We start from the raw sequence: 57,671 nt of genomic DNA on the forward strand, positions 1-57,671 counted from the left end.
GCGCACCGTCATGGTGTAGGTGCCGGCCTCGCTAAAAGCCCAGTTGACATGCCGGTGAGCGGGATTGGGCTGGTTGATGACCTCACCGCTGGTGAGCTCCATGGAACCGGAATCGGTCACGGCATCGATGCCACCAAAACTGCTGGTTTCAAAGACATACACAGTGCCCGGGCCGGAGACCTCGGCAAATTCCAGATCAACGCTTTCGAAGCCGCCATCGCGGGCGGGTTGAGTATCCCAACCCGGCCAGATGATGCGCTGGTCTTGGGCCTGTGGCAGGAAATAGGTGGGTTGGCCGATTTCTGGCACGCCCTCGGTGGCATCGGACCAGGCATCCTCGACGACCTTGAGCACTACGTCATCGCCAGAGCGCGGAACGGCAGACCCCGTGATGTCTTCCTTCATCGAAAGGTGCAGCGTGCCATCAGGGGCCGTGACGTAGAAGGCGTCGACGTGCCCGGAATCAAAGACCTCATCGAAGGCCAACGCTGCGCCGGGCGAGAAGAACGCTAAGACTGCGGCAAAGACAGCAGCGAGTACCGACATGAACCGGCGCCACTGTGGGGCGCGGCGGGAGGCAGGAGAGTGGGATTGATGCATTGTGGTGTCCCGTCTAGTCAGTTGGGTTGGGGTGGGTTAGAACTTGAGGCCGAAGCGCCGGCGGATGAGGTCTTCGTTATCGCGGAAGAAGTTATAGAAGGCCTTGAAGACCACCACGAGGACCGCTGGGAGGACTAAGCTCCACGGGCTCAACGAGGATCCCGTTGGCTCTTCGGGCTTAGCGGCATCGTCCGGCTTCTCGTCCGGCTTCTCGGTCGGCCTCTCGCTGGGTGTCTCGCCCTCGGAGTCGCTCGGCTTGCGGGAGGAACAAGAATCTAGGGTTTTATCGCCGACGGCAAAGGTCAGAGTTTGCGGCTCGGACTTAAGTTCCTTGCCGTCCTTCCCCGTGGCCGTATAGGTGGCCTCGAAGGTATAGACACCGGGCTTGGAAAAGGCCCAGTGCGTGTGGGTGTGGGCCGGAAAGTTGGTCTCGATGGTGTAGTCCTTGGCCGCGGAGTTCGCCAAGACCGAAAAGCCCTTGCCATGCGAGGCGTCGATAAAGGCGCCCCACTCGGCCCCGTCTGGGGTGGAGGTGGGCTTCAGGTTGAGGTTGACGGCATTGTCTTTGGTCGCGGAATAATCCAAGTCCTGAGTGTTATAACCCGGCCAGATAATGTGTTGATTCTGTGTCTGCGGCAGGTGATAGAAGCGCTCACCGGGTTTTCCGAGGAAGTCGAACTCCTTGCCCGCAAGCTTCTCGTTGCGCCGGGTGAGCGCATTATCGTGTACGCCGAGCACCACGTCATCAAGTTTGCGGTCGACAGACTTCTTATCCACCTGTGCCGTGTCATCGCGCAGAACGGTACTAAAGCCGCCCTCGGCAGGTTGAGCCTTGATGTCCACGTGCCCACGGTCCAGTAGGTATTTCTCGCTGCACTGGTGCGTGTCGGCTTCCGCTTCATTTGCGCCTGGCTTCGGCGCTTGGGAAGGCGAGTCTTCCTTGCCGGGAGTGGTGTCCGGTTCCTCATTGGAAGTGGAGAACCGCCCCGTGGTTTCGTAGTTTTCGCCGAAGGCAAAGGACTCCGTAATCACGCTGCTTGCATGCCCGGCCTTCACGGTGGAATGAGGAAAGAGATTGACCTTTGCATAAGAGCCGGTGAAGTATTCGCCCTCGTCAAAGGCAACCTCGCCGTGCCCGTTGGTAATGGGGGTTTCAAGATCCACGGTGGGGTATTTGGAATCCTTAGCATCATAAAGACCGCCGGTGAGAAGGCCGTTGAAGTTCTTATCCTCGGTATCGACCACGATCTTGGTGCCGCCCTTGCCCTGCTTGCGCATCCGGATGGTATAGCCCAGCTCCTCCAGCTCGGTTTCCTGGGTAGGGGCAAGCTGGCGCGGGCGGGAAGCTTCCTGCCACGTCTCGGCGGCAGAAGAAGAATCTGTCTGGACGGACGCGCCAGGCTGGACGTCAAGGGGATTAGAAATCCAGCGCGGGGCATCACCCTCTGGGGTAAATACGGCCTGCACTTGGGAAGGCTCTGGCCCCATGTATTCGTCCCACTGCGCGCGGCCATTCTTAACGGGGAGGTCGGTGAGGAAGTAGCCGTCGATAAGCAGCGTCAGGGTACCCTGCGCCTTATTTTTAGCGTCGAAGGAAATAGTGGTGAGCTTGTCATCGCCGTCTTTTTCGGGATTGTGCTTAGGGGCCATGCGTAGGCTGTAGCCGGCAGCGGCGGCGTCGCCAGTCGCGGACTGGGCAAAGCGTTCCTGCAAGCTTGGAGTCTTCTCATTCTTGGGCTTCTGGCCGCCTACTTGAACCGTTGTGGTCTGCGGTTCATTGGCGATGAGCCGGCCGTCTTTGCCGCGCGCACTGGTGCGGTAGGTCAGGCGGTATCGTCCGGGCTTGGTAAACAGAGTGGAGTTGTGCGTATGCGTGCCGGCAACAATGTAGGCAGAGTGCGGCGAATCCGGGAAGGAACCGAGCATGCGGTGCAGCTGGGTGCCGTCCTCATCATCTTTATTGGTAAAAAGCTCTACCTCGCCGGGGCCATCGACGCTGAGCAAGTCAAGGAACGCTACGCCGTCACGGAATTCGTCCGTGGGTAAGGAAGTATCTGCGCCAAAGCCCAGCCAAATGGGCGAATTATTACCGGATACCTGGTGCGGCGCTGTGTAGTAGGTCGTGCCTGGGGCCCCAATGTAGTCTTGGGTCCCGTTTGCCGGAAGCGTATAGAGATACTGGTTGCTGTTATCCGTGGCGCTGTAGCCCTTGCCCACCCAGGCAACAGTGTCTGCGATCGGGGGCTCTTGACCGCCAAACTCGGACTTCAGGACGAAATCGTTGTTCTCCCAGAAAGACTTGGGGGAGTCAACGTGGGTATTGGTAGCGATGTGCTTGCCATCATCGGGGCCTGCGACAGCCGTGGCGGGAGTGATAAGTGCCAAAGTGCTCAGCGTGGCAAGGAAACGGGTGCGTGGGGAAGCCACAGTTGGGAAGGCCTTTCTACAGTTCTCACAAGTTCACCAGAAACTATAGAAAATGAATCCCATAACCTGCTAGCCGTAATGGAAACCGATTTCACCGACCAGTGGCTTTGTAGTGAAACCCGTTTCCAATTACCCCAATTTGCGTGTAGGAATAGACTGCAAGCCGCTGCGCGCCGGGCAGGATTCAGGGGCGCTTGGGCTGGTGCGGACTGGAATCGGCGCCTCCACTACGATGGTGGGCATGACTGAAGTACGCGTTAGATTCTGTCCGTCCCCAACCGGCACACCGCACGTAGGCATGGTGCGCACCGCACTATTCAACTGGGCCTATGCCCGCCATACCGGTGGCAAGCTGGTATTTCGCATCGAGGACACCGATGCCGCCCGTGACTCTGAAGAGTCCTACCAGGCCATCATTGATTCCCTGACCTGGCTTGGCCTGGGCTGGGATGAAGGCATCAATGTTGGCGGCCCGCACGAGCCTTACCGTCAGTCCCAGCGCATGGACATCTACAAAGAGGTCCTAGACAAGCTTATCGACGGCGGATTTGTCTACCCGGCATACTCCACCGCTGAAGAGGTGGAGGAGCGCCACAAGGCTGCTGGCCGTGACCCGAAGCTGGGCTATGACAACTTTGACCGCGATCTCACCCAGGAGCAGATCGACGCCTTTGAGGCTGAGGGCCGCAAGCCTGTCTGGCGCCTGCGCATGCCGGAGCAGGATTGGACCTGGACCGACCTGGTGCGTGGCGAGATGACCTTCAAGTCTGAGACCCAGCCGGACTATGTGGTGGCTCGCTCCAATGGTGCACCCCTCTACACCCTGGTTAACCCGGTCGACGACGCCCTGATGCGCATCACCCACGTGTTGCGTGGTGAGGACCTGCTTTCTTCTACTCCGCGTCAGCTCGCGCTTTACGACGCCCTTAAGAAGATCGGCGTTGCCGAGTTCACCCCAGAGTTTGGCCACCTGCCCTTCGTGATGGGCGAGGGCAATAAGAAACTATCTAAGCGCGACCCGCAGTCCAACCTGTTTAATCACCGCGATAACGGCATCATCCCTGAGGGCATGCTCAATTACCTGTCCCTGCTGGGTTGGTCCCTGTCCGCGGACCAGGACATCTTTAGCATGGATGACTTGGTAGAAAACTTCGACGTCCACGACGTGCTGGGTAACCCCGCACGCTTTGATCAGAAGAAGCTCGAGGCCATCAACGCGGACCACATCCGCCAGCTGGACCCAGAAGAGTTTGCCTTCCGTCTGCGTAACTACTTGACCGAGTACACGGACTTCCCGGCCGACTATGACGGCGAGAAGTTCGCCTTCGCCGCTGACCTTGTACAAACCCGCATCAAGACCCTGTCTGATGCCTATGGCCTCATGAGCTTTTTGGTGACCCCGGATGCCGACCTAAAGCTTGATGAGAAGGCAGCGAAGAAGAACCTCAAGGAAGAGGCCATTCAGCCGCTCGAGGTGGGTATCGAGACCCTCGAGGGCGTTGCGGAGTGGAAGACCGAGAATATCGAGGCGGCACTATCTAAGGCCCTTATTGAAGACCTCGAGCTGAAGCCTCGTAAGGCCTACGGAGCACTGCGTGTAGCCATTTCCGGCGCCCAGGTTTCCCCGCCGCTCTTTGAGTCCATGGAGCTGCTGGGCAAGGAGTCCACCCTGGCCCGCCTTCGTGCGGCCCGTGAAGTGACTCCCTACGTGCCGGCGGCACAGTAGGGGGAGTGCCTCCCGTAAGGCGGCGATAGATGTCTAATCCCGCCCTTCGATGCGGCGAATGGCAGCTGAACTACAGCGCTGTCATTCGCCGCATTTTTATTAACCTTCTACTGGCCTGAAAATGGGTCGTGCGCTGGCGATTTGGCAGTTTACGCGATGATCATTATAGTTATTACACGTTGCAGCGAGCAAGGGAGAACAGCCGAAAGGCGGTAAGCTTCCAGCGCAAGTTAGCAAATGGCCTATGGTGTAATTGGCAACACAGCGGTTTCTGGTACCGCCATTCTAGGTTCGAGTCCTGGTAGGCCAGCAGTGAAAATGCTTTAAACGGCAGGCTCACTAGTTCTAAGCCCCGTTCGTCTAGCGGCCTAGGACGCCGGCCTCTCACGCCGGTAACACGGGTTCAAATCCCGTACGGGGTACAAAGACCTCCAGCCCAAAGGCTGGAGGATTTTTCATATCCGGGGCAATGTCTTTTCCAGCGTCTTTTCCAGCGTCAGTCTGGGTTCCGACCACGACGCGAGCAAAACTGGTTATAACCTACCCCCAGACCATTAGCCTTATCTGCGCAGGCCGCAGCCTGCTGCCAATGAGACCAGGGCTAAGACCACCGCGAAGTTGTGCAAAACCCTTCCTGTCCTGCATGCGTAGGCATAGACTGCAAGTACAGCAGAAAACAAACAGAAAGGAGAGCGGGTGACAGAAAGCGAAACGCACCACAGCCAAGGCGCACAGCCCGAAAGCACAGCCAGGTAGTAACGCTATAATCCACAACTTCCTTCCCACCAACGTTTGTACGAAGTATAGGAGCCTGCAGCATATGCACTTCGACGCACAGCGCCATCCCGAGTCCTACTAGCACAGCGTTCTCGGCCACGGACTATCCACAGATTGCTTGCGGAATAACCACTGATTCGATCCGCACCTCGGCCACGAAGAACCCTCACTGCAGTACCGGGCTCGGGAATTTTTGCGTTTTCCTTCGCCTTCCCTCAAAACCGTCCTTGACCGTGCGATTTGTGCTGAATTAACCCATCGTTTACTCTTAACAAGTCCGCAACGCACAGTGTGCGATTGCTGCGAACGCGCCCCGTTCGTCTAGCGGCCTAGGACGCCGGCCTCTCACGCCGGTAACACGGGTTCAAATCCCGTACGGGGTACCAACGGAAAGCTGCGAGCCAGATGGCTCGCAGCTTTTTCTTTATTCAAAACCTGTGCGGTTTAGCGGCATGTAGGGGAGGCCTCGACGTCCAAGGGCTAACCGTCCTGCCCTCGGGACGGTTTGGGAGCCGAAGTAAACTGGGACGCAGACTCCCGTAGCGGTCTTTTAGTAGGGGCTCAGGTGGGCCGTAAGTGGTTTCGTGCTCGATAGCCGCGTTCGAGCGAATCTCTTAAGAAGGAGCTAGACCTAGCGATAGGAAGGGTATCCGAGTCCCTTTAGTGGATGCATATGCGGCTTTCTCTGCCCCTTCTAGGTCCTTGGGGCACTAGCGTGGGACCCGAACCATGAAAGAAGCCCACCAAGCCGTGAAAAAGGGCTTGGTGGGAGGTGTAGGAAGGGCGGAAGGGGAGATGTCGCCAAGCGCGGCTACGCCATGACCTTCGTCTTCTTAATCGCCTTCTTGAGGCGCTTGTGATAGGCATCCATTGCGCGGCGGAGAATGAGGCCGACGATGAGTGCCGGGATGGTAAACAGCAGTAGCATGCCCAACTCGCGCCAAATGTCACCGTGATAGATGCCCGCAATGGCGCTGCGGAAAGCATCAATGGCGTAGGTCGCTGGCAGCCACGGGCTCACGTTCTGGAACCACTCAGGCAGCAAGGGTAGCGGGTAGGCGCCGCCGGAGCCAGAGACTTGTATCACGAGCAACAACACCGCCAAGGCCTTGCCGGCACTATCGAGTGTGATGACAAGTGAATAGATGATCAACATAAACACCAGCGAGACTATCCATGCGGCGAACATGAGCATGAATGGGTGCGCGGGCTCGATCTGGACAAAGAAGATGAGGCTGAGGACCACCAAGGTGGCCTGCGCGAGGCCGACCAGGCCGAGTGTGGCAAAGCGGCCGAAGAACGCTTGACCACGGGTGAATTCGCTCTCGTCGTACTTTCCGTTTTCGTCCTTGCGCAAGTATTTACGCTCGGCGTTGGTATGCACCAGCACGCATGCCAGAAGGGCGCCTACCCATAGGGACAAGGCGAGGTAGAACGGCGTCATACCCACGCCAAAGGCAGCGACAGGGTAGACCGGTTGGCGGTCTACAGCCACGGGAGCGGCGATGCGGGAGGCGAGCAGTTCTGGATCGTTGCCGACGATATCCGCTAGCTTGTCTAAATCGCCGCCACGGCGCGCCTCGTCGATTTTTCGGCCCATGTCAGCAAAACGGCCGCTTTGCTCCCGCAGGGTGCTGGCAAGGCTGGCGGTGGTATCGCGGGCGCGCGCCAGGCTTTGCTGTGGCGACCCCTCCTTCTGGGAGACCGAAGAGCGAATGCCTGCGATGTCCTGCTTGACAGCATCAATATCGTCCGCGACCACCGAAACGCTCTGGTTGAGCTGATCTAGTTGGGGCTTGAGGTTCTCGTTATAGGAATTGCGTGCCTTTTCAGCAGCCTGCTTGGCATTAGCGATGGCATCCTTGGTGCGCTGGCGGGAGTCTTGGGACGTGCCACGACCTTGCTCAAGGTCATCGGCGGTAGATACCAGCGAATCATGCAGCGCGTTGCTCTGCGCAATGGAGGCATCAATCTGACCCATCATCGCCTTATATCCACCCGCGACTGGAGCTGGTAGAGCTACCTTATCGGCTTGGTCCTTGAGGGAAGCGCGAACTCCCTCAAAGGCCTTTGTCTGCTCGTCTACACGCTCAGCTGCGGTGCGGTAGGTCTGCGCCGTTTGTGCGCTGGTGGTGCTTGCATTATCGAGCAACTCATCAACCTGGGCAGAGAGCGCGTCGTAGCTTTGCGTTGTAGCCGCCAAGGAAGCGTCGAGCGAGCCAGCCGAGTCATTGAGGGTAGAGCGCAGAACGTCGATGGGGTTTTCGCCTTGGTCATTGTCGGTCTCCGTAGCCTGGCGGCCAGCCTCGGCGAGGATATTGTCCGCAGCCTGCGTAAGCGGCAGGGTGGAGTCGACCAGATTGCTTAGTGCACCTACGGTGCCAGCCGCAGCATCGAGGCGAGTGCTGACGTTATTGACGCGGTTGTGCAGGTTATTGAGTGCAGTCTGGGTATCGTCCTCATTAAGGTATTTATCAAAATCCGAGACGACGCCAAGGCCGACATTGGATACCACGCGGGTGAAGGACTCGTTGATTTTCTGGATGACGCCGTCCGCACTCTTTTGCGTGATGATGGTAGACAGCGCATTCTTCTTCTCATTGGTATAGAGGTTGAGCTTGCTTGGCTCGGTTCCTTCTACATAAAACGTGAGCAAATCCGCGCTGAAGTCCTTGGGCAGAACAATGCCGGCATAGTATTCGCCAGACTTCGTTCCTTCGACGGCATCGGCGCTATCAGTAATGACCCAATCTATATCTTGATTGCGGCTGAGCTGTGAGAGCACCTTATCGCCCAAATTCAGTTTCAGGGAGGCGAGGTCGCTTTCGTGGCCTTCATCCTCGCTGGCCACAGCGATCTTGAGTTGGTCGGTATTAGCAAAGGGATCCCAGCTGGCCAACACGTTGAAGGAGGTGAAAAGCAACGGGATGATGGCAAGGCCAAAGATGATGACCGCGGTGATTACATTGGTGCGAATGGCGTGGAGGTCATCGCGGAGAATGGTCAGGATGTTTTTCATGACTTACTCGCCTCGCTTTCCGGAGTCATCGCCATCAACGGCGGGCATTTCCTTGGTCTCGCTGGCATTAGAAAATGTGGATTCCTCGTCTAAGTCCTCTAGGAGGTAGCGGTTTGGGTGTTCCTGTCGGTGCTCGAGGTGCTCCTGGATTTCCTCATCACTGAGATCCGCCAGGCGGCTATCGTGCGCGATGCTCTGCTTGATGTACTCAAGGGAGCAGATAACGCCCACCGCAATGAGCGTCACCAGGCAGGCCAGGCCGAAGATGATGGCCTTTTCTTCAGGGTTAATGCGTGAGTAGATGCCCAAAGCGACGACTAACGCTAGGCCTACCGCGACGGTAATCTTCATCAGCTGGGAGTAATTCCTGCGGGCCATGCTCCACTTATCCTCCAAGCTTTGTTGGTACGCCTCGCGGTCATTCAAGGCATAGAGGAGGTCGGTAAAGCGGTACCGGCTGCCGACCAGGTGGACCTGCTCATTGATAACGAGACCGCCCTTATGCAGTTCGTCATTGACCAGCATGTTGACGTTGGACAGGCCGCGGCGCATCACAGTACCGATGAGGTAAGCGATCGCGGCCATGCCGATGAGCGCGGCAAGGTCGCGCGCATAGTGGTTGCCGTAGAAACCACCGACGGTCTCGCGCATGGCATCGATGCCGTAGGTAAAGGGCAGGAATGGATGCACCGCGCGGAAGAAGTCCGGCGTCATCTCAATGGGGTAGAGGCCGGATGCGCCCGGAATCTGGATGAAGGCGAAGACCACCGCGATGCCGCGGCCTACGTGTCCAAACGTAGAAACCAAGCTATAGGTAATGCTCAGGTAGCACAGGCCCACGATGACCGCGGTAGCGACGTAGGCCAATGCATTGGCATGTTCAACACCAATGGCCAGGTTGCCGATGGACACGATGAGTGCCTGGGCAATGGCAAAGAAGGAAAGCAAAAGGAAGCGGGCAAGGTAAGCCTTGGTAATGGTGAGGTCCTTGCGGCCCTGCGGGTCTACCTCAGCACGGAAGATGATGAGCAGCATGAACGCGCCGATCCACAGCGTGAGGTTGATAAAGAGCGAGGACATGCCGGAACCATAGTGCTTTACAGGGAATACGGCGTGGCTTTCCATCTCCGCAGGGGAGGCAAGGAAGGAAGACACCTCATCGGTGTTAAGGCCCTTGACAGACTGCAGGATGGAATTGTTATTGGCAGTATTGCTCAGCGCAATCACGTCGCTGCGGGAGGCGCGAAGCCCCTCCTCAATGCCGTCGAGGTCCACAGAAAAACGCTCAACTACTTGCTGGGCCTGGCTTAGCTGCTCGTCGACGCCCCCCAAGAGCCCATCGGTTTGCCCGACCAGTGCCTGCTGGCTTTCGAGCGAGGCGGAAAGCTTGCCGGTGGTAGCGGTGACGTCGGACAGCGCAGCGTTGAGCTTGGGTAGGCCTTCGGCTACATTATCGCGCAGCGCGTGGGAATCATCGCGCGTTTGGGCAGCCATCTCTTCCAGCATGCCCGTGGTCTTATTGAGCGAATCGATGGTGTCGTTCGTATCGCCGTTGAGAGTATCTAAGTCACCGAGAACGGCCTTATTTTGATCATTGCGTTTGCGGAGGTCTCCTACCTGATCCTTAATCTGTTGGGAAACCTGTGGGGGCAGGGCTGGTGAAGACGCAAGCTTATCGAGCTGATCGATTGCCCGGTCAGCTTCACCGACGATTCCTGACGCGCCCGCAGATGCGGCACCTACGCGGTTGAGTGCGCCGCGCAGCTTGCCGGAGACCGAGCCTACGGTGGCATTGGCGGAGGCGGTGCCGTCCGCCATGGCGGTCGTGCCTTCTACATAGGCGGCGGTGGCATCGTCCGAGAAAGAAGTGACTTCCCGCTGGACCTCTGCGGTTATAGCGTTCAGCTCATCCAAGGCGGTCTGGGCATCGTCGATGGTCTTTTGCACCGTGCCCAAAGACTTGCGGGCTTGCGCGATAGTTGGGCGCGCATCCTCGATGGTGGAATGCACGTCAGCAAGTTGGCTGCGGGAGTTAGCTACCGTATCTGCGGTCTCTGAAAAAGAATCCGCGGTCTTGCTTGCGGTACTGTTAATCTTCTGGCTCAAATCGCCACCGGAGTTCTTTAGCTCCGTAGCCACCGAATCCGCTACCTGCTCATTGAAGGTCGAGCTGATGGTGGTGTCTAGTGTCGAAGCGCCAGTATCAGTAATCTTCGGTGCAATGGCGTTGAGCTTCTCATTGACGTGATATTCCAGCGTGGGCTGAGAATAGGTACCTTTAAAAAGGCTCACGAAATCTGCCGAAAAGTCTTCGGGGACAATCACCGAGGCGAAGACGTCACCCTTCTTAACGGCGTCTTCGGCTTCCTGCCTGTCCATGAACTGCCAGCCCAGCTCGTCATTGTCATGCAGCTTGTCAATCATCTGCCCGCCGACGTCTAAGTGGCCAGTCATTTCCGAGGATGCGCCTTTGTCCTCATTAACTACGGCGACCTTGAGGTGTTCTGTGTTTCCGTATGGGTCCCAGAAACCGGAGATGTTTACCCAGGAATACAGGGCTGGGGTGATCATCAAACCAATGAGGATCACCCAGACCTGCGGGGTCCGCCACAAGCGGACAAAATCTTGAAGAAAAATCTTCCAACTAGTAATCACTCGAAAAATCGTAACACCCAACCGGAAAGAACTAATAGCCTGACTGTCAGTTTTAACAGAAATGAGAGAGCGCGTCCCGTCGAGCTTGCAGATATGTTTCTGGTGTGAATTTCGGGGACGATTTCAGCAGTAGGGTGGGCATAGAAAAAGCCGCCTGGGTCCTCAGTTCAAGGGACCTAGGCGGCAAGCACGTGGGGCTGGGCCCCGATAGGCGCTTAGTGCTCGTCGTAGTGATCGCCGTGGGCGGCGTGGCGGTGGCCGTCGTGCAGGTAGTCCACGTGGTCGCCGTGCGGGATCGCTACGTGGCCGCAGCCTTCACCATGGGTGTGGTCGGCGTGGGCCTCGGCTTCAACGTGCTCGGTGGTTTCGCACTCATCCCAGTGGCCATCATGCTCACGGTGAATGTGGCCCTCGTGGAGATAGTCGGTGTGGTCACCGTGCGGGAAGGAAACGTGGCCGCAATCGGCGCCATGGGTGTGGGTATGGTCTTCGTGGGTGTTGTGGGTCATGATGCCTGATCCTCTCTGGTAGGGGACGTTCCCAGTTGTTTTCAGTGTGTTTTCATTAAACCGTATTTTCATTTCAGTTTCAATAGGTGTGGGCGCGTTTCTCTAATTTTCCGGTTTGGGAAATAAAAGGGCCCGCCTCCTTGGGGCTAGGTGGAGGCGGGCGTCGTAAAGCTGGGGGGCTTTAGAGGAGATTGCTCAATTCGCGTGCGGCGGAAGTGAGAATGTCGGCGTATTTCTGGGCCGGGGAAGGTTGGAAGCGCTCGACCGATCCGGAAATTGACAGTACTGCGAGGAAGGTTCCGGAACTATCGAAAACCGGCGCAGAAATGGAGGCTAAGCCGGCTTCGCGTTCCTCAATAGACTCGGAATAGCCTTGGTTTCGGGCCGCCTCAATGTCTTCTTGGGTAAACGAGGCGTTATCGGTATTGATGTCTACGTATGCGGCAATGATGCGCGCGGCAGAGCCGGAGCTAAGCGGTAGCTGGCGCCCGACTGGTACGACGTTGTGGAGGCCGGATTCCGGCTCCCTGGTGGCAATGCAGGTACGGGTATTTCCGGTGACCTCGTAGAGCTGGATGGATTCTCCGGTGTCTTCGCGCAGTTTCTCCATGATTGGCCCGGCTGCCTCGAGGAGATGATCGCGGTTGCCGGGGAGGGCAGGGCCGGCCTTCCACTTTCCATCGGGGGTGCGAACGAGGATGCGGTGTGCTTCGAGTGCGGTGGCCAATCGGTGCGCTGTCGCCCGAGGCAGCCCCGTGGTTTCGCATAATTCATTGAGGGTGGAGGGGTGGTTGGCGGCGGCCATCATAATGGCCATTGCTCGATCCAACACCTTTATTCCGGAAACTGCGCTATACTCTCCCATACAATGAAATCTACGTCCCAACTTATGAGATTTCAAGTGTGGAGAGATGTTTATGAACCAGAAGCTGACATTGGCAGAAAAAGTGTGGCGCGATCACGTCGTCCAACACGGCGATGCTGGGGCGCCAGACCTTATCTTTATTGACTTTCAGCTACTACATGAAGTTACCAGTCCGCAGGCCTTTGATGGCTTGCGGCTGGCCGGCCGCAAGCTTCGTCACCCTGAACTGCACCTGGCCACTGAGGACCATAACGTACCCACGCAAGGCATCAAGTCCGGAAACCTCTTGGAAATCAAGGATGAGGTTTCTCGCACCCAGGTATCGACCCTGCGCAAGAATTGCGAGGAATTTGGAGTGCGCTTGCACTCTATGGGTGATGCCCAGCAGGGCATTGTGCACACAGTTGGCCCGCAGCTGGGGATCACCCAGCCGGGTATGACAATCGTGTGTGGCGACTCGCATACCTCCACGCACGGCGCCTTTGGTTCTATCGCCATGGGTATTGGCACCTCTGAGGTAGAACACGTCATGGCTACGCAGACGCTTTCTTTAAAGCCATTCAAAACTATGGCTATCGAGGTGACTGACGAGCTGCAAGAGGGGGTATCTGCCAAGGACCTCATTTTGGCCATTATCGCCAAAATCGGTACCGGTGGCGGGCAAGGCCACATCATTGAATATCGCGGTGAGGCCATTCGCAAGATGTCCATGGAAGCGCGCATGACCATCTGCAATATGTCTATTGAGGCAGGAGCCCGCGCCGGCATGGTTGCTCCCGATGAGACGACCTTCGAGTATGTCAAGGGCCGCGAGTTCGCTCCCACAGGAGCAGACTGGGATGCTGCAGTTGAGTATTGGAAGACACTTCCCACGGACGAAGGGGCAGAATTCGATACTGTCGTGGAAATTGATGGCTCCTCGCTGACCCCATTTGTTACGTGGGGAACCAATCCTGGACAGGGCCTTCCGTTAGGGGAGAAGGTCCCAGATCCGGAAGATTGTGGTGACGATAATGAAAAGGCCACTGTGGAAAAGGCTTTGCAGTATATGGACCTGCAGCCAGGTACTCCGCTACGCGATATCAAAATAGATACCGTCTTCGTCGGTTCCTGTACCAATGCCCGCATTGAAGACCTGCGCGCTGCGGCCGACGTGGTCAAGGGGCGCACCATCGCTGCCAATACGCGGATGATGGTCGTGCCGTCCTCCGCCGTGGTCAAGGCCCAAGCGGAGGAGGAGGGCCTCGACGAAGTCTTCCGAGAGTTCGGCGCGGAGTGGCGTACCGCCGGCTGCTCGATGTGCTTGGGTATGAACCCAGATCAATTAGCTCCGGGCGAGCGATCCGCCTCCACCTCCAACCGCAACTTCGAGGGGCGACAAGGCCCTGGTGGGCGCACGCACCTTGTCTCCCCGCAGGTGGCTGCCGCGACTGCCGTGACCGGTTACCTGTCTAGCCCGGCAGATCTGGATTAAGCGCTTAGAAAGGCATTGACAATGGAGAAATTTATTACGCATACGGGAACGGGCGTGCCCCTGCGCGCTTCCAACGTGGATACTGACCAGATCATCCCCGCGCGCTACTTGAAGTCGGTCAAGCGTACCGGCTTTTCAGATGGCCTATTTTCAAATTGGCGCTCCGATGACAACTTTGTACTCAACCAGGCGCAATTCAAGGACGGCTCGGTGCTTTTCGCGGGCAGTGATTTTGGCACCGGCTCCTCCCGTGAGCACGCCGTGTGGGCGTTGAATGAATACGGTTTCCGCGCGGTATTTTCTTCCCGCTTTGCTGATATTTTCCGCGGCAACGCTGGAAAATCCGGACTGCTTACTGGATTGATGGAGCAAGAAGATATTGAGCTCATCTGGAAACAGCTGGAAGCAGGAGAAACCCAGGTCACCGTGGACCTGGAGGCCCGAACGGTCACGGTGGGTGAAAATACCTACCGCTTCGATATTGATGACTACACCCGTTGGAGGTTGATGGAAGGGCTGGATGACATCGGCGTTACGCTCCGCAACGAGGATGCAATCGCTGCGTACGAATCGCGTCGCCCCAGCTTCAAGCCCGCTGTTCACGCCCAATAGCAGAAGAATCGATGGCGATCGGCGGGCCAGCAGTGCCCCTACAGTCCTGCTACGCGAAGGGGCCGTAGGGGCGCCGTGCGCCCACACGTGAACTTTAAACTTCTGCCTTGGGGTAAATGGGGGTACAACTCGGTAACGTATAGGTAACAATTGTTTGCTCCAGTTTCCCGCAACGAAGTATCACCCTAGCTTTAGACTTATGAGCAATCCCTATTCGAATAATGATTCCTTCAATTCAGGAAACAACGGGGCAGAGTATCCCGGAGCCGGCCATGAGTCTGCATCTCATGGAAATGAGGCGAATGGCCAGTCTGGCTACGGCCAACAGCACTTTGGGCAACAGCAGTTTGGCCAGCAACAGTATGGACAACAGCAGTACGGCCAGCCCGGATACGCCGGGAGCCCGTATCCGGGAGACGATTCCCTTTTTGGTCGTGACGTAGACGCCATTCAGGTAATCGCGGATAGCTTCCGCTACTTCGGCCGCAATTGGGCGGAGTGGATTTTCGGTCCGCTGGTGCAGATGGTAGTTGTCTTGATCCTCTATTTGCTGATGTTCGCCGTCCTAGCAGGCAGCGGTGCATCCATTGATGCTCTAGCCAATAGCGGCTCGGGTTCCGATGCCGCGCTTACCGGTGGGCTCATTGCAGTAATGTTCTTAGCCTTTATCGCCATGTTCCTCGTGGTTATTTGGTCAGTTAGCACTTGGTACAAGGCTGCTAATAAACAGGTGGATACCGGGACGCTGGAGATAAAGGACTTTCTGAGCTTTAAAAATGTCGCCGGTCTCATGGCGGTGAATGTGCTTTCGTGGCTGGTTATTTCCCTGGGCTTCATTCTCCTGGTTATTCCGGGACTCTTCGCCGCCTTCTTCTTCACTTGGATGCCGGCCGTCAAGGCTGCACGCCCTGAGCTATCTGTGGGCGAAACCTTTGGGGCTTCCATCGAGGTCGCAAAGAAGAACGTTGGAGTGACCATCTTGGTGCTCGTCCTAATTGCCGTCCTGTACGCCGTGCTGAGCTTTACCATCGTCGGCGCTATTTTGTTCCCGGCGCTGAATACACTCATTATGGTTCTCTTTGTCCGCCGCACCCTTGGACTGCGCGGCTAGAAAGCTGCGCATCGCACAATAGGAGTGCACAGAAGGCCCTGCCGGTCCACCGAATCAGGTGGCAGGCAGGGCCTTAGTAGTAGCGTGCGGAAGAGCCGAGCAGCTAGCGCACCGGCAGTGGGCTAGCCAGGTAATCGGCACCGGTGAGCTCGCCATTGTTGAAAGACAAGACCCACACAGAAGCCTTCTTAAACTTCAGCTTGTCCACCGGCTTTTTCAGGAACTTTGGGGCGAGGTCCTCGATGATGCCAGGAATGGTGGCGCCCTGGCTTACGATGACGGGAACGCCGCCTTCGTTGACCACGCGGCGGAAAGCTTTCTTGGCTGCTTCTGGGTCGTTCTCCCAGGCCTCATCGCCAAAGTTTTTGTTGATGGAAATGTCCTTGCCCAGTTCGTCGGCAAGCGGGGCAGCCGTCTGCTGGCAGCGCTGGGGCAGGGCAGAGTAAATGGCGGTGGGCTGGAAGGCACTGAGCATCGGCACCAGCATCTCTGCTTGGCGGCGGCCCTTTTTATCCAGTGGTCGCAGGTTGTCATCGCCTTGCCAGCTACCGCTTTCATGCGCGCGTGCGTGGCGCACATAGAGCACGCGGGTAGCGGGCGCGATGCGTAGGCGCTTAGCCGCCTTGGCTACTACCGCGGTATCAACGTCGTAGGACAGGAGGTCTTGCGCCTCGTCGATGGGCAGCCACCGTAGCTCATCGGTTTCACTATTGGCGGAATAGGTTCCGCCCAGGTACTTGGCCACCCAGTAGTAGACCACCTTAGTGCGGCCTTGGACTGGGTACGTTACCTTGCCGATGAGCTTGCCCAGGCGCACGCTAAAGCCGGTTTCCTCCAGGATTTCCCGGGCTGCGGTCGTGGGCAGTGATTCGCCGGGATCGACCTTGCCCTTGGGCAGGGACCAATCATCGTAATGGGGACGGTGGATGAGTGCGATTTCCGGGTCCTGCGGGGACCCGCGCCAGATTACGGCGCCGGCGGCAAGGGTTGTGCGGTGGAATTCCTTGGCGGGGTCCACCGGGATTTCCTGATGGCGGCCGGAAATAAACTCCTCGTGCTGCTGATCCTTGTCGGTTTCGTGCATCTTTTTAATATTGGGCATCGTCTGCCTCCACGGGGCCTTTCCACAGTAATTGGGTTTATAAGAACAACGTCTAAGGGCCCATTGTCCCACGGGTTAGGCGCGTTATGCATCCTCGCCCCACGGTGAACGGGCATGCTTTAAGGTTGGGGTTATAGATTCGCACATTTGGAGGAAACACCATGGTTAACGTTGCTGTGATGGGTGCTGGTTCTTGGGGAACTACCTTGGCTAAGGTCTTTGCGGATGCCGGAAATGATGTCCGCCTGTGGGCGCGCCGCGCGGAATTGGCGCAGGCCATCAACGAGACCCACACCAATCCGGACTATTTGCCGGATACCCGCCTGCCGGCCGCGGTGCGGGCCACCCATGATGATGTCGAAGCGCTGGCGCTTGCCGACGTCGTCGTGTTCGGCGTTCCCTCCCAAACCTTGCGCGCCAACGTGGAAAAGTGGGCGCCGCACCTGCCAGAGGACGCGACCCTGGTGTCTATTTCTAAAGGCGTAGAGACTGCCACGCTCAAGCGCATGAGCGAGGTCATTATGGATGCGGCGGGCGTGCCAGCAGACCGCGTGGCGGTACTGTCTGGCCCGAACTTGGCCAAGGAGATCGCTGCCGGCCAAGTGGCCGCCACGGTGATTGCCTGCTCCGATGAAGACCGCGCTCAGCGCGTGCAGGCTGCGGTCGCCGCGCCGTACCTGCGGCCCTACACCAATACCGATGTCATCGGCGCGGAAATCGGTGGCGCCTGCAAGAATGTCATCGCCTTGGCCTGTGGTATCGCCTCCGGCAAGGGGCTGGGCAATAACACCATGGCCACCATCATCACCCGCGGTCTGGCGGAGATTACCCGCCTGGGCGTGGAGCTGGGGGCGGATCCATTTACCTTTTCCGGCCTGGCAGGCATGGGCGACTTGGTGGCAACGTGCACCTCGACATTGTCGCGCAACCGCACCTTTGGCTACCGCCTGGGCCAAGGTGGCACGATTGAAGAGGCCAAGGCAGCCACCAATGGCCAGGTCGCGGAGGGCGTCTACTCCTGTGACTCCATCTATCGCCTCGCCCAGCAGGCCGGGGTAGAGATGCCTATCACGCACGCCGTTTATGGCGTGTGCTACGAGGGCGTGGCGGTAGAAGATATGATCATCGCTTTGATGGGTCGGTCCAAGAAGTCGGAGTAGGTCGAGGGTAAAATCTGCGGGCATGACTGAAAAGACCCGCGTGGCCGTCATCTATGGCGGCCGTAGCACCGAGCACTCCGTATCCTGCGTATCCGCAGGTGCGATCATGAACCACCTCGACCCAGAGAAATTCGAGGTGGTGCCCATCGGCATTACCCGTGAGGGCACGTGGACGCCTGGCACCACGGAGGGCTTAGAAATTGTCGATGGTGTCATGCCGGAGGTCAACCCAGGTGCGGAGCTGACCCTTTCTCTTGATCCCAATGCCAGGGGACAGTTCCACAACGTCACCGACGGCACGCTCTTCGCAGAGGTCGACGTGGTATTTCCCATTCTGCACGGCCCCTTTGGTGAGGACGGCACTATCCAAGGCCTCTTTGAGCTTTCCGGCTTGCCCTATGTAGGCCCAGGGGTATTGGCTTCCTCGGTGGGTATGGATAAGGAATTTACCAAGAAGGTGCTGGCGGCAGCAGACCTGCCCGTAGCGCCCGAGGTCATCCTCAAAGGCCGCACCGAGCTAAGCGAGGACGAAAAGCAGCGATTAGGCCTGCCCGTCTTTGTAAAGCCCGCCCGGGGCGGATCATCGATCGGCGTATCCAAGGTCAATAGCTGGGAGGAGTTCCCCGCAGCCGTCGACTTGGCGTTAGAAGATGATGAAAAGATCCTGGTGGAGCCAGAAATCGTAGGCCAAGAGGTAGAAATCGGTGTACTCCACTACGCCGATGGCACCTTGCTGGCCTCCGTCCCGGCGCTGCTCGCCGGTATCGATGATTCCGACGAGGGCTTTTATGGCTTCGACACCAAGTACCTCGACAATGTGGTCACCGCCGAAATCCCTGCGCCGTTCGCACCCGAGCTGACCGAAAAGCTACGCGACATGGCAATCCGCGCCTTCGAGGCCCTCAACTGTGAGGGCTTGTCTAGGGTCGACTTCTTCGTCACCGAGGAATCTGTGTACATCAACGAGATCAATACCCTGCCGGGCTTTACCCCGATCTCCATGTACCCGCAGGTGCTCGCGGCCTCGGGCGTTGAGTACCCGGCGCTGCTCGAGGCGCTTATCGAGCAGGCCCTAGCCAAGTAGGCCCAAGCGCTGCTTATTTTTCGGCCGTGTGCTCTGCGAGCACATCGCCAATTTCCACCAGTGCCGCCTGCGCGGCATCTTGTGGGGCGTGTAGCGCAAGGTAGTCCTCGCGGCCGAGGGCAAACCACGTGCCCGCGGTCGTGCCATGGGCCAAGGTGGTGTCCTCGAACCACGGAATATCGTTGACCTGTTGGAGCTTGACTCCGGCGCGATAGTTCTCCGGCTTGGCTACGCCGCATCGCGCAACGATGTCTTCGCGGCCTTCGGCACTCCATACATAGGTATTCTTATCCTCAACCTCGCGGCGGCTGTATCCCTCAGCCACCGAATCGGGCAGGGCCTTGTCTACTTCTGCGCACATCTGGTCATTCCCCGCCTTGAGAGCCTTAAGTGGCGCCTCGTGGGCAGTGGCAGGCTTTTCTTCGAGGGAAGAGAGGGCGTCGTTCAGCTCGCCCGGCTCTGCGTCAGTGGAGGCAGTGACCGCGACAACGGGGAAGCGCTGCGGCGCATACCAAGTGGTGAGGTTGGAGCCGGGGGTGGCATCGCGCACCTGGAACCACTGTTCGCCTTCTACGTCCTGGGTCTGGGAGTACTCGGTGTACTGGAAAGGCATATCTACGCCACAGCGCACGGTGACCTTATCCTCTGAGGTAGTGGCCCAGGCCGCGACGCCCGAAGGCACGGGCTCGGCAATATCGGCACGTGGCCTATCCATGACCTGATCCGGAAGGGCGTCGATAAAGCTGCGGCAGGCTTGCGAGTCTGCCTCCTTAGACTCCACGGGGGAGACCGCCACTGGTGCTTTGGCGACGTTATTGAATACGTATTTTGCGCCGAAAAGGACCGCCAGAACCATCACTATGGACAACCCAAGTGAAATGAAGATCGCGGTGCGGTTAAATTGGGATGTCATAAGGGCTCATAGTATCGAAAGGAAGCTGGTGAACTTAACTCAGACTCTCGCAGATGTGGGAGAACGCGCCGCCATCCGGGAAATTACCTCCGTGGCCTCCAGTAGGCTCAATGGAGACGATGCCGCGGTACTGCCCAGCGCGCCGCCGAATTCCCGCACCGTGGCGGCCACTGATTTGATGGTGGAGGGACGTCATTTCCTGCGCGAGTGGTCTACCCCGCGCGAGATTGGCAAGAAGGCCATCTTGCGCAATTTTGCCGATGTGGAAGCTATGGGTGCCCGTCCGGTTGCTGCCCTGCTTGCAATCGCCGCGCCAGGCGATACCCCGGTGCCCTTCGTACGTGGCATTGCCGAGGGAATTGCGGAACATAGCTCCTTCTATAACGCCGAGTTGGTAGGCGGCGACCTCACGAAGTCTGATCTCTTGGTCATCAATATCACGGCCGTAGGCTTCCTGGGCGGCAGCCTTCCCGCCTTGACTTTGGACGGGGCGCGGGCCGGCCAGCAGGTGGTAGCGCACGGCAAGATCGGCCACTCGGCCGCCGGCTTGGCCTTGTTGGAGCGCTTCGGCCGGAACCTTCCTGCAGGGCATGAGCACCTGCAGCCGCTTATCGACGCCCACTGTGCCCCCTGGCTCAACCCCGGCCGTGGCGTCATCGCCCGCGCCGCCGGGGTCACCGCCATGACCGATAACTCAGACGGTTTGATTCAAGACTGCACGACGATGGCCGAGCATTCCTGCGTGCACATGGACTTGGATCCGCAGGCCTTGCAACCGGAAGAATTGCTGTGCCAAGCCGCGGATCTACTCGACTGCGACCCGTGGGAATGGGTACTCAGCGGCGGCGAAGACCACACCCTCATCGGCACGACGGCAAAGGACGCCCCCTCCGGATTCCGAAAGATTGGCACCGTAACCCGCGGCTGCGGGGTTACGCTGGGAGGCACGACACCGAGCTATCAGAAAGGCTGGTTGAGCTTTTAACCATGCACCCCACCTACCACCCCTCTTGGGAGCCGATGCTGGCACCGGTAGTTGAAAAGCAATGGCCACAGATTTCTCACGCTCTTGAGGGGCAGGACTATTTGCCCCCGGCTGAGGATGTCTGCCGTGCGTTGCAGATGCCGCTGGATGAGGTCCGCGTGCTCATTGTGGGCCAAGACCCTTATCCCACCCCAGGACACGCCATGGGCATGGCCTTCTCCACTCGCCCGGGTGTGAAACCGCCGCGTTCCTTGGTCAATATTTACCGCGAGCTGCACGATGATCTGGGTATCGACGGCCGGGAAGACGGGGACCTGAGCGCCTGGGCGGACCAGGGAGTGCTGTTGCTTAACAGGGTGCTTACCGTAGCCCCAGGCCAGGCTGGATCGCACCGCCGCATCGGCTGGGAAGAGATTACCGAGGCTGCCATTCGCGCGCTCAACCGCAGCCCCATGGTCGCGATTCTCTGGGGCCGGGATGCGCAAGCATGTGAGCGCTTTCTTCCCGACGTCCCCTGTATCAAGTCCCCACATCCCTCGCCGCTATCTGCCAGCCGCGGCTTCTTTGGTTCCCAGCCCTTTTCCCGGGCAAACGCCCTTTTGCGGGACCAAGGCGCACAGGAAATAGACTGGCGCTTGTAAACTGTTGCGCATGTCCTACCCCAGCACGCTGGATTCCCACGGAATGCGCAATTGGGCCACCCGCGCCGTGGGGGAACTAGCCCATCGCCGCGATGAGATCAACGCGCTCAATGTTTTTCCTGTACCGGATTCCGATACGGGCTCGAATATGGCGCACACCATGGAGGCAGCGGTTGCGGAGCTCGACAACGGTGGCGATGTCGCCGATTCACTCGCGCTCGGGGCGGTGCGTGGTGCCCGCGGAAACTCGGGAATGGTGTTGTCGCAGGTTCTGCGCGGCGTGGCCGAGTCAACGGTGGACTCAGTTATCGACGGTGTCGTCTTTGTCCGTTCCCTCAAGCAGGCCGTGGAGCTGGTGGACCGGGCTATCGCCGAGCCGGTGGAAGGAACAGTTATTACGGTTTTGAAGGCAGCAGCCGAGGCTGCCGACGACGCTCAAGCGCAGTCAGGCGCAACCTTGCACAGTATTGTCAGCGCCGCAATCACTGCCGCGCGAATGGCCCTCGAGCGCACTCCTTCGCAATTACCAGCCCTGCGCGAGGCAGGAGTGGTGGATGCTGGCGGCGCCGGCCTCGTCATCCTTTTAGAGTCTCTCCTCGCAGAAATTGAAGGCTCGGCCGGACACACAGGCCTGCCTGAACCGGAGCCGGAAACTGAACTGGAAGTTGTCTTTTTCTTTGCGGGAGATATAGACACGCTCCAGGCAGCAATCGAACCGTTGGGAGACAGCCTCGTTATCGCTCGGGCCACCGAGGACAGCGCTAATGTACATATCCACTCCCGGCAGGCAGGCAAAGTCATTGAAACCGCCTTTGGTACAGGAAAGGTAACCAACCTCCACCTGGAGGTGTTGCCTCCTCACACCGAACCTGCCTCCGAAGAGCCGATTTCTCGTAGAGTGTTTGCCGCTGCACCAGCCGGGCCCATCAGCGATCTTCTGGCATCTGCGGGGGTTAGCGTTGTGTCTCCGGATGATCCCATTGCGGCTAAAGACGAGGACATCGTTCTTGCTACCGGCGTGAGTTCGCAGACCGCTGCTGGGCGAGTAGTGCCCGCGCAATCTCTGGCTGCAGCCTTAGCCGCGATCTCCGTCTATGAACCGGATAACCCAGATACTGGTGCCGTCGTTGCTGCCATGCGTGATGCTGCCAAGTCCATGCGGGTGGCTTACCCGAGCCAGGAAACCCCGCAATCAATCATTGCCACTTGCCGCGATCTCTTAGCAGAAGGCGGTGAGCAGATCACAGTCTTAAGCGCCCTTGACCTAGACCAGGAGGACCTAGCTCAACAGCTTCGCGTGGACGTTATGGCACTGAAAGTACCGGATATCGCAACCGAAATCGGAGTGGAATAGCAATGCTCGGCTGGCAGGACAATCGCCCTTTGACAGAGGTGCTTGCGGCGAAAGACGCCGCGAAGATTACCAAAGCACTGGGGTATGAGACCTGCGGCGAGCTCTTAGCTCACTATCCGCGAGACTATATCCGCCACAACAAGGACGTCGGACTAGGAGATGCTGCGGAGGGCGATATCGTCACGGTTACCGGAACTATTACCGGATTCACCCGCCACGACTCGGGCAAGACCACCATCATCAATGTGCAGCTCGATGGCAGCATCATTGCGACTTTTTTCAATGCCAATTACGTGATGCGGATGTTGCACCGCGGACAGCGCGTCATGATGAGCGGCAAGCTCAAATTCTTCCGCAACCAACCTCAATTACAGCAGCCGGACTTCGTAGAGATCGATGCGTTCGGCCGCCCCGATGGCGAACTGGATGATTACCGCCAGCCAGCGGCCGAATCCGGCAAGAAGCACCGCCCAAAGGCCACCGGCTCGCTGCGGAACCTGTCGCAGTTTGGCAGGCTCGACCAGCTCCTCTTGGAACGTGAATGGATACCGGTGTACCCGGCCACGTCCAAGGTGACCTCGTGGTACATCATGGGCGCTATCCACTACGTCTTATCTAAGACCCCGCCGATTGAGGAACCGCTGGATTATCAGATGATCATCAGCCTCGATAAGGCAGTGCGGGAAATCCATGAGCCGGGGGAGGCAGGCCCGTACCGTGCGATTCAGCGGCTGAAGTACAACGAGGCTTTGTCTATTGGTTTGGTGATGGCATTACGCCAGCGAGATGCCGAAGCCCGCACCGCTTCTACCATGCCAGCTACCTTAGGCGGCTATCGCGAAGAATTGGTGAGCCATCTGCCCTTTGATCTGACTGAAGGGCAGCGGCGCGTCATCAGCGAGATTGAAGACGATCTGGCTCGTCCGCTGCCCATGATGCGCTTGCTGCAAGGTGAGGTTGGCTCTGGCAAAACCATGGTGGCTACCTGCGCTATGCTGCAGGCTGTTGACGCAGGAACGCAGGCCGCGCTGTTGGCGCCTACGGAAGTGCTCGCCTCCCAACACGCTGCCTCCATCGGGACCTCGGTTCCCGAAGGGGTCAAGGTGGTACTCCTGACCGGCTCCATGCGTACGGCGGACAAGCGGCAGGCATTATTGGATATTGTCTCCGGTGACGCGGACATCGTCATTGGAACCCATGCGATTATCCAAGACAGCGTGGAGTTCTTTAACCTGGGATTGGTCGTCGTGGATGAGCAACACCGGTTTGGTGTAGAGCAGCGCGATAGCCTGCGGTTAAAGGCGCGTGAGGGACTTAGCCCCCACGTGCTGGTGATGACAGCAACGCCGATTCCGCGCACCATTGCGATGACCGTCTTTGGCGACCTCGCCGTATCAACGCTGACCGAGCTGCCCGGTGGTCGCAAACCTATTCAGTCAGCAGTGGTGGCCGAGTGGCGGCCGACCTGGGTGCTGCGCGCACTCGAGCGGATACGCGAGGAGGTTGCCCACGGCCATCAGGCCTATATCGTTTGCCCGCGCATTGAAGGCAAAGGCGGAGTTCTAGAGCTTGCACAGCAGTTAGAAAACGGTCCCTTCAAGGGACTACGGATCGCCATTTTGCATGGGAAGATGCCCAATAAAGACGAGGTAATGACGTCATTTGCCAGGGGAGAGATCGATATCCTGGTCTCTACCACGGTCATTGAGGTGGGCGTGGATGTTCCCAATGCCACGGTGATGCTCATCCGCGAGTCCGAGCATTTCGGCGTTTCCCAGTTGCACCAGTTGCGTGGGCGTGTGGGACGAGGCGGCAATGCCTCCGTCTGCCTTTTGCACACGACGGCAGCCGATAACACTCCGTCCTTCCGTCGTATCACTCAGATCGCCCAAACGTCCTCGGGTTTTGAACTGGCCGAGCTTGATTTGCGCCAACGCCAAGAGGGCGACATCTTGGGCACCATGCAGTCCGGAACGCACCGCACCTTGCGGCTACTGAACTTGGCGGATGACCAAGACATTGTGGAGCGCACCCACACGGATGCGCGCGCCATGGTGTTGCGCAATCCCGAGCTGGCTGAGGAACTCACGCGCAATTTGAGCGAAAGCGAACAGGAATACTTGGAGAAGAACTAAGACGGGTTAACCTAGAAGCATGAAAATTTACGCCCCCTTCGCGGGCATCGTCCGCTGCCATGTGAATGTGGGAGACACTGTTGATACCGGAGTACCGCTTGCGACCGTTGAAGCCACGAAGCTCGAGGCTCCCGTAGAAAGCCCGGGACCAGGAAAGGTCCACCGTATTGTGGTCTCTGACTTTAGTGACGTGGTGGGCGGAGACCTTTTGATGGAGATTGGAGAAGCATAAATGACGCGCATTATTGCCGGCGAAGCCCGCGGACGCACCATTAAAGTGCCTGCAGAAGGAACTCGGCCTACCGCAGACCGCGCCCGCGAAGGGCTGTTTTCGTCCCTCACTGCACGGTGGGGCTTTGCTGGATCTTCGGTGCTCGATCTTTTTGCTGGCTCTGGTGCCCTGGGCCTAGAGGCGGCGAGCCGAGGGGCAGAGGAAGCAGTACTGGTGGAATCTTCGGCCGATGCAGTGAAAATCATCCGGCACAACATGGGCGTCGTCAAGCATCCCGGCGTGCGCGTGCAAGAGATGAAGGTAGGCACCTACCTGGCTAGTGCCCCGCGCAAACACTTTGACCTGGTGCTTGCGGACCCGCCCTATGCTTTTGATGAGGTGGATGCACTCATTGCTGCCATCGAACCGGTGCTTACTGATCACGCAATGGTAGTAATTGAGCGCCACGTCGATTCCGCGGATACGGTGTGGCCTGCTGGTTTTGAGCCCACCGGCCAGAAGCTGAAGAAGCGCACCTTTGGCATCGCACGTATGGATATGGCGGTTTATACCCGTCCCGGCAGCGAGGACGCCGAAGACTAAACCCCTGAAAAGAAAGCGAAAGTAGCATGACTAAGGCCGTCTGCCCTGGATCCTTCGACCCCGTCACCTTAGGTCACGTCGATATCATCAATCGCGCTAACCAGATGTTTGATGAGGTCACCGTGTTGGTAACCGGTAATCCCGACAAGCCCTCAGGGCTCTTTAGCGTGGAGGAACGCATGGAACTTATCCGCCAGAGCGTGGATTCTTCCATCAAGGTGGATTATTGCTCCGGGCTGTTGGTGGACTACACCACGGAGCATGGGGCAGACGTCCTAGTGAAGGGACTGCGTAGCTCTCTGGATTATGAATATGAGCTGCCCATGGCGCAGATGAACCGGCGCCTTTCGGGAATCGATACTGTCTTCCTACTCACGGACGAGAAGTACGGCTATATCAGTTCCTCGTTGTGTAAGCAGGTAGCAAAGTTTGGCGGTGACGTAACGGGTATGTTCCCCGAATCCGTAGGCCGTGCGGTAAAGGAGAAATACCGGCAGTGAGCCTCGCACTGGTTATTTTCCTCGTCGTTGTCGTTGGTTCGACACTGCAGCGGGTATCCGGAATGGGGCTCGGTCTCATCGGCGGTCCCATCCTCATGCTCATTATGGGGCCGGTCGAAGGAATCCTCGTCATTAACGTTCTGGCCTGCATAAATGCGATTCTGACCACCTATTCCGTGCGTGAGAATGTGAGCTGGAAGAAGTTCGGACTTATAGCTCCAGTTATGGTGATTGGTTCCTTGGCCGCGGCGTTGCTCATTAGGCGTATGGACACGGCAGGGCTCATGATCGTAGTGGGCGCTGCGCTTCTGGCCGCATTGGCCGTAGTGACATTTGGAAAGAAGTTTGTCCCGCCGATGGAGGGCAAAGGCCCTGCCATCTCCGCCGGTATTCTCGGCGGCTTTACCAACACCTTGGCCGGCGTGGCCGGCCCGGTTATTACCGTCTACGCCCAGGCGGCAAAGTGGCCTCAAAATGTCTACGCAGCTACGCTGCAGCCGATTTTTGTCGTAGGCGGATTCTTTTCCGTGATGACCAAGACGCTTACTGGTGCGGCGCATTTTGATGGCCTGCCTTGGGTGATGTGGCCCGCCGGAGTATTAGGTATGTTCGTCGGCATTTGGGCCGGCACCCGGATTGCTCGGCGTGTTCCACGAGAAAAGGCCCGCGTGCTCTCATTAAGCGTTGCCGGGTTGGGCGCGGCCAGCGCACTGATTCGGGGTATTTTGACGCTTTCGTAGGCGCGTGAGCCACGACAAAGCCCGCCGGTCCTCTTTGCTGAAGAGGCGGCGGGCTGAAGGCACTCTGCGGAGTGTAGTGGGGGCTATAGCAACGAAGCCAAAAAGTCCTTGGTGCGTGGTTGTTGCGGGTTATCCAAAACCTCAGCTGGGCTGCCGGACTCGATGACCACGCCGCCGTCCATGAAGAAGACCTTATCGGCTACCTCGCGCGCAAAACCCATCTCGTGGGTGACGACGAGCATGGTCATGCCTTCAGCTGCGAGGTCCTTCATAACGCGCAGCACTTCGCCGACGAGCTCGGGGTCGAGGGCGGACGTAGGTTCGTCGAAAAGCATAAGCTTAGGATCCATAGCCACCGCACGAGCGATGGCAACGCGCTGTTGCTGTCCGCCAGAGAGCTGCACCGGGTAGTTATTGGCCTTGGAGGCCAAGCCAACGTCCTCCAACAGCTCCATAGCGCGGGCGCGGGCGGTCTCTTCCGGAATCTTTTTCACCTGCACCGGTGCCTCGATGATGTTTTCAATCACCGTGCGGTGGGGGAAAAGGTTGAAAGACTGAAAGACCATTCCGATATCGGAGCGCTGTTCTGCGGCTTCCTTCTCGCTGATCTCATAAAGGGTGCCGTTCTTTTCGCGGTAGCCAATCAGCTCGCCGTCGACGTAGAGGCGGCCCGCCGTCGCCTTATCAAGGTGATTGACGCAGCGCAGGAAGGTGGACTTGCCGGAGCCCGAGGGGCCTAACAGGCAGGCCACTTCGCCGGGCTGGACCTCAAGGTCAATGCCTTTGAGGACCTCGAGCTGTCCGAAGGACTTATGGACGTTCTGGGCGGAAATCATGGGAGTAGCCATTAGTTTTTAGCCTCCGAAATCACGGATACGTTGCGGGGGATGGTTCCTTCAGCGTCTGCCAGCGCAGCAAGTTGGCGGCCGGTGAGCTCGCGGGTGGCACCGCGCTCAAAGCGGCGCTCCAGGAAGTACTGACCCACCATCAGCAGGGAAGTAACCACGAGGTACCAGGACGCTGCGACCAGCAGCAACGGGATGGGCTGGAAGAGGGCGGCGGAAATATCCGTGGAACGGCCGAAGATCTCCTCGGTATAAGGAATGGCCACCACGAGGGAAGAGGTCTTGAGCAAGGAAATGAACTCATTTCCTGTGGGCGGAATGATAATGCGCATGGCCTGCGGAAGGACGGTGCGGCGCATGGTCATCCACCAGGACATGCCCAGTGCCTTGGACGCTTCCTTCTGCCCCTCGGGAACGGAGGTGATACCGGAGCGCACAATCTCGGCCATATAGGCGGCTTCATTAAGCCCCAGGCCCATCACCGCAAGGAAGAAGGCGTTGGTGAGGATCGTCTGCAAAGACACCTCGGTAAAGCCCAAGTTGATGGATTGGTAGATGGCGGAGAGCAGGCCCCAGAACACCAGTTGCACATAGATCGGCGTGCCGCGGAAGACCCAGAGGAATATCCAGGAGACGCTGCGCAGCACCGGGTTGGGGGACATGCGCATAACCGCAAGTATGGCACCACCCACAACGCCGATGATCATTGACAAAATGGTGATGGCAATGGTGTGCAGGGAGGCAAGCGCAATGCGCTTATCAAAGAGATACTGGAAGTAGGTGTCCCAGCCAAAAGCCTCGTTGCGGGCGGAGGCGATGATGAACCACACGGCGAGCACGATAAGCAGGCCGGCGAATACCCAGCGCCACGGGTGGCGTAGAGGTCGCGCCTCGATCTTGGCGGGCTTTTCCTTAGGCTCTGCCGTAGCTGGCGTCGCCGCATTTTCATTAACCATTGATCGGCCTTTCATTAATCATTGCCTGGTCTATTAAGCCATCCTCGATGCCCCAACGGGACAAAATTTCTGCATACTCACCGGTTTCGATGAGGTGTTGCAGTGCCGCAGCTGAGGCCTTGCCCAAATCGGAATCCTTGGGTACGGCAAAGCCATAGGGCGATGCTTGGAACATATCGCCTACCTGCCGCATCTTTCCTTCGGAGCGATTGACCGCCCACGCCGTTACTGGGGAGTCTGCGGACAGGGCATCTGCGCGTCCCATAAGTACCGCCAGCGCGGCGTTGTCACCGGTGTCATAAGACAAGACTGTGAGATCGCCGTTGCACGCATCCTTCTTGGGCCGCACATCGTCGGTTTCAGATACCGTGGTGCGCTGCACCGCAACGGTCAAGCCGCAAGGATTATCCGGGTCAACCTTTTTAGGTCCGTCTACTCGTTCGGCCCACTGGATGCCGGCGTAGAGGTGATCTACAAAGTCGAATTCATTGCGGCGCTCGGGGTTATCCGTGAATCCGGATGCGCCCATATCAATCTGGCCCGATTGCACGGCGGGCAGGATCATGGAGAAGTCCTGTTCCACGGGCTGGAAATCGAGTCCCAAGACGCCGGCAACGGCGTGCGCAAGATCGAGTTCAACGCCCTGGAGCGCCCCGTGGGAATCCTTAAGCTGAAATGGAGCATAGGGTGGGTTAGTTCCGGCAGTGAGGACGCCATCGTTGTCGTCATACATGGCGGCAATTTCCGGCACCATTGCGGAATGGGGTTCTTCCCAGCCCTCCGGAGTGGAATCTTCCTCGTTGGTGACGCAGGCGCTTAGACTCAGCGTGGGGACGAGGACCGCGGCGATAATCGCGCGGCGAGAAAACGAGCGCGGCATTACTTTTGCGCCGTCCTTTCATCTATAGCGCGGGCTTTCTTCATATCTACGACGATGAACGCGGAGACGATGAGTGCACCGAGGATGAACATGCCGATGATGATGCCGCTAGAGGCATCTTGGTCAGCTCCCCAGGGCCACAGGGCGCGCAGAGAACCGAGCATGAAACCTGCCATGGCCATCAGCGTGGGGGCGCGGTGGTGATCCAGCAGGAAGTTCAACACCTTGATAAACGCCGCAAGGCCACACAGGGCACCCAGCGCGAAGACGGCGATAGTGCCTAGGTCACGATCTGAAACGGCGCCAATGATGGGCTGGTAGAGGCCCATGGTCAGCAGGATGAGCGAGCCGGAAATGCCTGGCAGGATGAGTGCACATACCGCGATGGCGGCGGCGAAGAAGACCACAATAAGGCTGGGGTTCTCGTGCGGTTCGGAGGTGAAGCCGGTGATGAAGAAGATTGCGATCGTGGCAACGACGAACGCGATGATGGACGAGGGGCGCAGCCTCTCCTGCTTAGAAAGCATGGATAGCGGTACAAAAATGGACACAGCCACCATGCCCAAAAAGAGCGCTCCGGAAGCCGATACGTGATTTTCCACGAAGTTAGAAAGCACGGTGGACATTCCGAAGACGGCGATGAACATGCCGATCGCTACGGAGATGAGGAAGCTCCATTCCACCTTCTTGAAGCGGCCGGAGATGAGATCGTTGGCGTTGTGGACTGCGCGTTCATAAATGCCCACGATGAGCGCCACGGTGCCACCGGAGATGCCCGGTACGAGCTCGGCCATGCCGATGAGGGCGCCGCGGATAGCGTTCAAAATGTACTGCATAAAATAAAAATCTACCTGGGAGGGGGCTGGTGCGGAGGGCGACTGGCCTAGTAAGGCGGCAGAAAGGTGCCGAAGTGGGAGGCTAGGCGAACCGCTGTGAAGCGTAATGCATATCTTTCATTAAAGGATGGTTAGCTACCTGCCGCGGGAAGGGAGGAACTTTTCCCTAACCGTAGAGGTAAAACGGTATTCACGAATATTCTGTCAGTTTAATACACCCCAATGCAACTATGCAGTTCGGGGCAGGATATACGGACTTGGCCACAGTGGGATAGTCCATTCAGAAGCAACCATAAGTTTCCCATTATTCAGTCTCCTGTTTACGCGGGCGTCAACTAGCTGAAAGCTTCACGTCCTAGAATCCCTTGCGTATTCCCGCCATCTCCCCTGAGCAAGCATCCCTTTCCAGTCTTAAAGGACTCTCTATGAAAAATCGTTTCGTCCTGCCTGCGCTAACTGCAACCGCGGTGGTGGGAAACCTCGTTGTTGTACCGGCCGCAAGTGCTGCGGATTTTGGGGCCGAGGGGGCGTCGCCAAGCGAGGGCTCTCGTTTCAGTATTGGCGTCTTACCGGATACCCAGTTCTACTCGCGCTATTCCACCCCGGAGACGGGCAACTTGGCCCAAGCTCGCTACGGAAGCGAACCCTATTTGGCCCAAACTCAATGGTTGGTAGATCACCAAGACGAGCTGAACATGGATTTTGTCACCCACTTGGGCGATGTCGTCGACCAATGGAACGTGGAGGGCGAATGGCAGGTAGCCGATAAGGCCATGCAGGTCCTCGACGATTCTGACCTGAACTACTCCATCCTGCCCGGCAATCACGACATGGACGTCGAGGGTGCGGCGGCTCACCCGTATGACAAGTGGTTTAGCGCCGATCGTGCCAAGAACGCTAATCCGGAGACCTTCCAAGAGCGCTACACTGCGGTCAATAATGACTCCGAGGCTCACATCTTTGAAGCCGAGGGGCAGAAGTACCTCAACCTTGCGCTGGGCTGGCGCGCCGATGAGAAGGCCCTTGCGTGGGCGCAAGGCATCATCGATAAGCACCCCAACCTCCCCGTCATCGTCACGACGCACGAAGCCCTTAATATCGATGGCGAGGGCAACGTTTTCTATTCCGATGACTATGGCAAGGGCCTGTGGGATACGTTCATCAAGCGCAACGACCAGATCTTCCTGGTGATGGGCGGCCACCACCACGGTGCGGGCTACCGCGTGGATAAGAACGATGCCGGCCACGATGTCGTTTCCATCTTGCAGGACTATCAGATGGCCTATCAGGGCGGAAATGGTCTGCTGGGCGTGCTCGAGTTCGACCTTTCCGGCAAGCAGCTGGAGATGACCGCGCTCTCGCCGTGGGTGGCGCAGAAGCCGCACGAGGAGCTGACGCAATTCGATAAGCTCACCCTGGATGATCAGGGCGATAGCTACGCCATTCCGTTCGACTTTGAGCAGCGCTTTTCCTCCTTTTCCCCGGATTTCACCGTGGGCGAGGGCCACCAGCCGGACCTAGCGCAGCGTGCGCGCGACATCGCCGCGGAAGGCTATAGGCCCTATACCATCGCGGAGGATGAGTTGCCCACGGGCGCGGATGACTTTGCCAAGAACGACCACACCGTATTCCACTGGCGCCCGGGCCAGGCCCAAGACAAGGACGGGCATGCGCTTGCCGACGGCGCCCCTGCCGGCCGCGGCACCACCATCCCCGATATTGCCAGCGATTCGGGCAGCGACCTGCATCGCTCTGGCGCCATGCTAGGTGATCGGGTGACCTATAGCTCCGATCACCACCCGCTGTCTTCTGATGCCGGCTCCCTCTTCTGGTCCGACCCTGCCGGTAAGGTCGGCAACGCCGAGTTCCGCACCGACAAGGGAGCGGCCGCCAATAAGGTCGACACCACCAAGGGCTACACCTTCGAATCTTTCGTCAAGATTCCTAAAGACTTCAATGGTGCCCAGCATGGCTGGGGAAGCGCGCTTAGCCGCGACTCTGCCATCAACAAGCTGGTGGACGGCTCTGAGGACACGGATCCCACCGTCATGTTTGGCATCTCTAACCTGCGCGAGCTGCGCTGGTGGGCGGAGCCGAAGCAGGGAAGCGGTTCTACCGTATGGTCCCACGAGGTGCCCAAGGATGAATGGATGCACATTGCCGTGGTCAATGATCCACAAAGCGATAGCGTGGAGATGTTCATCAACGGCGCGCCTATCTTGCGTAATGCGGTAGGTGCCGAAGGCCTTCTCCCTCGCGACCTGCAGTGGGTCATGGGCGGCGGCTTTGACAACCAGCGCCCGCAGGACCCGTGGTACGGCTGGATCGGCGAGACCCGCCTGACCCAGGGTGTTCTGGGCAAGAACGAATGGCTCACCGCCCGTGCACCCGGGGGCGGCAAACCGGCCGATACTACGCAGCCAGCCGCGGGCAGCTCCGCATCGAGCACCGGCACGAGCTCCAAGCCCGCAGTCTTGGGAGCACTCCTCGGCATCGCAGGCATTGCCGGACTCATCGGCCTAGCCCTGCCGCAACTGAAGGCCTCGATCCCGCAAATCAACGCGCTCCTGCGCAAGTACCACCTGCCAACCCTGCCTGACCTGGGCTAAAGCAAAGGCCTCGGTTTCCCTGACTTAGTGGAAACTGAGGCCTTATCTCGTTGTGCCCCTGGTGAGACTCGAACTCACACTGGACGGGTTTTGAATCCGTTGCCTCTGCCAATTGGGCTACAGGGGCGCACAATCCAAAGGCGGACTGCCTTTGACTGTCAAAATAGTAGCGCAGGCACTAGGCGAATTCCTAATTGGGTAGGGGCAGCGGGGGAATGCGCACGTCATCCACAAAATCTGCACCGGGGTGTTCGGATGTCGGCCTGGTTCTCTAGGATGGGGCAGGTGACTACTAATCAGCCTCGACTTCTGCTCATTGACGGCCACTCTATGGCCTTTCGTGCCTTCTATGCCCTGCCGGTGGATAATTTCTCCACCTCAGGAGGCCAGCACACTAATGCCGTGTATGGCTTCTTATCGATGCTCTCTAATATCGTGGCGGAAGAGACCCCCGACGCCATTGCGGTGGCATTCGACGTGGGGCGCAAGACCTTCCGCACCGAGATGTTCCCGGACTATAAGGCCCAGCGCGAGGCCGCGCCGGAGGAATTCAAGGGGCAGGTAGACCTCATTCGCGAGGTGCTCGAGGTACTGGGAATTACCACCCTGTCCCGGGAGAATTTCGAGGCTGATGACATCCTGGCCACTCTCGCAACCGAGGCGCAGGATTATGAGACCCTGATCGTCACCGGCGACCGTGACTACCTGCAGTTGGTTAATGAGTCCACCACGGTGCTCTATCCCATGAAGGGCGTATCCACGCTCCACCGTTTTACCCCTTCCGCGGTAGAAGAGAAGTACGGTCTCACCCCCGCGCAGTACCCGGACTTTGCCGCGCTGCGTGGCGATCCTTCCGATAATTTGCCGGGCATCCCAAAGGTAGGCGAGAAGACGGCCACCAAGTGGATAGTCAAGTATGGAGACTTGGCATCCTTGGTAGAACACGCCGAGGAAATTAAGGGCGTGGTAGGCAATAACTTCCGCGAGCGCATCGAGCAGGTGCAGATGAACCGCAAGCTCACCCAGATGATTACGGACATGGACCTAGAGGTCGGTCCAAATGACTTGGCCTTTAAGGAAGCCAAGGTCGCCGACGTTGCCGCCAAGTTTGATGACCTTGAGTTTGGTACCAGCCTGCGCGATCGCGTACTCGCAGCCATTCCCAATGATGGTGCTGAGGCAGCAGAGCAGGCAGAGCAAGTCCAAGAGCTAGAGACGGTCATCGATGACGAGCCATTGTCCCAGTGGTTGCCCGGCCGCGAGCATGTTGCGGTGTATGTCCAAGGCGAGGGAAACCCGGGACAAGGCGACGCTTCTGCGATCGCTTTCGTGGACCAGGAACGCCACGGCCTGCAAGTGGAGCTGGGCGATCTTTCTGCTGAGGACGATAAGGCCCTAGCCCAGTGGTTGGCATCTGATGCGCCGAAGTATTTCCACGAGGCAAAGGCGGCCTTTCATATGCTTGCCGGTCGTGGGATAGAGCTGGCCGGCATTGCCCATGACACGGCCCTTGCTGCCTACCTGCTTCGCCCAGGTCAGCGCACTTATGCGCTTGCCGACGTCTACCAGCGCCACCTCCAAAAGACTCTCGGCGCCGCCACGGAGCAGCTGTCTCTCCTGGATGATTCCTCCCTGGTTGACCAGGCCGCGGCAATTTTGGAGCTGGCAGAACGGCTCACCGCGGAGCTACAGGAGATTGACTCTTTCGAGCTCTATACCGACCTCGAGTTGCCGCTGGTAACCATCCTGGCGCGCATGGAGGCTACCGGAATCGCCGTTGACGTTGACATTCTCGAAACGCAAAAGGATGCCTTTGTAGAGCAGGTTGCCGAACAAGAGCGCGCCGCCCGCGAGCTTGCCGGCGATGACAAGCTCAACCTCAACTCGCCGAAGCAGCTGCAAACCGTGCTCTTTGAGACTTTCGAGCTGCCCAAGACCAAAAAGACGAAGACGGGCTATTCCACCGCGGCCAAGGAGATTGAACAGCTCGCGGCAAAGAACCCTCATCCCTTCTTGGATCACCTCTTGGCACACCGCGAGTACCAGAAGATGAAGACCACCCTGGAGGGCCTCATCAAAACCGTGCAGCCTGACGGCCGCATTCACACCACGTTTAACCAAACCGTGGCCTCTACCGGCCGTTTGTCGTCCACCGAACCCAACCTGCAAAACATCCCCGTGCGCACCGAAGCCGGCCGTCAGATTCGTTCTGCCTTCATCGTGGGCGATGGCTTTGATGAACTCATGACTGCGGACTACTCGCAGATTGAGATGCGTGTCATGGCGCATCTCTCCGCTGACCCGGGCCTCATCGAGGCCTACAAGGAAGGCGAAGACCTGCACAACTATGTTGGCTCCCGAGTCTTTGACGTTCCCGTTGACCAGGTGACACCCGAGCTGCGCCGCCGGGTTAAGGCCATGTCTTATGGGTTGGTATACGGACTTTCCGCTTTCGGCCTATCCCAGCAATTGGGCATTCCGGCGGGGGAGGCAAAGTCCATTATGGAAAGCTACTTTGAGCGCTTTGGCGGCGTGAAGAAGTACCTCGATGAAGTCGTGGTCCAAGCCCGCAAGGATGGCTACACGGCAACGCTCTTCGGTCGTCGCCGCTACTTGCCAGAGCTGAACTCCGATAACCGCCTAGCACGCGAGAACGCGGAGCGCGCGGCGCTTAATGCACCGATTCAGGGCACTGCCGCTGACATTATTAAGGTGGCGATGATTCGCGTAGACCGCGCACTGCAAGGGATGAAGTCCCGTGTGCTGCTTCAGGTACACGATGAATTGGTGGTCGAAGTCGCCCCCGGTGAGGCGGACGAAGTTCGAGAGATTCTCGAGCGCGAGATGGACTCAGCGATCGAGCTGAACGTGCCGCTAGAGGTCTCCGCCGGAGCCGGCAAGGATTGGGATGCCGCAGCCCACTAGCTCGGTTACATTCTCCCGCCCGGAAAAGGCGCGCTTGAGGCTCGCCTCGCAAGGCCTAACCATGAGGCGGTGGGAGAGTGCTGAGGAGACAGCCCGCGCCTTCGGCGTCATGCAAGGCCAAGACTTGCATTCGGTGCGCCGGTCACTGGCCTTGCGGGCGAAAGACCATTCAGATGCTGGAAACATTGTGCGTGGGTATCCCATGCGCAATACGCTTTTCGCGGCTTCTATCAAGGACATAGGCTGGATAACCGAACTCTGCGCGAAGGGGTGCAAGGGTGATACCGAGCTGCGAGCAGGGGTAACCAAGCTCATTGAGAATCCGCTTTCGCGCGCCGAGCTCAAGGAGCGGGCTGCAACAGCGTTGCCCGACGTACCCTTTTGGCATGTTGTGCGTGTAGCAATGGAAAGCGGTCACGCCGTCTATTCAGGAGCCGATCAGCTCATCACACCGGTGGATCTGTCGGGGCTAGAGGAGACCTTCAACGGCGATAAAGTCGCGGCGACCGCGGAGCTGATGACTCGGTACTTCCGAACGCACGGTCCCGCAACATTGCACGACTTTGCCTGGTGGGCAAAGCTCCCACAAAGACTGATACGGCCCGCAGCCGAAAACCTCGCGCCGGACATCATGCGCTGCGGCGAAGTTTCCCAGGACCTTGTGTCGGCTGAGATAGTGGAAATGGCCGAAGCGCGAAAGAAGCAATCGGTATTGCTGCTGGGAGCATTTGACGAGTACATCTTGGGTTATCAAGACCGTCTTTTTGCGATGACGAAGGAAGTCCACGAGGTACTTGTTCCTGGAAACCGCGGGGTATTTCGCCGCGCCATCGTGGTGGAAGGACAGGTCCGTGGAACGTGGAATAAGCAAACCATCGAGGACTTGGGCATGCCCGGCTATGCAATGCGGAAAGTTCAAAAGTTGTGGCGGGATGCGCACTAAGTTTTTTAGGTAGCCTTTTCTGTGCGGAAAAAGTTATGAGTGTAAGTCGAAAAGCTAAGAAGGGAATTGCCGAGCCGTGGCGTTAGAAGAGAAGACGAATAGGTGGACCCTCCGCGTCTTTGAAAGCCTTTGGGCCATTCAAGTAACCTTTCCTGCCACCGAGATTGCTGACCTCGGGCTTGAACGGTTTCTTGCAGAACAAAAGGCCTATGCCATCGGGTACGGAATTATTGCGGTGGCGTATTTTGAGGGTGCCATGGCTAACGCCCGTTTGGCACCTAACCCTAAGGTCAGGAGGCTAACGGCCGCCGCGGTGATGGTCGTAGCGACCGCGCTAGCATTCCTCTTCCCATCGTCGTGGATGTTCGCGGTACTGGTTGTCTTCGCGCTGTTGTACTACTTATTACCTCGAAAAGAAGGCGTGTCCATCTGAGATCGGCGCTCGACTAAGCAATTTGCGAGCATGTCGAACGGTGTTTGACCGAAGGCGAGGACACTCACGCTTAGGACGCCGAGTAGCAACGGCACAATAAACGGCACTCCCGTCAGTGTGAGCATAGAAAGTAACAGCCAGGAATTGCGCAAGCAGGCAGCGCGCCATCCGGGGTGGGTGGCGACGATCTCCAGCTTGAGTGACCATTTTCCTAGCGAAGTTGTCTTCGTGGCCTCGGCCCATACGCGGTAGGCGTAGAAGACTAGGGCGAGGGCCACAGCGTTGTAAATTTCCAGGGCTTGGCCGGTTAAGGGGGCGTCGGCAAGTGCATTGATTGCCCAGCGCACCACAACGATAACGGCCGCTGCCAGGAAGGCGTCGATCCACCATGCGAGGCCGCGGCGTAGGAGTAGGCCAATTCGATCCAGAAACATGCCCATAGGTTAGCGGCAATTCCGGCAGACGAAAATAATCGTGCCGGGGAAGATTTCGCCGCGCTCCGGCGACCATTGGCCCCATGTAGTGGTGAGCCCCCTAGGCCATTCGGGCTCGATAATGTCATCGATTAGGAACGGACCTTTGCCCTGTAATGCCCGAAACCAGTCGGCGATGGTGCGGTGGAACTCCGCATAGGTGAGGTTGCCCTCGCGGTCTTGCTCCAGGTAAGCGCGATCGAAATAGCTGATATCGGCCGTCAGATCGGTGGGATCATCAGGGAATATCCAGCGCATGGGGTGGTTAGCCGAGAGAACGAACCGACCGCCAGGTTTGAGGACACGCGAGACTTCACTTAGGGCTAAATCAAGGTTGGCAAGAAAAGGGAAGGCGCCGAACGCCGAAAAGGCTACGTCGAAAGAGCCCGTGGCGTAGGGGAGTGACAGTGCATCGGCCTGGGCTAAGGGGAGTCCGGGTGCAGCGTGGTTGAGCATGCCGCGGGAAATATCGAAGCCGGTGGCGAAGTGCGCGCGCGACTGCAGCCATTGGGTACACGGGGCGGAGCCGCAGCCAATTTCGAGTACGGAGGAAGCCGAGACGTCGCCTAGCAAGTGTGCTTGGTCTTCGTGGAGCATTTCTGGGCACCAGTAAAAGGAAGAAAGGTAGTCGGGGTGCTCGGCGTGGTAATTGGCGGCGTCGCTATCCCAGTAGGCCTGGTTTGCGTGCGAGGGGGAAGTCACGGTGGGAGAAATTCCTTTGCGAAATAGTTGGTCCGTGTATTTGCCCTTTAAGCTGGACAGATGTAGTGTTGGACGGGCGTGTCTATGCCACGGGTTGTTCTGAGCCCCTGTAGGAAGGCTTTAAGCAATCACGAGGCGGGATCGAATATTCCTCTTTTTAGCTGCATTTGCGCAGCTTAGCAAGCTTTTTTCGAGAGACGCGCAGTTGTCCAATTTCGATTTCCTACATTTATTCGGAGCATTTTTTCAATATGCCATCTTCTAACACCCCGCAGGTTGCGATTAACGATATCGGAACCGCAGAGGACTTCCTCGCAGCTGTAGACGCCACCATCAAGTACTTCAACGATGGTGACATTGTCGAGGGTACCGTCGTCAAGGTTGACCACGACGAGGTACTGCTGGACATCGGATACAAGACCGAAGGCGTTATCCCTTCCCGCGAGCTGTCCATCAAGCACGACGTCAACCCGGACGAGGTTGTTGAGGTCGGCGATGAGGTTGACGCACTTGTTCTCACCAAGGAGGACAAGGAAGGTCGCCTGATCCTGTCCAAGAAGCGTGCACAGTACGAGCGCGCATGGGGCGCCATCGAGGAGCTGCAGGCCAAGGAAGAGCCTGTTACCGGTACCGTTATCGAGGTTGTCAAGGGCGGCCTCATCCTGGATATCGGCCTGCGTGGCTTCCTGCCTGCATCTCTGGTTGAGATGCGTCGCGTCCGTGACCTGGAGCCGTACATCGGCCAGGAGCTGGAAGCAAAGATCATCGAGCTGGACAAGCAGCGCAACAATGTTGTCCTGTCCCGCCGTGCATACCTCGAGCAGACCCAGTCCGAGGTTCGCTCCGAGTTCCTGCACCAGCTGCAGAAGGGCCAGGTCCGCAAGGGCGTTGTTTCCTCCATCGTCAACTTCGGCGCCTTCGTCGATCTCGGCGGTGTCGACGGCCTGGTTCACGTTTCTGAGCTGTCCTGGAAGCACATCGACCACCCATCTGAGGTTGTTACCGTTGGTGACGAGGTAACCGTTGAGGTTCTGGACGTCGATCTGGACCGCGAGCGCGTTTCCCTGTCCCTGAAGGCTACCCAGGAAGATCCGTGGCGCGTATTCGCCCGCACCCACGCTGTGGGCCAGATCGTTCCGGGCAAGGTCACCAAGCTCGTTCCGTTCGGCGCCTTCGTTCGCGTCGAGGAGGGCATCGAGGGCCTGGTTCACATCTCCGAGCTGGCTCAGCGCCACGTCGAGGTTCCGGACCAGGTTGTCACCGTTGGCCAGGAGGTTATGGTCAAGGTCATCGACATCGATCTCGAGCGTCGTCGTATCTCCCTGTCCGTTAAGCAGGCGGACGAGGACTACACCGAAGAGTTCGATCCGTCCAAGTACGGCATGGCTGACTCCTACGACGAGCAGGGCAACTACGTCTTCCCTGAGGGCTTCGACCCTGAGACCAACGAGTGGAAGGAAGGCTTCGACGAGCAGCGTCAGGCTTGGGAGGCACGCTACGCAGAGTCCGAGCGTCGCTTCAACCTGCACACCGCTCAGATCGAGCGCAACCGCGCCGCAGCCGCTGAGGCTGCTGAGTCTACAGAGTCCTCCAACTACTCCTCTGATTCCTCCGATGCAGCTCCGGCATCCGAGACTCAGGCAGAGGTTGGCGGCTCCCTGGCTTCCGACGAGCAGCTCGCTGCACTGCGCGACAAGCTCGCTGGCAACTAAAGCTTCCGCTTAGTTTCCGCTAGGCCTTAGGGCTTGGCTTACCGCCGCGCCCACTTCATCACCTAGATGGGGTGGGCGCGGCTTTTGTGATCTTTTAGACAGTTTGTGCAATCGTTTGCCGGGATGATCGTTGCCTCTAGGTGGTTGACCAGCGGTGAAGCATTCCCAGGTAGAGAAAGTCCCTGGAAGGCCAACAAAACGGGCTTTTGTTCATGTGGGAATCCTCTTATACTCAAACCTGACGTTATAGCCAGTGCAGTACTGGTTATAAGTGGTATTTGAACTGAGGAGTAAGAAGTGGCATCTATCAAGGACACTTCCACCCACATCGTTGAAAGTATCGGCGGCGCCGACAACATCACGTCGCTGACGCACTGCGCAACGCGCCTGCGCTTCCAACTTGCCGATGCGGGGAAAGTTGACCAAGAAAATCTCGATAGCGACCCAGCGGTGCTTGGTACCGTGCCCCAGGGTGCTCACGGCTACCAGGTAGTCATGGGCGGCGGCGTTGCTGACTACTACAACGAGATCATCAAGCAACCCGGTGTGCATGCTTCTGGTGACAAGGAGGCGTCCTCCAAGAAGGAGTATGACGGTGTTCGCGGTAAGTATGACTGGGTAGATTACTGCTTCGAGTTCCTTTCTGATACTTTCCGCCCGGTCCTGTGGGCATTGCTCGGCGCTTCGCTGATTATCATGCTGCTCATCCTGGCGGACACGGCGCACATCCAGGATTTCCGCGCACCGCTGGAGGAGCAACCAGAAGGCTTCCGTCTGGCTCATGCCATGTTCCAGTCGGTCTTCTATTTCTTGCCCGTAATGGTCGGTGCGACCGCGGCCCAAAAGCTGGGCGCGAATATGTGGGTCTCCGCGGCTATTCCCGCGGCACTTTTGACCCCCGAATTCATGTCGCTGGGTGAGCAAGGCGATACCGTCAACGTGTTTGGCCTGCCGTTGGTCATCAACTCCTACGGCTCCCAGGTATTCCCGCCTATTTTGGCTGCAATCGGCCTGTACTGGGTGGAAAAGGGGCTAAAGAAGATCATTCCGAGCGCAGTTCATATGGTCTTCGTGCCGTTCTTCTCCTTGCTCATCATGATTCCGGCAACGGCCTTCCTGCTCGGCCCGTTCGGCATTGGCGTAGGCAATGGCATTTCCTGGGTCCTGTACCAAATCAATGGTTTCTCGCCGTTCATCTTGGCTATCGTCATTCCGCTGCTGTACCCGTTCCTCGTTCCGATGGGCCTGCACTGGCCGCTGAATGTCATCATGATTCAGAACATCGCGACCTACGGCTACGACTTCATTCAGGGTCCGATGGGCGCGTGGAACTTCGCCTGCTTCGGCGTTGTGGGCGCGGTCATGGTTATCTCCTTCAGGGAAAAGAACAATGCCATGCGCCAGGTTTCTATCGGTGCCTTCGCAGCGGGCATCCTCGGTGGCGTGTCTGAGCCTTCCCTCTATGGCATCTTGTTGCGCTTCCGCCGCAGCTACTACCGGTTGCTGCCAGGTTGTGCGGTAGGCGGCGCAATCATCGGTATCTTCGATGTCCGCGCTGAGGCCTTCGTTTTTACCTCTGCGTTGACCACTGGCGCTATGACGCCGCAGCTGGGCTACGTCCTTGGTATTACGGCTGCATTCCTTACCTCTTTCTTCCTGACCCTGTTCTTCGGCTACCGCACAGCAGAAGAAAAGCAGGCAGACTTGGAGCGCATCGCCCGCGAACAGGGCGAATCCGTGGATGACGTAGCTGCTCGTTCGGAGTTCAAGTCCACCAAGGCCGGGAAGGGAGAGCCCTCGAATGCGGGTGGCGCCGTTGCTGCCAGCGCTGCGGGCACTGCTGCTACTGGTGTTGCCGCCAAGCAGGCTGGCAAGGCCGACATCGTGCTGGATTCCCCTCTAGAGGGCGAGGCAGTTGACCTTTCGGAAGTCCCAGATCCTATCTTTGCTGGGGCAAAGCTGGGGCCTGGCATGGCAGTCCAGCCAACTGGCACTACCGTCTATGCGCCTGCCGACGGCAAGGTGCTCACCGTTCAAAAGTCCGGCCATGCGGTAGGCCTAAGTCTCGACAATGGCGTGCAACTGCTCATCCACGTAGGTCTCGATACGGTGGAACTGGGGGGCGAAGGCTTTGACGTGCACGTGGAAAAGAAGCAGCGCATTTCCGCGGGCGATAAGTTGATTAGCTTTGACCCGGAATTCATCCGTTCCAAGGGCTATAACCTGATTACTCCGGTTGTGGTCACTAACGCCACCAAGTTCGGCGCGGTCTCCGGCGAAGCCGGCCAGGTTACCCCGAGTGATGACTTGCTCCGCATTCCCCCGAAGCCAGAGGAAGCAGCGGAATAAAGAATCGCTGACACCTATAGCGACAGAGGAACCCCGCACCATCGCGTATGGCGGGGTTCCTTCTCGCGTAGGGTGGCTGCCATGAAACTCATTGGCCTTACAGGCGGCATTGGCAGTGGCAAGTCAACAGTCGCGAGGATCTGCCGCGGACGAGGGTGGCGCGTGGTAGACGCCGATGGCATTGCGCGCGACGTCGTCAAGCCCGGGCGGCCTGCGTTAGCGGAGCTGGCGGCAGCATTTGGAGAAGATATTTTGCTGCCGGACGGCAGCCTCAACCGCAAGGAATTGGCTCGGCGAGCCTTTGCGGATAAGGAACATACCGAGTTGTTGAACTCCATCACCCATCCACGCATCCAAGCGGAAACGCAGCGCCAGTTCGCGGAGGCACGTGAAGAAGGCTATGACTTTGCCGTTTACGATATGCCGCTTTTGGTGGATAACGGCTTAGACAAAGACATGGACTACGTCATCGTGGTCGACGTGGCCGTAGAAGAGCGCGTCCGTCGCCTCGTTGCTTCACGCGGGCTGGACGAGGACGATGCGCGCCGTCGCATAGCAGCGCAGGTACCTGATGAGGTGAGACTAGCCGCAGCCACGCACGTCATTGACAACAACGGAACGCTGGAGCAGCTGCGTGCGCGAGCGGCCGAGGTCATGAACCGTATAGAAGCGGAGTCATAGACGCGGGGTCACCCAAACTTTAACCGTTGGGTGGTTAGAGTTTACGCAGTTTCGAAGTTGCGTTAACTTTCGCGTCTTAAGCTACTCGCCGTGGGAACGTGGGATACTGGGCCTTTTGATAATCACGCAGCGCGAGAACTGCTCGCTAGCTTGCGTGATGGCTCTTTCGATCTCAAGGCCTTTCAGAAGTCATGCGCCGAAGAGCCCATGGACTCCGATGACGCGGAAACCATGATCGCACTGGGCGCCTTATTGAAGCTGAAAGCTGATGCGCTGCCGGAAGGAATCCACCGCGAGGATCTTGCGCCCCTGTATACGCCGCAGTCTAAAGCGTGGCTGCGCCGCCGCATTAATAGTGCGATGCGACCAGAGACGTCTTCTGTTTATGCGCTGTGGGAGACCACCGGCGAGCTGGAAGAGTGGCTGCGCACCGCGCAGAACTCCTTGCCGTGAACATAGCTAGCCGCGCCGTATAAGCAGTAGAGTAGTGGGCATGGCTTTTGCTGCTGAACATCCTCTTATTCCAAATTCCGAGCACCGCGTCGTCAGCGAGGTCGAGCGCACCCCAGGTGAGTTTCAGGTTGTCTCTGAATACGAGCCGGCCGGCGACCAGCCCGCTGCTATTGCAGAGCTCGATGAACGCCTCAACCGCGATGAGCGCGATGTCGTACTCATGGGTGCTACCGGTACGGGTAAGTCCGCCACCGCTGCGTGGTTGATCGAAAAACAGCAGCGACCCACGCTGGTGATGGCGCCAAATAAGACCCTGGCAGCGCAGCTAGCGAACGAGCTGCGCCAACTCTTGCCGCATAACGCGGTGGAGTACTTCGTCTCTTATTATGACTACTACCAGCCTGAGGCTTATATTGCGCAGACGGATACCTATATTGAAAAGGACTCGTCCATCAACGAGGACGTAGAGCGCCTGCGCCACTCGGCTACCTCGGCCCTGCTGTCCCGCCGGGACGTGGTGGTTGTGTCCTCCGTGTCGTGCATTTATGGCTTGGGTACCCCGCAATCCTATTTGGATCGCTCAGTCATTATTTCCGTGGACGAGGAGCTGGACCGAGACCGATTCCTCCGTTTGCTGGTGGATATCCAATACGAACGCAACGACGTGGGATTTACCCGTGGTACTTTCCGCGCCAAGGGTGACACGGTCGATATCATTCCGGCTTATGAGGAACGTGCGGTACGCATTGAATTCTTCGGCGATGATATTGATTCTCTCTACTACATTCACCCCGTCACTGGCGATGTCATCGAGGAAGTAGACGAGGTGCGTATCTTCCCCGCGACTCACTACGTGGCAGGACCCGAACGCATGGAAAAAGCTGTGGCTGCCATCAAGGAGGAATTGGCCGAGCGCCTGGAAGATCTGGAAAACCGCGGCAAGTTGCTCGAGGCGCAACGGCTTCGCATGCGCACCGAATACGATCTAGAAATGATCGAGCAGGTAGGTTTTTGCTCCGGCATCGAGAACTACTCCCGCCACGTCGATGGCCGTCCGGCCGGCTCCGCTCCGGCAACGCTGCTGGACTACTTCCCAGAGGATTTTCTCACCATTATTGACGAGTCTCACGTCACTGTCCCACAGATTGGCGGCATGTTCGAGGGCGATATGTCCCGCAAGCGCAACCTGGTGGAGTTCGGTTTCCGGCTGCCCTCCGCAGTGGATAACCGCCCGCTGACTTTTGATGAGTTTGAACAGCGTGTGGGACAAACCGTCTATATGTCTGCCACCCCAGGTGACTTTGAACTTACGTCCTCGGACGGGGAGTACGTGGAGCAGGTGATTCGCCCGACTGGTCTGGTGGATCCGAAGGTTACGGTCAAACCCACTAAGAGCCAGATTGATGACCTTATTGATGAGGTACGCACCCGCATTTCCCAGCAAGAGCGCGTACTGGTGACCACGCTGACCAAGCGCATGGCAGAAGACCTCACCGATTACCTGCTGGAGCAGGGGATTAAGGTGCGCTACCTGCACTCGGATATCGACACCTTGCAGCGCGTCGAGCTTTTGCGGCAATTGCGCTTGGGCGAGTTTGATGTGCTGGTGGGCATTAACCTCCTGCGTGAGGGCCTTGACCTCCCCGAGGTATCGCTCGTTGCCATCTTGGATGCGGACAAGGAAGGTTTCTTGCGCTCTACCACCTCGCTCATCCAGACCATCGGCCGTGCTGCCCGTAACGTCTCCGGCGAGGTGATTATGTATGCCGATAAAATCACCGATTCCATGCAGGAGGCAATCGAGGAGACGGAGCGACGCCGCGAAAAGCAGATTGCCTATAACAAGGAACACGGCATTGACCCGCAGCCTTTGCGTAAGAAGATTGCCGATATTCTTGACCAGGTCTATGAAGACGGCGGCGACGAAGAGTCCAATTCTGACCCCTCTGCAGTGGTGGAGAAGCGAGACATTTCCAGCATGGCTACCGATGAGGTGCAGGCGCTTATCGACGACCTCTCGGCCCAAATGGGTGCCGCCGCGCGCGAGCTCAAATTTGAACTGGCTGGTCGTCTGCGCGATGAGATTGCTGATCTAAAGAAGGAATTGCGTGGGTTGAAGGAAGCGGGAATTTAGTTTTCTCCCCCTGAAAGTGATGATTGGCTCCGTGGGTACTTTTCTAAAGGGCTGCGCTAGTTATACTGAATAAGTGCCAGAAGCGCCGTTTAGTTGTCACTGTGAAATAGTTCAACTGCAAGGAGAATAATGCTTACTTATAAAAACATTGCCGTCGGCACCGATGGCTCTGAAACCTCCCTGCGCGCGGTCCGCGCTGCGGCGTCCATGGCACGGGCGTACGACGCTAAGCTGATCATCATCTCAGCTTTTTATAACCACGCTGGATCCATGCTTGGTGCTCCGAGGGGCGACGAAGCCGGTCTGCCCGTTGTAAGTGAGGACATGGCCGGTACCTACCTAACCAATGCCACCCGTATCGCCGAGTCGGAGGGTGCGGAACACATTGAAATCGTAGGGAAATCTGGAGACCCAGTAAAAGCCTTGTTGGAAGTAGGCCAGGACTATGACGTGGACCTGTTCGTGGTGGGAAACCGCGGCGTGAATTCCGTTCGTGGTCGAGTCTTTGGTTCTGTCCCAACGGAACTAACCCACAAGTCAAAGGTAGACGTCGTCGTAGTTAATACCAGCGAGAAACGTTAATCTTTTTTCGTTGTTACACTGGCAGTAATGCCTCTGTAGGCTAAATAAACACTCCGGGTACACACCCACAAAGAAAGGTCATCATGAGCGACTACAACTCGATCGTTGTCGGTACTGACGGTTCTAAGTCTTCTCTCCTCGCTGTAGAGCGAGCAGCTAAGATCGCCGCCGCATTCGATTCCAATCTGATTATTGGTTGTGCTTACTACGAAAACCAGGAGCAGGCTTCCAAGACCCTGCGCCAGGATTCCGTAACCATTTTGGGCGATGAGAAGGCGGAGGCAAACCTCAAGGATGCTAAGGCACACGCTGAGAAGTTCGGCGCTTCCAAGGTCGAAACCGCTGTTCGCCCGGGCACCCCAGTGCAGGCCCTGATGTCCATCGTCAACGACAACGATGCTGACCTGCTTATCGTGGGCAACCGCGGCATCAACTCCCTGACCGGTCGCCTGCTGGGCTCCGTGCCGGCAGACGTTGCTCGCCAGTCCGACTGCGATGTAATGATCGTTCACACCGTCAGCTAAATGCGGTGATTAAAACCCGCCTTGGTCTCGCTGGAAGGCCAAGGCGGGTTTCGTCGTTAAGCGCTGCCTACTCTGCAGGATGCGCAGCGTTGAATGCGGCGGCAATGGTGTTGCCGTTCGCGCCCTGAATCAAGGGAATAGAGAAGTGGCCCTCCTCATTGGCATCGGCCAAAGGGCTCAGGGAGCCGTGGGAGAGCAACTGCTCCTGCGGGCTCAGATTGCGGATGAGCACAGAGTGTATCCGGTCCGGATGCTCATTAGCCACATCGCCGTACGTTAATGGATCATGTTGTCCGTCATCGCCAATGAGAATCCATTGCATATCCGGGTAGGCAATGAGCAGATTGCGCAGTTGAACACGCTTGTGCTCCTGCCCGCTGCGGAAAAGTCCCGTTTCCGTTGGGCCCCAGTCCGTCAGCAGCATGGGACCCGCGGGGAAACCATGGTGGGACAGGAATTTCTTGAGCGAGCCAAAGGTATTCCAAGCGCCCGTAGATAGATAAAACACTGGGGCTTGGGGGAAGCGTTGCTGTAGCTGAGCATAGAATTCAGCCATTCCGGGAACGGCCTGTCGCTTGCTAGGGCGCTTGGCCCAGGAATTCCACGCCGCGGTGAGCGCACGCGGCAGCCACGTGACAAGCACCGTGTCATCGATATCGCTAATGATGCCGATCTTGGCCGCCGGATCAACGATAAGTAGTTGGACTTCCACAGCCTTCGCATTTGCGGCCTCGATTGTTGCCGTATGCCACCCGGGCTCTAGTTCGTGGTCATGGACTAGTAAGTCAATGTATCCGTTGCGATCGGTGGTGCCGGTGACAGTCTTTTCCCCAATAGTTACCGAAACGTCGTGGTGTCCTACTTGAATGGTAAGAAACTGCTGGTAGCCGCGCTCACCCCACGTATCCCTCTTGCCTTCATCAGGATCATGCATGAGTACGCGGCCGAAGACTCTCACCTGATCGGTGGTGCCATAACCTGTATAACCCACAATCAGGGGCTGCCATCCACGCCGTTGGGAGCGCTTCAAAGTAATGGAGTTTAGTGAGCTTTCAGCTTTGCGCATGATGTCAGATAAGGCCATGGCATAAAGCTTACGGGAGCCTAAAGAACTTCGCCGCAGTCACCAACGAGCGTGAGCGATTGAGTGGCACGAGTGATGCAGACATAGAGGTTCTGTAATCCCTGTGGGGAGGCGTCCACGATGCGCTGCGGATCGAGCACGACCACGTGGTCAAACTCGAGGCCCTTGTAGCGCTCCGCCGTGGCGGCGTCAATAACCGCTGTGAGCCTGCCGTCCTCTTCGCTGTGTACACCAGGGGTGTAGTTGCCTTGCTCAAGCCGACGCACCTGCACCCCATCACGGATGGCTGTCGCCGGAATGGCGTCAGGGTTAATCATTTCCAACAGTCCATTGGCCAAATCCGTGATGGGCTGCGGGGTGCGATAGTTGACGGTTAAGAAGTGGTGACGGAAGCGCTGGGCTACGAAGGGCTCGAGGGCCTCGCCCCAGTCATCAACACCTGCTGGGGAACCAGTCTGGGAGGTATCACCCACCAAAGTCATCCACCGGGAAGGGCAGCGGCGGAAGAGCATGCGCCACTCCATAGGTGTTAATTCCTGGGCCTCGTCCACGATGATGTGACCATAAGCCCACGTATGGTCTTCGCGGGCGCGTTGGGCAGTGGTGCGTTTATCGCGTACCTCCTGGCGGTGCGCCAGGGTCTCGGCGTCGATGACATCGTGGGCAGAGAGGATTTCTGCTTCAAACATGTCATCGTCATTATCTGTGGACTCGGAGGAGGACAAGATATCCAATGCGTCTTCCGCATCAGCCACTTGGTCGCGCCACGCCGCATCATCGGCTGCCTTCTTTTCTTCAGGGTTGGGTAGGCCGATGAGGACGGCAAGCTCGTCTAGCAAGGCCGCATCCGAACCCGTCCATGCTCGCCCCTCTGCGCGGTAGAGCGCTTCTTGGGTTTCCTCGTCATATCCGTGGGCGGCAGAAGCGATACGCTCGCGTGAGGAGACTAGGGCAGCAAGTACATCGGTGGGGTGTAGTTCGGGCCAAAACTCATCGATCAAGGCGGTGACGGCCGCGTCCTCAGCAAGGTCATCGTGGAATTGATCGACATCGGCGCGCGAAAGAAGATTCTTTCCGCCAAGCGGATCGGCACCTACCGTGTCTGCCATCTGCTGGGCTAGGTCTTCTACGAGGTGCTCAATGAAGGCACCACGCGCCTCATTGTGTGGCTTGCGCGAGCGCCGTGCACGTGTACGGGCGCTTTTCACCATTTTTGGGGTGACGCTTAAGGTAAGGCCGTCGACTGCTAGTTCGCGGGGGGCGTCGGGAAGCAGCTGGTAGTCCTTGACCGCGGTGGAGAGGATTTCCACCATGGCGTCGCTGCCCTTGATTTCCCGAGCCACCAGGTCTTCTTCGTGTTCCGGTTCGATTCCAGGGAAGAGTCCGCCGATGGTGGAGAGCACCACGCCGGTCTCGCCTAGTTCTGGGAGCACGCGCGAAATATAGTCCAAGAAGCTGCTATTGGGACCAACGATGAGTACGCCAGTGGCAGAAAGCAGCTCGCGGTGGGTATAGAGCAGATAGGCAACGCGGTGCAGCGCAACTGCGGTCTTACCGGTGCCAGGGCCGCCTTCTACCACCATCACGCCGCGGGTGTTATCGCGGATAATCTCGTCCTGCTCCCGCTGAATGGTCTCCACAATGGAAGCCATGTGGCCCGTGCGGGCTCGCTGCATAGCGTGATAGAGAGCGGATTCGCTCGCTACGCCGGCCTCTTCTTCACGCACGCCGGGACCGGCAAGGACCTCATCATGAATGCCGGTGACGGTGCGCCCCTTGGTGCGGATTTGGCGGCGGGTGTGCACGCCTTCTGGTTGGGCGGTGGTAGCGAGATAGAAGGGCCGTGCCATGGGGGCACGCCAATCTAGAAGGAGCGTGCGATAGTCCTCTTCACGCGCATCGAGTCCCATGCGGCCGATGTAGCGGCGATCTAGGCCTTCCCCGGTGGGATTGTCACCGGGGGCGTCAATATCGATGCGGCCAAAGACCAATCCCATTTGGGCCACATTGAGACGATCCAGCTTGGCTTGGAGCCCGTGGTATTCCGTTTCGCGGCGTACCAAGGCATCTGCGTCCGGGGTGGAGGGATCTACGTCCGCCTGCACCTCATTGAGCCGTTCATTTGCTGCAGCCACCTCATCGTCGAGGCGGGAGAAAAGGCCGTCCACATAATCTTGCTCCGTAGCGATGGCTTCGCGCTCCGAGGAACCTGCGGCCGCCGCGTGCTTTTGGGATGCTGAGTTCACGTGACTCCTTGGTGATTGGACGTTGATGGGGTGGAAGGTGCCGGGCACGCTGTCCGGCGAGGGGGAGAGATGAGTTTAGACCCTGCTGTGACAAAGAACAACGGCCCAGCATAAGGCTGGGCCGTTGAGTCATCGCCGAGATACTCGGCCAAGGAAGATGTGGCTACTTAGAGCGCTTTTCCAGCTTCTTGATAGCTGCCTCAATCTTCTTATTTGCCTCCTGCTGCAGCTTGTCAGCGTGCTTGGAAGCCTTCTTGTTTGCGCGCTTGGACTTGGCGCCATCCAGCTTGGCGACGGCCTTGTCGGCACGTGCCTGAGCCTTGGTAGCTGCCTTCACAGCACGGGTACGGGCGATGTCGCGATTAGCCTGTGTGGTCTCGAGCCAGTCACCCTTATTGTCTTCAACGTAAGTCTTGGCGTTGTCGACCGAGTCCTCAATGAAGGACTTAGCGTTGCCCAGCAAGCCGCGGCCAGACTCCTGCCAATCGTCCTTGTTGTCCTCTACGTAGGTCTTGGCATCGTCAACATAGGACTTGGCGGTATCCAGCAGACCGCGGCCGGTGGACTGCCAGTCATCCTTGTTGTCGTCTACATAAGCCTGTGCCTTGGCAGAGGTCTCGTTGATCCAGTCGCCGGCCTTGGAAGACAGCTCGTTAGCACGGGCAGAGAGCTCTTCGCGCTTCTGCTCGGATTCAGATTTAGTAGGCAGCGCCTGCTGAATCTTCTTATTCGTGCGCTTGCCGGCCTTCTGTGCGCGCCAACGCAGGGAAGGCTTGCCCTCGGTGTCCTGGGTAGCGATAAACAGGGCGCCAAGCAAAGCGGTGTTGGTAACGAATCCGTTGCGGCGGGATTCCTTGTCTTCCTTGTTGTCTGCTGCCCAGAAGTTATTCTTGCCAATCAGGTTAGGCAGGGTAGCGGCGGCCAGTACCGCAGCGGAAGTGCGCGGTGCCTTGCCCAGAGCCAAGGTGGAGCCGGCGCCTACTTTAGCGCCGCCAATGGCGCGGGTAACTAGTTCTGGGTCATTGGGGATGTAGCCCTGATACTCAGAAGGAACGGCCTTGCGCACGGTCTTGAGGAAACCCTCGGTTTCCTTCACGTGCTCGGACGCGTTGCGCAGGTTGTCTACGCCTTCCCATACAAATACGGATGCCAGCATGGGGCGGGCAAGCTTGCGAATCATAGTCCTTAAAGCTCCTTAGCTCGTTGTTCTAGACCTATCGTGTGCTAGACCATTGTACGCGGAAAACCGCCTTTGGATCACCAGCGGCGTTCCCACCAGTCACCAAGCTTGGGGCGCTCCTCGCCCAAGGTCGTGGACTTGCCGTGTCCCGGGCGCACGATCGTATTGTCGGGGAACTCATCAAAGATGCGCGCGGTGACGTCCTTATATAGGCGGACGAAGTCTCCCTCAGAGGTAGTCTTGCCCAGGCCACCGGGGAAGAGGGAATCGCCTACGAAGAGATTGGTGACGCCATCGATGCTTGCAACTAGGGCTGCACCGCCGGGGGTGTGGCCGCGCAAGATGATGACTGGCAGCTGAAGACCCGCGAACTCGATGGAATCGCCCTTGCGCAGCTCCACGTCTACCTCAGCCGGGATGGCGGGGGAATCAAGGAAGGAGGCGTAGTGAGTAGCACCCGTTTCGGACAAAATCTCCTCGAGTGCGCGCACGTGGTCCCAGTGGCGGTGGGTCGTGAGCACCGCGGTAATTTTCACTCCGGCCTTGCGGGCCATGTCGAGGATTGCGGGCGCGTCATCGGCGGCGTCGACAAGCAAGCCCTCTTCGCCCGCCTGAAGGAGGTAGCAGTTATTGTCCATCTCGGACACGGAAATCTGATGTAGCTGAAGCTCGTTAGTCATGTGTCCCAGCCTACGGGTACATTCGAGGGAAGATTGCAATCCCTAGGACTGGAGGTATGAGCATAGTGGCTGATCGTTTGGTGGTGCGCGGTGCCCGCGAGCACAACCTCAAGGGCGTGGATATCGATATTCCCCGCGATAAAATGGTTGTTTTTACCGGCCTATCCGGCTCCGGTAAATCTTCGCTGGCCTTTGACACCATCTTCGCTGAAGGCCAGCGCCGCTACGTGGAATCCTTGAGTTCTTATGCCCGCATGTTCTTAGGGCAGATGGATAAGCCCAACGTGGAATTTATTGATGGCCTGTCACCCGCAGTGTCCATTGATCAAAAATCCACCAACCATAATCCACGCTCTACGGTGGGCACGATCACGGAGATCTACGACTACCTGCGCTTGCTCTTTTCCCGTGCCGGTACGCCGCACTGCCCTAAGTGCGATGCGGTGATTGAACGCCAAACGCCGCAGCAGATTGTGGATGCGGTGCTGGATCTGGAAGAAAAGCTGAAGTTCCAGGTGCTTGCACCGGTAGTGCGTAAGCGCAAGGGCGAGTTTGTAGATCTTTTTCAGGATCTTTCGGCGCAGGGTTACTCCCGCGTGCGAGTGGATGGAGAGACCCATCAGCTCAGTGATCCTCCCAAGCTAAAGAAGCAGATCAAGCACAACATTGAGGTAGTGGTTGACCGCTTGCAGGTGAAGGCCTCGCAGAAGCAACGCTTAACGGATTCGGTGGAAACTGCCCTGCGTTTGGCCGATGGCCTGGTCACCATCGAGTTCGTAGATAGGGAAGAGCTCACCCACACGTACTCGGAAAAGGCTGCCTGCCCGAATGGCCACACCTTGACCATTGAAGAGTATGAGCCCCGTGCTTTCTCCTTTAATGCCCCGTTTGGTTCTTGCCCAGTGTGTGATGGTTTGGGTACCAAGCTGGAAGTCGATGTTGACTTACTTATCCCAGACCCAGATGCCCCGGCGGTTGATGCGATTCAGCCGTGGCACTCCTCTCCCAACTCCCGCTACTTTGTCAAGCTAGTGGAGGGTCTGGGCAAGGCAATGGGCTTTGACCCTAAGACGCCAGTGAGCGAATTGACCAAGGAGCAGCGCCACGCGCTCATCTATGGCACGGACGAGGAGGTGCAGGTTCGATACAAGAACCGCTACGGGCGCCAGCGCAATTGGACCGCGCCGTTTGAGGGTGCGACTGGCTTCATTCACCGCAAGTTGGAAACGACCGATTCGCAGTCCCAAAAGGATCGCCTGCTGCAATACACCCGCCGCGTGCCGTGCAGCACCTGTAAGGGCACGCGCCTGAAGCCGGAGATCCTGGCCGTCCGCTTGGCTTCTACTACTCACGGTGAGCAGTCCATTGCGGGGCTGTGTGCGCTTTCGATTGAAGATGCCTCTGAATTCCTGGACTCTTTGGTGCTGGGGCACCGCGAGGAAATCATTGCCGGTGCGGTACTCAAGGAAACCCAGGCTCGGTTGCGCTTCCTTCTGGACGTCGGTCTGAATTACCTGACCCTGGATCGCGGCGCATCCACGCTTTCGGGCGGCGAGGCGCAGCGCATTCGCCTAGCCACGCAGATTGGTTCCGGTTTGGCCGGCGTTCTGTACGTGCTCGATGAGCCTTCCATTGGTTTGCACCAACGCGATAACCAGCGCCTTATTAAGACCCTGCAGCGTTTGCGCGATATTGGCAATACCCTCATTGTGGTCGAGCATGATGAAGACACCATTCGGGAGTCCGATTGGCTTGTCGATGTGGGCCCGCGCGCCGGTGAATATGGCGGCGAGGTGGTCTACCAAGGCGAACCGGCGGGAATTGAAAAGGTAGAGGAGTCCCTGACTGGCCAGTATCTATCCGGCAAGAAGGTGCTCGCCGTACCGGATCACCGCCGAGAGATCGACAAGGATCGCACCCTGAAAGTCGTGGGTGCACGCGAGAATAACCTGAAGGGCATAAACGTCGAAATCCCGCTGGGAGTGCTGGCGTGTATTACCGGCGTTTCCGGTTCGGGTAAATCCACCGTGGTCAATGAGATTTTGGCTAAGACTTTGGCCAATAAGCTCAACCGCGCCCGCCAGGTCCCCGGCCGGGCCAAGCGCGTCGAGGGCGTGGAGCACTTGGATAAGTTGGTCCAGGTTGACCAGAGCCCGATTGGCCGCACCCCGCGTTCCAACCCAGCAACCTATACGGGCGTCTTTGACAAGATCCGTAACCTTTTTGCCGAAACCCAGGAGGCCAAGGTTCGCGGCTACAAGGCCGGCCGCTTCTCCTTCAATGTCAAGGGTGGGCGCTGCGAGGCATGCCAAGGCGATGGCACCATCAAGATCGAGATGAACTTCCTGCCGGACGTGTATGTTCCGTGTGAGGTGTGTGAGGGCGCTCGCTATAACCGCGAGACCTTGGAGGTGCACTACAAGGGCAAGAACATCGCCGAGGTGCTCGACATGCCCATTTCTGAGGCAGCGGACTTCTTCGAGCCCATCAACTCGATTCACCGCTACCTTGCCACGCTTGTCGACGTCGGCTTGGGCTACGTCCGCCTCGGTCAAGCCGCTACCACACTGTCTGGCGGTGAGGCGCAACGCGTTAAGCTCGCCTCAGAGCTGCAAAAGCGCACCAACGGTAGGACTATCTACATCTTGGACGAGCCGACCACTGGTCTGCACTTTGAGGATATTCGCAAGTTGATGTTGGTTATCCAGGGCCTTGTAGACAAGGGAAATTCGGTGCTCATCATTGAGCACAACCTCGATGTCATCAAGGCTGCGGACTGGATCGTGGATATGGGACCGGAAGGTGGTGCCGGCGGCGGCACCGTAGTCGCGCAGGGCACCCCGGAAGATGTTGCGCAGGTGGAAGGCTCCTATACCGGTAGCTACCTAAAGGACATGTTGAAGTAGGGACACTGTGAATAGTTACCGCCTCGGCGCCAGCCTGTTGGCAGCGCTCACCTTGTTTATGGTGAGCGCTTGCTCTGGTGATCCTGAGGCCGAGAACGTCTCAGCGCCCGCGACGACCTCTCCGGCGCCCGACCCGGACTTAGTGCGCACTCAGCTTGACCGTGCAGTAGACAAGACTGCAAAGAAGTACCACGCCAAGGTTGGGGTTGCTATTTCGGCCGGTGATGACACCATTGCTGTGGGCGATAAGGGCAAGGGTCCTGTCTGGTCCACGGTTAAGGTCCCTATCGCTATCGCCGCGCTTAAAGACGGCGCGGATAAGAGTTTGGTCGACCTGGCAATCAAGGAGTCCGATAACGATGCCGCCTACGCCTTATGGTCGCAGGTGAAATGGCGCGAAGGCTCCGCCGATAAGGCAGTGGAGGAGTTGCTCGAAGACTATGGATCACACGCGGATATCCATGACACCGCTTTTGGCTACTCCACGTGGGCATTGAAAGACCAAGCAGTCTTCGGTGCTGAATTGCCTTGCATTGAGGAGGCGGACTACGTCCACAAGGTGCTCAAAGACATTGTGTCCTGGCAGAAAATTGGCCTGTCGAAAGAGAAGCGAACCCGCGCTAAAAGTGGCTGGGGCTTGGACGAGGACGACAATGAGTACACCTACCGCCAATTTGGTGTTCATGAGGTGGCCGGAAAGCGCGCCGGCGTCGCGTTATCTGTGGTTACAGATGGCGAGGACTATGCCAAAGCCGAGCCAGCGGTAAACTATCTCGCCCATGAGTTGGTGGACATCGTTGATAGAGGGGTAGAGAAGGGCAATATCAAACCAGCTGCCCAATGCAAGGACAGCTAGGCGAGTTGCGATTTGGTGGAAAGGGTAGAAGCTGCTATCCTCAAAGCCACTACCGCCCATGACGCCTTTTCGAGGTGCGTGGGTCACAAGCGGAGTCTCTCCCACCCGATGCCGCGAACACCGTTCGTAGGATAAAGGTAAAGGTAACCAAGCAAACATGCTTGGCACTGTGAGAACTCCCGGCTGTCTTTGGCAGACCGGGTTTGATTCGTTTGTGGTCCCGGTAGGTGAACTACTTACTCATACACCCCCTAATCGAGGAGAACCACAATCAGCGCTGAAGCTCGCATCAATGAGCGTATCCGAGTACCCGAGGTCCGTTTGGTAGGCCCCGGTGGTGAACAGGTGGGCATCGTCCGTACCGATGATGCTCGCAAGCTTGCATACGAGGCTGACCTTGACTTGGTTGAGGTAGCCCCGAAGGCAAAGCCCCCAGTGGCCAAGATCATGGACTACGGCAAGTTCAAGTACGAGCAGGCTCAGAAGGCTCGCGAAGCCCGTAAGAACCAGCAGCAGACCGTGGTTAAGGAACAGAAGTTCCGCCCGAAGATCGATGATCACGATTATGAGACCAAGAAGGGTAACGTAGTTCGCTTCCTCGAGAAGGGATCCAAGGTCAAGGTGACCATCATGTTCCGTGGTCGTGAGCAATCGCGTCCGGAGCTGGGTTTCCGCCTCTTGGAGCGTTTGGCTGATGACGTCGCTGAAGTTGGCGTTGTTGAGTCCCGCCCCAAGCAGGATGGTCGCAATATGACTATGGTCTTGGGTCCGGTTCGCAAGGGCAAGAAGTAGACCAGATTCCACGTAGGATTTAAGGACTTAATACTCATGAAGCAGAAGACCCACAAGGGCACCGCAAAGCGTATCAAGGTGACCGGTTCCGGCAAGCTGCGCCGTGAGCAGGCTGGCCGCCGCCACCTGCTGGAGGGCAAGCCGTCCAAGCGTACCCGCCGTCTGAAGGGCACCGAGGCAGTCGCACAGCCTGACACCAAGCGCGTCAAGCGCCTGCTCGGCCGCGCATAATAGCGCCGAATCAACCCACATCCGCCATCACAATTTGAATTAAGGAAGTATCACTGTGGCACGAGTAAAGCGCTCAGTTAACGCAAAGAAGAAGCGTCGCGCGATTCTGAAGTCCGCTAAGGGCTACCGCGGCCAGCGTTCCCGCCTGTACCGTAAGGCGAAGGAGCAGTGGCTGCACTCCATGACTTACGCTTACCGCGATCGTCGCGCTCGTAAGTCTGAGTTCCGTAAGCTGTGGATCCAGCGCATCAACGCTGCTGCCCGCATGAACGACATCACCTACAACCGTCTCATCCACGGCCTGCGCCTGGCTGAGATCGAGGTTGACCGCAAGATTCTGGCTGAGCTTGCTGTCAATGACTTCGAGGCATTCTCCGCACTGTGCGAGGCTGCTAAGGCTGCTCTGCCTGAGGACGTCAACGCTCCTAAGGCTGCCTAGTTACTAGGGACACAACG

Annotated in this window: 48 protein-coding genes and 4 tRNA genes (1 of these 52 only partly in view); 33 read left to right on the forward strand and 19 right to left on the reverse strand. The window is 57.9% G+C overall.

Features of this window, described 5'->3' with window-relative positions; genetic code table 11:
* Positions 1–600 carry the beginning of a choice-of-anchor M domain-containing protein gene (locus CORTU0001_RS04540; RefSeq protein ID WP_005327745.1) on the reverse strand. The gene continues 1,002 nt to the left of window position 1, outside the view, so 600 of the gene's 1,602 nt are visible here — the first part of the coding sequence; it begins with the start codon at positions 598–600; its stop codon lies off the left edge, out of view.
* Between the two features lie 36 nt (positions 601–636).
* Positions 637–3,027 (reverse strand): choice-of-anchor M domain-containing protein, encoded by a 2,391-nt coding sequence (locus CORTU0001_RS04545; protein WP_005327746.1) that lies wholly within the window; start codon positions 3,025–3,027, stop codon positions 637–639.
* A gap of 232 nt (positions 3,028–3,259) precedes the next feature.
* Between CORTU0001_RS04545 and gltX the strand changes: the two genes are divergently transcribed.
* From gltX to CORTU0001_RS04565, 4 genes are all read left to right on the forward strand, one after another.
* The gene (gene gltX, locus CORTU0001_RS04550) at positions 3,260–4,753 is read left to right on the forward strand and encodes a glutamate--tRNA ligase (RefSeq protein WP_084771627.1); all 1,494 of its coding nucleotides are present in this window, start codon (positions 3,260–3,262) and stop codon (positions 4,751–4,753) included.
* Positions 4,754–4,991: 238 nt separating this feature from the next.
* A tRNA-Gln gene (locus CORTU0001_RS04555) sits at positions 4,992–5,063 on the forward strand.
* Between the two features lie 39 nt (positions 5,064–5,102).
* Positions 5,103–5,175: transfer RNA gene (locus tag CORTU0001_RS04560), tRNA-Glu, on the forward strand.
* Positions 5,176–5,840: 665 nt separating this feature from the next.
* Positions 5,841–5,916, forward strand: a tRNA-Glu gene (locus tag CORTU0001_RS04565).
* A 425-nt stretch (positions 5,917–6,341) separates the two neighbouring features.
* Here the strand turns inward: CORTU0001_RS04565 and CORTU0001_RS04570 are convergent.
* From CORTU0001_RS04570 to CORTU0001_RS04585, 4 genes are all read right to left on the reverse strand, one after another.
* Complete coding sequence (locus tag CORTU0001_RS04570) at positions 6,342–8,549, reverse strand: YhgE/Pip domain-containing protein (RefSeq protein WP_005327757.1); 2,208 nt, start codon at positions 8,547–8,549, stop codon at positions 6,342–6,344.
* 3 nt (positions 8,550–8,552) lie between these two features.
* Positions 8,553–11,204, reverse strand: coding sequence for a YhgE/Pip domain-containing protein (locus CORTU0001_RS04575; RefSeq protein ID WP_034668160.1), 2,652 nt, complete (start codon positions 11,202–11,204; stop codon positions 8,553–8,555).
* A 215-nt stretch (positions 11,205–11,419) separates the two neighbouring features.
* On the reverse strand, positions 11,420–11,713 hold the full coding sequence (locus tag CORTU0001_RS11925) for a hypothetical protein (RefSeq protein ID WP_083798063.1): 294 nt from the start codon (positions 11,711–11,713) through the stop codon (positions 11,420–11,422).
* Positions 11,714–11,894: 181 nt separating this feature from the next.
* Positions 11,895–12,578 carry an IclR family transcriptional regulator gene (locus CORTU0001_RS04585; protein ID WP_034668162.1) on the reverse strand — a complete coding sequence of 228 codons (684 nt, stop codon included), beginning with the start codon at positions 12,576–12,578 and terminating at the stop codon, positions 11,895–11,897.
* 52 nt (positions 12,579–12,630) lie between these two features.
* Between CORTU0001_RS04585 and leuC the strand changes: the two genes are divergently transcribed.
* The 3 genes from leuC (at position 12,631) to CORTU0001_RS04600 (ending at position 15,775) form a co-directional block, all read left to right on the forward strand.
* Complete coding sequence (gene leuC, locus CORTU0001_RS04590; protein WP_005327777.1) at positions 12,631–14,052, forward strand: 3-isopropylmalate dehydratase large subunit; 1,422 nt, start codon at positions 12,631–12,633, stop codon at positions 14,050–14,052.
* Between the two features lie 21 nt (positions 14,053–14,073).
* Positions 14,074–14,664 carry a 3-isopropylmalate dehydratase small subunit gene (leuD, locus tag CORTU0001_RS04595; protein WP_005327780.1) on the forward strand — a complete coding sequence of 197 codons (591 nt, stop codon included), beginning with the start codon at positions 14,074–14,076 and terminating at the stop codon, positions 14,662–14,664.
* A gap of 199 nt (positions 14,665–14,863) precedes the next feature.
* Positions 14,864–15,775: a YciC family protein gene (locus CORTU0001_RS04600; protein ID WP_005327782.1), complete on the forward strand. Its 912-nt coding sequence runs from the start codon at positions 14,864–14,866 to the stop codon at positions 15,773–15,775.
* 103 nt (positions 15,776–15,878) lie between these two features.
* Here CORTU0001_RS04600 and CORTU0001_RS04605 read toward each other — a convergent pair whose 3' ends face one another.
* The gene (locus tag CORTU0001_RS04605) at positions 15,879–16,877 is read right to left on the reverse strand and encodes an NUDIX hydrolase (protein ID WP_005323301.1); all 999 of its coding nucleotides are present in this window, start codon (positions 16,875–16,877) and stop codon (positions 15,879–15,881) included.
* Between the two features lie 161 nt (positions 16,878–17,038).
* Here CORTU0001_RS04605 and CORTU0001_RS04610 point away from each other — a divergent pair, with 161 nt between their 5' ends.
* Positions 17,039–18,037 carry an NAD(P)H-dependent glycerol-3-phosphate dehydrogenase gene (locus tag CORTU0001_RS04610; RefSeq protein WP_005327785.1) on the forward strand — a complete coding sequence of 333 codons (999 nt, stop codon included), beginning with the start codon at positions 17,039–17,041 and terminating at the stop codon, positions 18,035–18,037.
* 22 nt (positions 18,038–18,059) lie between these two features.
* The gene (locus tag CORTU0001_RS04615) at positions 18,060–19,121 is read left to right on the forward strand and encodes a D-alanine--D-alanine ligase family protein (RefSeq protein ID WP_005327788.1); all 1,062 of its coding nucleotides are present in this window, start codon (positions 18,060–18,062) and stop codon (positions 19,119–19,121) included.
* A gap of 13 nt (positions 19,122–19,134) precedes the next feature.
* On the opposite strand, the gene CORTU0001_RS04620 is transcribed toward CORTU0001_RS04615, so the two are convergent.
* Entirely contained in the window at positions 19,135–20,034 is a 900-nt protein-coding gene (locus tag CORTU0001_RS04620) for a DUF3515 domain-containing protein (RefSeq protein WP_034668164.1), read from the reverse strand.
* Between CORTU0001_RS04620 and CORTU0001_RS04625 the strand changes: the two genes are divergently transcribed.
* From CORTU0001_RS04625 to CORTU0001_RS04660, 8 genes are read left to right on the forward strand one after another with little or no spacing between them, the layout of a single operon-like run.
* Positions 19,982–21,019, forward strand: coding sequence for a thiamine-phosphate kinase (locus tag CORTU0001_RS04625; RefSeq protein WP_084771629.1), 1,038 nt, complete (start codon positions 19,982–19,984; stop codon positions 21,017–21,019). The genes CORTU0001_RS04620 and CORTU0001_RS04625 overlap by 53 nt on opposite strands.
* Positions 21,020–21,021: 2 nt before the next feature.
* Complete coding sequence (locus tag CORTU0001_RS04630; protein ID WP_005327795.1) at positions 21,022–21,660, forward strand: uracil-DNA glycosylase; 639 nt, start codon at positions 21,022–21,024, stop codon at positions 21,658–21,660.
* 10 nt (positions 21,661–21,670) lie between these two features.
* Positions 21,671–23,014 (forward strand): DAK2 domain-containing protein, encoded by a 1,344-nt coding sequence (locus CORTU0001_RS04635; protein ID WP_005327798.1) that lies wholly within the window; start codon positions 21,671–21,673, stop codon positions 23,012–23,014.
* Positions 23,015–23,016: 2 nt separating this feature from the next.
* A complete protein-coding gene (locus CORTU0001_RS04640) occupies positions 23,017–25,149 on the forward strand; it encodes an ATP-dependent DNA helicase RecG (protein ID WP_005327801.1) in 2,133 nt (710 codons plus the stop codon).
* 19 nt (positions 25,150–25,168) lie between these two features.
* Positions 25,169–25,381 carry a biotin/lipoyl-containing protein gene (locus CORTU0001_RS04645; RefSeq protein ID WP_005327804.1) on the forward strand — a complete coding sequence of 71 codons (213 nt, stop codon included), beginning with the start codon at positions 25,169–25,171 and terminating at the stop codon, positions 25,379–25,381.
* Positions 25,382–25,963 (forward strand): 16S rRNA (guanine(966)-N(2))-methyltransferase RsmD, encoded by a 582-nt coding sequence (gene rsmD, locus CORTU0001_RS04650; RefSeq protein WP_005327807.1) that lies wholly within the window; start codon positions 25,382–25,384, stop codon positions 25,961–25,963.
* A 26-nt stretch (positions 25,964–25,989) separates the two neighbouring features.
* Positions 25,990–26,463, forward strand: a complete 474-nt coding sequence (coaD, locus tag CORTU0001_RS04655; protein WP_005323291.1) for a pantetheine-phosphate adenylyltransferase — start codon at positions 25,990–25,992, stop codon at positions 26,461–26,463.
* A complete protein-coding gene (locus tag CORTU0001_RS04660; protein ID WP_005327809.1) occupies positions 26,460–27,203 on the forward strand; it encodes a sulfite exporter TauE/SafE family protein in 744 nt (247 codons plus the stop codon). Before coaD ends, CORTU0001_RS04660 begins: the two co-directional genes overlap by 4 nt.
* Positions 27,204–27,286: 83 nt before the next feature.
* On the opposite strand, the gene CORTU0001_RS04665 is transcribed toward CORTU0001_RS04660, so the two are convergent.
* From CORTU0001_RS04665 to CORTU0001_RS04680, 4 genes are read right to left on the reverse strand one after another with little or no spacing between them, the layout of a single operon-like run.
* Complete coding sequence (locus CORTU0001_RS04665; protein WP_005323289.1) at positions 27,287–28,051, reverse strand: amino acid ABC transporter ATP-binding protein; 765 nt, start codon at positions 28,049–28,051, stop codon at positions 27,287–27,289.
* Positions 28,051–29,004, reverse strand: coding sequence for an amino acid ABC transporter permease (locus CORTU0001_RS04670; protein ID WP_005323288.1), 954 nt, complete (start codon positions 29,002–29,004; stop codon positions 28,051–28,053). The genes CORTU0001_RS04665 and CORTU0001_RS04670 overlap by 1 nt, the downstream gene beginning before the upstream one ends.
* Positions 28,997–29,884 (reverse strand): ABC transporter substrate-binding protein, encoded by an 888-nt coding sequence (locus CORTU0001_RS04675; RefSeq protein ID WP_005327810.1) that lies wholly within the window; start codon positions 29,882–29,884, stop codon positions 28,997–28,999. The genes CORTU0001_RS04670 and CORTU0001_RS04675 overlap by 8 nt, the downstream gene beginning before the upstream one ends.
* A complete protein-coding gene (locus CORTU0001_RS04680; protein ID WP_005327817.1) occupies positions 29,884–30,720 on the reverse strand; it encodes a DUF368 domain-containing protein in 837 nt (278 codons plus the stop codon). The genes CORTU0001_RS04675 and CORTU0001_RS04680 overlap by 1 nt, the downstream gene beginning before the upstream one ends.
* Before the next feature lie 425 nt (positions 30,721–31,145).
* On the opposite strand from CORTU0001_RS04680, the gene CORTU0001_RS04685 reads away from it, so the two are divergent.
* Positions 31,146–33,329, forward strand: coding sequence for a LamG-like jellyroll fold domain-containing protein (locus CORTU0001_RS04685; protein ID WP_005327820.1), 2,184 nt, complete (start codon positions 31,146–31,148; stop codon positions 33,327–33,329).
* A gap of 53 nt (positions 33,330–33,382) precedes the next feature.
* Here the strand turns inward: CORTU0001_RS04685 and CORTU0001_RS04690 are convergent.
* A tRNA-Leu gene (locus CORTU0001_RS04690) sits at positions 33,383–33,456 on the reverse strand.
* Positions 33,457–33,605: 149 nt separating this feature from the next.
* Between CORTU0001_RS04690 and polA the strand changes: the two genes are divergently transcribed.
* The 3 genes from polA to CORTU0001_RS04705 all read left to right on the forward strand — a co-directional run bounded on the left by polA (position 33,606) and on the right by CORTU0001_RS04705 (position 37,630).
* The gene (polA, locus tag CORTU0001_RS04695; protein WP_034668166.1) at positions 33,606–36,254 is read left to right on the forward strand and encodes a DNA polymerase I; all 2,649 of its coding nucleotides are present in this window, start codon (positions 33,606–33,608) and stop codon (positions 36,252–36,254) included.
* A gap of 61 nt (positions 36,255–36,315) precedes the next feature.
* Entirely contained in the window at positions 36,316–37,197 is an 882-nt protein-coding gene (locus CORTU0001_RS04700) for a DNA glycosylase AlkZ-like family protein (protein WP_244262091.1), read from the forward strand.
* A 76-nt stretch (positions 37,198–37,273) separates the two neighbouring features.
* Positions 37,274–37,630, forward strand: coding sequence for a hypothetical protein (locus CORTU0001_RS04705; RefSeq protein ID WP_005327827.1), 357 nt, complete (start codon positions 37,274–37,276; stop codon positions 37,628–37,630).
* Here the strand turns inward: CORTU0001_RS04705 and CORTU0001_RS04710 are convergent.
* Positions 37,594–38,064 carry an RDD family protein gene (locus CORTU0001_RS04710; protein ID WP_034668195.1) on the reverse strand — a complete coding sequence of 157 codons (471 nt, stop codon included), beginning with the start codon at positions 38,062–38,064 and terminating at the stop codon, positions 37,594–37,596. The genes CORTU0001_RS04705 and CORTU0001_RS04710 overlap by 37 nt on opposite strands.
* 9 nt (positions 38,065–38,073) lie before the next feature.
* Positions 38,074–38,805: a class I SAM-dependent methyltransferase gene (locus CORTU0001_RS04715; RefSeq protein ID WP_005327836.1), complete on the reverse strand. Its 732-nt coding sequence runs from the start codon at positions 38,803–38,805 to the stop codon at positions 38,074–38,076.
* Positions 38,806–39,056: 251 nt separating this feature from the next.
* Between CORTU0001_RS04715 and rpsA the strand changes: the two genes are divergently transcribed.
* The 7 genes from rpsA to CORTU0001_RS04750 all read left to right on the forward strand — a co-directional run bounded on the left by rpsA (position 39,057) and on the right by CORTU0001_RS04750 (position 47,240).
* Positions 39,057–40,517 (forward strand): 30S ribosomal protein S1, encoded by a 1,461-nt coding sequence (gene rpsA, locus CORTU0001_RS04720; RefSeq protein ID WP_005323279.1) that lies wholly within the window; start codon positions 39,057–39,059, stop codon positions 40,515–40,517.
* Positions 40,518–40,814: 297 nt separating this feature from the next.
* A complete protein-coding gene (locus CORTU0001_RS04725; RefSeq protein WP_005327837.1) occupies positions 40,815–42,866 on the forward strand; it encodes a glucose PTS transporter subunit IIA in 2,052 nt (683 codons plus the stop codon).
* An 81-nt stretch (positions 42,867–42,947) separates the two neighbouring features.
* Positions 42,948–43,547: a dephospho-CoA kinase gene (gene coaE / locus CORTU0001_RS04730; protein WP_034668168.1), complete on the forward strand. Its 600-nt coding sequence runs from the start codon at positions 42,948–42,950 to the stop codon at positions 43,545–43,547.
* Between the two features lie 90 nt (positions 43,548–43,637).
* Positions 43,638–44,000 carry a DUF4259 domain-containing protein gene (locus CORTU0001_RS04735; RefSeq protein ID WP_005327840.1) on the forward strand — a complete coding sequence of 121 codons (363 nt, stop codon included), beginning with the start codon at positions 43,638–43,640 and terminating at the stop codon, positions 43,998–44,000.
* Positions 44,001–44,040: 40 nt separating this feature from the next.
* Positions 44,041–46,134 (forward strand): excinuclease ABC subunit UvrB, encoded by a 2,094-nt coding sequence (uvrB, locus tag CORTU0001_RS04740; protein ID WP_005327841.1) that lies wholly within the window; start codon positions 44,041–44,043, stop codon positions 46,132–46,134.
* A 129-nt stretch (positions 46,135–46,263) separates the two neighbouring features.
* On the forward strand, positions 46,264–46,716 hold the full coding sequence (locus tag CORTU0001_RS04745) for a universal stress protein (protein ID WP_005323274.1): 453 nt from the start codon (positions 46,264–46,266) through the stop codon (positions 46,714–46,716).
* An 83-nt stretch (positions 46,717–46,799) separates the two neighbouring features.
* Entirely contained in the window at positions 46,800–47,240 is a 441-nt protein-coding gene (locus tag CORTU0001_RS04750) for a universal stress protein (RefSeq protein WP_005323273.1), read from the forward strand.
* Between the two features lie 67 nt (positions 47,241–47,307).
* On the opposite strand, the gene CORTU0001_RS04755 is transcribed toward CORTU0001_RS04750, so the two are convergent.
* The 4 genes from CORTU0001_RS04755 to CORTU0001_RS04770 form a co-directional block, all read right to left on the reverse strand.
* Complete coding sequence (locus CORTU0001_RS04755) at positions 47,308–48,324, reverse strand: App1 family protein phosphatidate phosphatase (protein ID WP_005327842.1); 1,017 nt, start codon at positions 48,322–48,324, stop codon at positions 47,308–47,310.
* 20 nt (positions 48,325–48,344) lie between these two features.
* The gene (locus CORTU0001_RS04760) at positions 48,345–50,570 is read right to left on the reverse strand and encodes a HelD family protein (protein WP_005327843.1); all 2,226 of its coding nucleotides are present in this window, start codon (positions 50,568–50,570) and stop codon (positions 48,345–48,347) included.
* 163 nt (positions 50,571–50,733) lie between these two features.
* A complete protein-coding gene (locus CORTU0001_RS04765; RefSeq protein WP_005327844.1) occupies positions 50,734–51,750 on the reverse strand; it encodes a DoxX family protein in 1,017 nt (338 codons plus the stop codon).
* 77 nt (positions 51,751–51,827) lie between these two features.
* Positions 51,828–52,430, reverse strand: a complete 603-nt coding sequence (locus CORTU0001_RS04770; RefSeq protein WP_005327847.1) for an MBL fold metallo-hydrolase — start codon at positions 52,428–52,430, stop codon at positions 51,828–51,830.
* A 65-nt stretch (positions 52,431–52,495) separates the two neighbouring features.
* Between CORTU0001_RS04770 and uvrA the strand changes: the two genes are divergently transcribed.
* The 5 genes from uvrA (at position 52,496) to rplT (ending at position 57,654) form a co-directional block, all read left to right on the forward strand.
* On the forward strand, positions 52,496–55,336 hold the full coding sequence (uvrA, locus tag CORTU0001_RS04775; protein WP_005327849.1) for an excinuclease ABC subunit UvrA: 2,841 nt from the start codon (positions 52,496–52,498) through the stop codon (positions 55,334–55,336).
* A 7-nt stretch (positions 55,337–55,343) separates the two neighbouring features.
* Positions 55,344–56,192 (forward strand): serine hydrolase, encoded by an 849-nt coding sequence (locus tag CORTU0001_RS04780; RefSeq protein WP_005327852.1) that lies wholly within the window; start codon positions 55,344–55,346, stop codon positions 56,190–56,192.
* A gap of 270 nt (positions 56,193–56,462) precedes the next feature.
* Positions 56,463–56,984 (forward strand): translation initiation factor IF-3, encoded by a 522-nt coding sequence (gene infC, locus CORTU0001_RS04785; protein WP_080970442.1) that lies wholly within the window; start codon positions 56,463–56,465, stop codon positions 56,982–56,984.
* 36 nt (positions 56,985–57,020) lie between these two features.
* Positions 57,021–57,215 carry a 50S ribosomal protein L35 gene (rpmI, locus tag CORTU0001_RS04790; RefSeq protein WP_005323265.1) on the forward strand — a complete coding sequence of 65 codons (195 nt, stop codon included), beginning with the start codon at positions 57,021–57,023 and terminating at the stop codon, positions 57,213–57,215.
* A gap of 55 nt (positions 57,216–57,270) precedes the next feature.
* Entirely contained in the window at positions 57,271–57,654 is a 384-nt protein-coding gene (gene rplT / locus CORTU0001_RS04795; RefSeq protein WP_005323264.1) for a 50S ribosomal protein L20, read from the forward strand.
* Positions 57,655–57,671: the final 17 nt, after the last annotated feature.

Origin of the sequence: Corynebacterium tuberculostearicum SK141 (assembly GCF_000175635.1) — a bacterium.
Taxonomy (GTDB): domain Bacteria; phylum Actinomycetota; class Actinomycetes; order Mycobacteriales; family Mycobacteriaceae; genus Corynebacterium; species Corynebacterium tuberculostearicum_C.

What these genes read in the sequence shown, in the direction of transcription:
- gltX (WP_084771627.1), top strand. Translation starts at nt 3,260, where the DNA reads ATGGTGGGCATGACTGAAGTACGCGTTAGATTCTGTCCGTCCCCAACC.
- CORTU0001_RS04570 (WP_005327757.1), bottom strand. Translation starts at nt 8,549, where the DNA reads ATGAAAAACATCCTGACCATTCTCCGCGATGACCTCCACGCCATTCGC.
- CORTU0001_RS11925 (WP_083798063.1), bottom strand. Translation starts at nt 11,713, where the DNA reads ATGACCCACAACACCCACGAAGACCATACCCACACCCATGGCGCCGAT.
- CORTU0001_RS04585 (WP_034668162.1), bottom strand. Translation starts at nt 12,578, where the DNA reads ATGGGAGAGTATAGCGCAGTTTCCGGAATAAAGGTGTTGGATCGAGCA.
- leuC (WP_005327777.1), top strand. Translation starts at nt 12,631, where the DNA reads ATGAACCAGAAGCTGACATTGGCAGAAAAAGTGTGGCGCGATCACGTC.
- leuD (WP_005327780.1), top strand. Translation starts at nt 14,074, where the DNA reads ATGGAGAAATTTATTACGCATACGGGAACGGGCGTGCCCCTGCGCGCT.
- CORTU0001_RS04600 (WP_005327782.1), top strand. Translation starts at nt 14,864, where the DNA reads ATGAGCAATCCCTATTCGAATAATGATTCCTTCAATTCAGGAAACAAC.
- CORTU0001_RS04605 (WP_005323301.1), bottom strand. Translation starts at nt 16,877, where the DNA reads ATGCCCAATATTAAAAAGATGCACGAAACCGACAAGGATCAGCAGCAC.
- CORTU0001_RS04610 (WP_005327785.1), top strand. Translation starts at nt 17,039, where the DNA reads ATGGTTAACGTTGCTGTGATGGGTGCTGGTTCTTGGGGAACTACCTTG.
- CORTU0001_RS04615 (WP_005327788.1), top strand. Translation starts at nt 18,060, where the DNA reads ATGACTGAAAAGACCCGCGTGGCCGTCATCTATGGCGGCCGTAGCACC.
- CORTU0001_RS04625 (WP_084771629.1), top strand. Translation starts at nt 19,982, where the DNA reads ATGGACAACCCAAGTGAAATGAAGATCGCGGTGCGGTTAAATTGGGAT.
- CORTU0001_RS04620 (WP_034668164.1), bottom strand. Translation starts at nt 20,034, where the DNA reads ATGACATCCCAATTTAACCGCACCGCGATCTTCATTTCACTTGGGTTG.
- CORTU0001_RS04630 (WP_005327795.1), top strand. Translation starts at nt 21,022, where the DNA reads ATGCACCCCACCTACCACCCCTCTTGGGAGCCGATGCTGGCACCGGTA.
- CORTU0001_RS04635 (WP_005327798.1), top strand. Translation starts at nt 21,671, where the DNA reads ATGTCCTACCCCAGCACGCTGGATTCCCACGGAATGCGCAATTGGGCC.
- CORTU0001_RS04640 (WP_005327801.1), top strand. Translation starts at nt 23,017, where the DNA reads ATGCTCGGCTGGCAGGACAATCGCCCTTTGACAGAGGTGCTTGCGGCG.
- CORTU0001_RS04645 (WP_005327804.1), top strand. Translation starts at nt 25,169, where the DNA reads ATGAAAATTTACGCCCCCTTCGCGGGCATCGTCCGCTGCCATGTGAAT.
- rsmD (WP_005327807.1), top strand. Translation starts at nt 25,382, where the DNA reads ATGACGCGCATTATTGCCGGCGAAGCCCGCGGACGCACCATTAAAGTG.
- coaD (WP_005323291.1), top strand. Translation starts at nt 25,990, where the DNA reads ATGACTAAGGCCGTCTGCCCTGGATCCTTCGACCCCGTCACCTTAGGT.
- CORTU0001_RS04665 (WP_005323289.1), bottom strand. Translation starts at nt 28,051, where the DNA reads ATGGCTACTCCCATGATTTCCGCCCAGAACGTCCATAAGTCCTTCGGA.
- CORTU0001_RS04670 (WP_005323288.1), bottom strand. Translation starts at nt 29,004, where the DNA reads ATGGTTAATGAAAATGCGGCGACGCCAGCTACGGCAGAGCCTAAGGAA.
- CORTU0001_RS04675 (WP_005327810.1), bottom strand. Translation starts at nt 29,884, where the DNA reads ATGCCGCGCTCGTTTTCTCGCCGCGCGATTATCGCCGCGGTCCTCGTC.
- CORTU0001_RS04680 (WP_005327817.1), bottom strand. Translation starts at nt 30,720, where the DNA reads ATGCAGTACATTTTGAACGCTATCCGCGGCGCCCTCATCGGCATGGCC.
- CORTU0001_RS04685 (WP_005327820.1), top strand. Translation starts at nt 31,146, where the DNA reads ATGAAAAATCGTTTCGTCCTGCCTGCGCTAACTGCAACCGCGGTGGTG.
- polA (WP_034668166.1), top strand. Translation starts at nt 33,606, where the DNA reads ATGGGGCAGGTGACTACTAATCAGCCTCGACTTCTGCTCATTGACGGC.
- CORTU0001_RS04700 (WP_244262091.1), top strand. Translation starts at nt 36,316, where the DNA reads ATGAGGCGGTGGGAGAGTGCTGAGGAGACAGCCCGCGCCTTCGGCGTC.
- CORTU0001_RS04710 (WP_034668195.1), bottom strand. Translation starts at nt 38,064, where the DNA reads ATGTTTCTGGATCGAATTGGCCTACTCCTACGCCGCGGCCTCGCATGG.
- rpsA (WP_005323279.1), top strand. Translation starts at nt 39,057, where the DNA reads ATGCCATCTTCTAACACCCCGCAGGTTGCGATTAACGATATCGGAACC.
- coaE (WP_034668168.1), top strand. Translation starts at nt 42,948, where the DNA reads ATGAAACTCATTGGCCTTACAGGCGGCATTGGCAGTGGCAAGTCAACA.
- uvrB (WP_005327841.1), top strand. Translation starts at nt 44,041, where the DNA reads ATGGCTTTTGCTGCTGAACATCCTCTTATTCCAAATTCCGAGCACCGC.
- CORTU0001_RS04745 (WP_005323274.1), top strand. Translation starts at nt 46,264, where the DNA reads ATGCTTACTTATAAAAACATTGCCGTCGGCACCGATGGCTCTGAAACC.
- CORTU0001_RS04750 (WP_005323273.1), top strand. Translation starts at nt 46,800, where the DNA reads ATGAGCGACTACAACTCGATCGTTGTCGGTACTGACGGTTCTAAGTCT.
- CORTU0001_RS04755 (WP_005327842.1), bottom strand. Translation starts at nt 48,324, where the DNA reads ATGGCCTTATCTGACATCATGCGCAAAGCTGAAAGCTCACTAAACTCC.
- CORTU0001_RS04765 (WP_005327844.1), bottom strand. Translation starts at nt 51,750, where the DNA reads ATGATTCGCAAGCTTGCCCGCCCCATGCTGGCATCCGTATTTGTATGG.
- CORTU0001_RS04770 (WP_005327847.1), bottom strand. Translation starts at nt 52,430, where the DNA reads ATGACTAACGAGCTTCAGCTACATCAGATTTCCGTGTCCGAGATGGAC.
- rpmI (WP_005323265.1), top strand. Translation starts at nt 57,021, where the DNA reads ATGAAGCAGAAGACCCACAAGGGCACCGCAAAGCGTATCAAGGTGACC.